This is a genomic window from Acidobacteriota bacterium (genome assembly GCA_012729555.1).
GTDB lineage: Bacteria > Acidobacteriota > UBA6911 > UBA6911 > UBA6911 > UBA6911.
Genome location: JAAYCX010000048.1, coordinates 1 through 48,805, shown reverse-complemented (window position 1 = coordinate 48,805; position 48,805 = coordinate 1). Strand labels below are relative to the sequence as shown.

The 48,805-nt window shown below is 66.2% G+C and carries 42 protein-coding genes and 1 tRNA gene; 23 read left to right on the top strand and 20 right to left on the bottom strand.

The features are described from left to right. Positions 1–461: 461 nt before the first annotated feature. Positions 462–869 (bottom strand): heme-binding protein, encoded by a 408-nt coding sequence (locus tag GXY47_09890; GenBank protein ID NLV31454.1) that lies wholly within the window; start codon positions 867–869, stop codon positions 462–464. Here GXY47_09890 and GXY47_09885 point away from each other — a divergent pair. Beyond that, a complete protein-coding gene (locus GXY47_09885; GenBank protein ID NLV31453.1) occupies positions 860–1,030 on the top strand; it encodes a hypothetical protein in 171 nt (56 codons plus the stop codon). The genes GXY47_09890 and GXY47_09885 overlap by 10 nt on opposite strands. Before the next feature lie 25 nt (positions 1,031–1,055). Here the strand turns inward: GXY47_09885 and GXY47_09880 are convergent, their stop codons facing one another. After that, complete coding sequence (locus GXY47_09880) at positions 1,056–2,129, bottom strand: DUF1786 domain-containing protein (GenBank protein ID NLV31452.1); 1,074 nt, start codon at positions 2,127–2,129, stop codon at positions 1,056–1,058. A 249-nt stretch (positions 2,130–2,378) separates the two neighbouring features. On the opposite strand from GXY47_09880, the gene GXY47_09875 reads away from it, so the two are divergent. From GXY47_09875 to GXY47_09865, 3 genes are all read left to right on the top strand, one after another. Then, on the top strand, positions 2,379–3,080 hold the full coding sequence (locus GXY47_09875) for a hypothetical protein (GenBank protein NLV31451.1): 702 nt from the start codon (positions 2,379–2,381) through the stop codon (positions 3,078–3,080). A gap of 165 nt (positions 3,081–3,245) precedes the next feature. Next, a complete protein-coding gene (locus GXY47_09870; GenBank protein NLV31450.1) occupies positions 3,246–4,400 on the top strand; it encodes an MFS transporter in 1,155 nt (384 codons plus the stop codon). A gap of 81 nt (positions 4,401–4,481) precedes the next feature. Then, positions 4,482–5,519, top strand: a complete 1,038-nt coding sequence (locus GXY47_09865) for an AI-2E family transporter (GenBank protein ID NLV31449.1) — start codon at positions 4,482–4,484, stop codon at positions 5,517–5,519. Positions 5,520–5,529: 10 nt separating this feature from the next. Here the strand turns inward: GXY47_09865 and GXY47_09860 are convergent, their stop codons facing one another. After that, on the bottom strand, positions 5,530–6,360 hold the full coding sequence (locus GXY47_09860; GenBank protein NLV31448.1) for an SDR family oxidoreductase: 831 nt from the start codon (positions 6,358–6,360) through the stop codon (positions 5,530–5,532). Between the two features lie 76 nt (positions 6,361–6,436). Next, positions 6,437–6,513 (bottom strand) — tRNA-Asp (locus GXY47_09855). A 319-nt stretch (positions 6,514–6,832) separates the two neighbouring features. Between GXY47_09855 and GXY47_09850 the strand changes: the two genes are divergently transcribed. The 7 genes from GXY47_09850 to GXY47_09820 all read left to right on the top strand — a co-directional run bounded on the left by GXY47_09850 (position 6,833) and on the right by GXY47_09820 (position 18,323). Then, positions 6,833–8,923, top strand: a complete 2,091-nt coding sequence (locus GXY47_09850) for a PKD domain-containing protein (protein ID NLV31447.1) — start codon at positions 6,833–6,835, stop codon at positions 8,921–8,923. 82 nt (positions 8,924–9,005) lie between these two features. Continuing rightward, positions 9,006–10,937, top strand: coding sequence for a hypothetical protein (locus tag GXY47_09845; GenBank protein NLV31446.1), 1,932 nt, complete (start codon positions 9,006–9,008; stop codon positions 10,935–10,937). 32 nt (positions 10,938–10,969) lie between these two features. Further along, the gene (locus GXY47_09840) at positions 10,970–13,726 is read left to right on the top strand and encodes an insulinase family protein (GenBank protein NLV31445.1); all 2,757 of its coding nucleotides are present in this window, start codon (positions 10,970–10,972) and stop codon (positions 13,724–13,726) included. Then, positions 13,723–15,807, top strand: a complete 2,085-nt coding sequence (locus GXY47_09835; protein ID NLV31444.1) for a PP2C family protein-serine/threonine phosphatase — start codon at positions 13,723–13,725, stop codon at positions 15,805–15,807. The genes GXY47_09840 and GXY47_09835 overlap by 4 nt, the downstream gene beginning before the upstream one ends. Positions 15,808–15,907: 100 nt before the next feature. Then, positions 15,908–16,990, top strand: coding sequence for a bifunctional phosphoglucose/phosphomannose isomerase (locus GXY47_09830; GenBank protein NLV31443.1), 1,083 nt, complete (start codon positions 15,908–15,910; stop codon positions 16,988–16,990). An 8-nt stretch (positions 16,991–16,998) separates the two neighbouring features. Beyond that, the gene (locus GXY47_09825; protein NLV31442.1) at positions 16,999–17,901 is read left to right on the top strand and encodes an energy transducer TonB; all 903 of its coding nucleotides are present in this window, start codon (positions 16,999–17,001) and stop codon (positions 17,899–17,901) included. Beyond that, on the top strand, positions 17,898–18,323 hold the full coding sequence (locus GXY47_09820) for a DNA polymerase III subunit chi (GenBank protein ID NLV31441.1): 426 nt from the start codon (positions 17,898–17,900) through the stop codon (positions 18,321–18,323). The genes GXY47_09825 and GXY47_09820 overlap by 4 nt, the downstream gene beginning before the upstream one ends. Before the next feature lie 5 nt (positions 18,324–18,328). Here GXY47_09820 and GXY47_09815 read toward each other — a convergent pair whose 3' ends face one another. From GXY47_09815 to ccsA, 6 genes are all read right to left on the bottom strand, one after another. After that, positions 18,329–19,315 (bottom strand): hypothetical protein, encoded by a 987-nt coding sequence (locus tag GXY47_09815; protein ID NLV31440.1) that lies wholly within the window; start codon positions 19,313–19,315, stop codon positions 18,329–18,331. Between the two features lie 131 nt (positions 19,316–19,446). Further along, on the bottom strand, positions 19,447–22,662 hold the full coding sequence (carB, locus tag GXY47_09810) for a carbamoyl-phosphate synthase large subunit (GenBank protein NLV31439.1): 3,216 nt from the start codon (positions 22,660–22,662) through the stop codon (positions 19,447–19,449). A 65-nt stretch (positions 22,663–22,727) separates the two neighbouring features. After that, positions 22,728–23,549 (bottom strand): uroporphyrinogen-III synthase, encoded by an 822-nt coding sequence (locus tag GXY47_09805; GenBank protein NLV31438.1) that lies wholly within the window; start codon positions 23,547–23,549, stop codon positions 22,728–22,730. Positions 23,550–23,571: 22 nt separating this feature from the next. Beyond that, the gene (gene hemC, locus GXY47_09800; GenBank protein NLV31437.1) at positions 23,572–24,486 is read right to left on the bottom strand and encodes a hydroxymethylbilane synthase; all 915 of its coding nucleotides are present in this window, start codon (positions 24,484–24,486) and stop codon (positions 23,572–23,574) included. After that, a complete protein-coding gene (locus GXY47_09795; GenBank protein ID NLV31436.1) occupies positions 24,483–25,760 on the bottom strand; it encodes a glutamyl-tRNA reductase in 1,278 nt (425 codons plus the stop codon). Before GXY47_09795 ends, hemC begins: the two co-directional genes overlap by 4 nt. Positions 25,761–25,837: 77 nt before the next feature. Next, positions 25,838–26,638, bottom strand: a complete 801-nt coding sequence (gene ccsA, locus GXY47_09790) for a cytochrome c biogenesis protein CcsA (GenBank protein NLV31435.1) — start codon at positions 26,636–26,638, stop codon at positions 25,838–25,840. A gap of 168 nt (positions 26,639–26,806) precedes the next feature. Here ccsA and GXY47_09785 point away from each other — a divergent pair, with 168 nt between their 5' ends. From GXY47_09785 to GXY47_09760, 6 genes are all read left to right on the top strand, one after another. Further along, positions 26,807–27,502 (top strand): site-2 protease family protein, encoded by a 696-nt coding sequence (locus GXY47_09785; GenBank protein NLV31434.1) that lies wholly within the window; start codon positions 26,807–26,809, stop codon positions 27,500–27,502. 91 nt (positions 27,503–27,593) lie between these two features. Beyond that, the gene (locus GXY47_09780; GenBank protein ID NLV31433.1) at positions 27,594–28,361 is read left to right on the top strand and encodes a segregation/condensation protein A; all 768 of its coding nucleotides are present in this window, start codon (positions 27,594–27,596) and stop codon (positions 28,359–28,361) included. 4 nt (positions 28,362–28,365) lie between these two features. Further along, on the top strand, positions 28,366–28,905 hold the full coding sequence (scpB, locus tag GXY47_09775) for an SMC-Scp complex subunit ScpB (GenBank protein NLV31432.1): 540 nt from the start codon (positions 28,366–28,368) through the stop codon (positions 28,903–28,905). 3 nt (positions 28,906–28,908) lie between these two features. Further along, on the top strand, positions 28,909–29,685 hold the full coding sequence (locus GXY47_09770) for an rRNA pseudouridine synthase (protein NLV31431.1): 777 nt from the start codon (positions 28,909–28,911) through the stop codon (positions 29,683–29,685). Between the two features lie 15 nt (positions 29,686–29,700). Continuing rightward, positions 29,701–30,351: a riboflavin synthase gene (locus GXY47_09765; protein ID NLV31430.1), complete on the top strand. Its 651-nt coding sequence runs from the start codon at positions 29,701–29,703 to the stop codon at positions 30,349–30,351. A gap of 1 nt (position 30,352) precedes the next feature. Next, the gene (locus tag GXY47_09760) at positions 30,353–30,982 is read left to right on the top strand and encodes a hypothetical protein (protein ID NLV31429.1); all 630 of its coding nucleotides are present in this window, start codon (positions 30,353–30,355) and stop codon (positions 30,980–30,982) included. Here GXY47_09760 and GXY47_09755 read toward each other — a convergent pair. Continuing rightward, complete coding sequence (locus tag GXY47_09755) at positions 30,979–31,686, bottom strand: 1-acyl-sn-glycerol-3-phosphate acyltransferase (protein ID NLV31428.1); 708 nt, start codon at positions 31,684–31,686, stop codon at positions 30,979–30,981. The genes GXY47_09760 and GXY47_09755 overlap by 4 nt on opposite strands. Positions 31,687–31,821: 135 nt before the next feature. Here GXY47_09755 and ribB point away from each other — a divergent pair, with 135 nt between their 5' ends. After that, positions 31,822–32,946: a 3,4-dihydroxy-2-butanone-4-phosphate synthase gene (gene ribB / locus GXY47_09750; protein ID NLV31427.1), complete on the top strand. Its 1,125-nt coding sequence runs from the start codon at positions 31,822–31,824 to the stop codon at positions 32,944–32,946. A 12-nt stretch (positions 32,947–32,958) separates the two neighbouring features. On the opposite strand, the gene metG is transcribed toward ribB, so the two are convergent. From metG to GXY47_09735, 3 genes are all read right to left on the bottom strand, one after another. Continuing rightward, complete coding sequence (metG, locus tag GXY47_09745) at positions 32,959–34,647, bottom strand: methionine--tRNA ligase (GenBank protein NLV31426.1); 1,689 nt, start codon at positions 34,645–34,647, stop codon at positions 32,959–32,961. Next, positions 34,644–35,228 carry an NUDIX hydrolase gene (locus GXY47_09740; protein NLV31425.1) on the bottom strand — a complete coding sequence of 195 codons (585 nt, stop codon included), beginning with the start codon at positions 35,226–35,228 and terminating at the stop codon, positions 34,644–34,646. The genes metG and GXY47_09740 overlap by 4 nt, the downstream gene beginning before the upstream one ends. 62 nt (positions 35,229–35,290) lie before the next feature. After that, entirely contained in the window at positions 35,291–36,325 is a 1,035-nt protein-coding gene (locus GXY47_09735) for a VWA domain-containing protein (protein NLV31424.1), read from the bottom strand. A gap of 200 nt (positions 36,326–36,525) precedes the next feature. Between GXY47_09735 and GXY47_09730 the strand changes: the two genes are divergently transcribed. Then, complete coding sequence (locus GXY47_09730; GenBank protein ID NLV31423.1) at positions 36,526–36,777, top strand: hypothetical protein; 252 nt, start codon at positions 36,526–36,528, stop codon at positions 36,775–36,777. A 96-nt stretch (positions 36,778–36,873) separates the two neighbouring features. Continuing rightward, complete coding sequence (gene larE / locus GXY47_09725) at positions 36,874–37,776, top strand: ATP-dependent sacrificial sulfur transferase LarE (GenBank protein NLV31422.1); 903 nt, start codon at positions 36,874–36,876, stop codon at positions 37,774–37,776. Here the strand turns inward: larE and GXY47_09720 are convergent. From GXY47_09720 to rsmA, 5 genes are all read right to left on the bottom strand, one after another. Further along, the gene (locus GXY47_09720; GenBank protein NLV31421.1) at positions 37,737–38,582 is read right to left on the bottom strand and encodes a VWA domain-containing protein; all 846 of its coding nucleotides are present in this window, start codon (positions 38,580–38,582) and stop codon (positions 37,737–37,739) included. The two genes, larE and GXY47_09720, sit on opposite strands and share 40 nt — an antisense overlap. Positions 38,583–38,748: 166 nt before the next feature. After that, entirely contained in the window at positions 38,749–39,666 is a 918-nt protein-coding gene (locus GXY47_09715; GenBank protein NLV31420.1) for a VWA domain-containing protein, read from the bottom strand. Positions 39,667–39,751: 85 nt separating this feature from the next. After that, the gene (locus GXY47_09710; GenBank protein ID NLV31419.1) at positions 39,752–41,989 is read right to left on the bottom strand and encodes a DNA translocase FtsK; all 2,238 of its coding nucleotides are present in this window, start codon (positions 41,987–41,989) and stop codon (positions 39,752–39,754) included. A 17-nt stretch (positions 41,990–42,006) separates the two neighbouring features. Continuing rightward, positions 42,007–43,668 (bottom strand): ribonuclease J, encoded by a 1,662-nt coding sequence (locus tag GXY47_09705; GenBank protein ID NLV31418.1) that lies wholly within the window; start codon positions 43,666–43,668, stop codon positions 42,007–42,009. 47 nt (positions 43,669–43,715) lie between these two features. Beyond that, positions 43,716–44,576, bottom strand: coding sequence for a ribosomal RNA small subunit methyltransferase A (gene rsmA, locus GXY47_09700; GenBank protein NLV31417.1), 861 nt, complete (start codon positions 44,574–44,576; stop codon positions 43,716–43,718). A gap of 62 nt (positions 44,577–44,638) precedes the next feature. Here rsmA and trxA point away from each other — a divergent pair, with 62 nt between their 5' ends. The 3 genes from trxA (at position 44,639) to GXY47_09685 (ending at position 47,281) form a co-directional block, all read left to right on the top strand. Next, complete coding sequence (gene trxA / locus GXY47_09695) at positions 44,639–44,971, top strand: thioredoxin (protein NLV31416.1); 333 nt, start codon at positions 44,639–44,641, stop codon at positions 44,969–44,971. A 132-nt stretch (positions 44,972–45,103) separates the two neighbouring features. Further along, complete coding sequence (locus GXY47_09690) at positions 45,104–46,429, top strand: adenylosuccinate synthase (GenBank protein ID NLV31415.1); 1,326 nt, start codon at positions 45,104–45,106, stop codon at positions 46,427–46,429. A 93-nt stretch (positions 46,430–46,522) separates the two neighbouring features. Next, positions 46,523–47,281, top strand: coding sequence for a hypothetical protein (locus tag GXY47_09685; protein NLV31414.1), 759 nt, complete (start codon positions 46,523–46,525; stop codon positions 47,279–47,281). A gap of 286 nt (positions 47,282–47,567) precedes the next feature. Here GXY47_09685 and GXY47_09680 read toward each other — a convergent pair whose 3' ends face one another. Beyond that, entirely contained in the window at positions 47,568–48,047 is a 480-nt protein-coding gene (locus GXY47_09680; GenBank protein NLV31413.1) for a hypothetical protein, read from the bottom strand. Between the last annotated feature and the right edge of the window lie 758 nt (positions 48,048–48,805).

Genomic DNA, 48,805 nt, shown 5'->3' with positions numbered 1-48,805 from the left:
CTGAAGCTGGGAGCCCTGGTGAAACGTTCATTCCGAAGGCTCGTCATTCATCTGCCCTTGAGTTGCCCCTGGGTGTCTGCCTGGCGATCGATCGCCGCCGCAGTCGGCGCGCAGCTCTGAACGCTTTTCATCCCTCAAACCGGGAAAAGAATACAGGCACGCTGGGAGAGGTGTGCGCATTATCGCCGGGGCGTTAGCCTGAATTTGCTCTTGGGTCCATTCGGGCCCATTTCAATGGTCCTTGGTCACCGTTTTCTCTGAAGTCACCGCCGCAATCTTGTTTCCAAGGAGCCAGAACCGCATTACAATGCCGTTTTCGGTGCACTTCGTGAATGAAGCGGGTTAAGAGGCTGTTGCAACGACAAATGCTTATCCGCAGATTACGCAGATTTTCACAGATCAATCCTATGTAATCTGCGCAATCTGCGGATCCCCAGCAAGCTCATCAACACTTTTTTGTGTTACTTGCCTGCAATTGCAGATCTCCCCGCCTTGGCGACGGCGTGATCGTTTTCGACAGTGCTTCCCGAGACTCCGACGGCGCCGATGACTTCTCCCGCCGCATCCTTGACCGGCACACCGCCGGGGAACGTAATCAATCCGCCGTTCGAGTGCTCGATCTGGTACAGAGATCCGCCCGGCTGCGAAAGCTTGCCGAGTTCGCCGGTATCCATGTCGAAGAAGCGCGCCGTGCGGGCTTTGCGGATGGAGATGTCGATCGAGCGGAGCCAGGCGCCGTCCATGCGTGTAAAGGCCTTCAAATTCCCACCTGCCAGAATCCACGAGAGCAGGTAGTCCGGTTCGATGATGCCCCAGGGAATACCCAGGCGCTTTCGGGCCTCTTCAAGGCGGGTGCGGAGTGGCTTCATGGCGTGACCTTGATGGAGCTGTTTTTGCTGGAACCGGCGTGGTAACCGACGGGCTGATTCTTACCTCCGGCATCTGCCCCTATATGCAACTGAAAGCCAATATGAAGGACGGAACCAAAGAGCTCGCACTTGCTCTTGCGGCGGCCATGAAGGGAAAATGAAACGGCCGCCTTCCTTTCATGCTCACTACAAATAGTGTATGGGAGCCAGTTGTCTGCGCAGCCGCAGCGCCTCCAGCAGCCCAACGGTTCCTGTCATCATGTTGTCGCCCCACGGCGCGCCCCATAGAATCGGCAGGCGGGAAGCGGCCAGCAGCTTGCGCTTGGGCCCGGTTGCCAGAATCGTCTGGACATTGGAAAAGCCGACGGTTTTACGGACCCAGGCGCCATGTCCGCCTTGCGCGACAATGGACGCATGGTCGACGCGGCCATCGGCCAGACCCACGATGAGCTCTTCCAGCCGTTGCAGGGTGAGATCGCGCGTATGGTATTCGACAAAACCCGCCGGCCGCCCGCCGGATACCGCAGCCACGACGGTATGGGAGGTTGCGATATCCAGAACGATGACGGGATCCTTTTCTTTCAGCTGCACATCCTGCAGGCCGCCGATAATAGCGGCGATGCCGCTGTCCATCACAAATATTTCCCGGGCGCCCAAGGGTCCCGCGCTCCGCGCCATGCCGGTCAGGCGGTTGAACGACCGGGGGATCTCATCCTGTCGAAAGAGCATCGGCTGGAAATCAGGGGACGGCGCCAGGAGATTTTCAAATAATGTATGCCGAAAATCGATATGGGACATTCCGTCCGGCGCCATGCCATGATCCTGGGCGCAAAGTACCGCCGCATCAGGATTCCAGGGCAGGCCGAGTCCGGTCAGAATGGTCTTTATGGTCTCCGGCTGAATATCTCCCAGAGTGAAGGATGAATACTTCGGATCGGCAAGATACCCTGCCATGGTTTCTTCCGGCACGATCCGGATGCCCGATGCACGCACCTTTTCAAGATGATGGCTTAACGTAGCGGCGGAGGATTCCGTCATCACCACTTCGTCTGTCTGGGCGCGTTCTTTGATGCAGGAGCTCACCACGCCTCCCATCTCCACTCCCGCAAGGGCAAGCGGCCCCCGGGATTTCCTGATCTGCCGGGCAAGGGTGCGCACAGGCGACGGCGCTACCGCCTTGAAGTGCTCCCCGGTCTCACTGTCGTACCACAACAGATCCATCGTTCCGGCGCCGACATCAACCATCAGATACTTGCTCATAAAAACTCCGGCCGCTTAATCCGCTTCATTCACGAAACGCACTGAAGACAGCATTGTAATGCCGTTCATGCTCCGTAGAAACAGGATTGCGGCGGTGATTTCAGAATAAGCGGTGCCCCAGGGACCATGGAAATGGGTGCCGGTACCAATCCCCGTTACGCCCGGGCTGACGGCGCGGGGGGCGCCGTTGTATAATCCCCGCACGCGGGTCTCCGGGCGAAACCAACAGCGGAAGGGGAGGAGCGGACCATGGCGGATAGGACTCTCGAGGAGCTGGAAAAGGAAAACGGGAAAGAAGGACGGGGGGCGCTGGTGGCGGCCCACGGGCGGGTCTACGACGTCGGGGGGAGCGCCCTCTGGAAGGGGGGGCGGCACATGGGGACGCACCAGGCGGGGGCCGATCTCACGGCGGAGCTCGCCGACGCGCCGCACGGCGAGGAGGTGTTCGAGCGCGTCCGGGAGGCGGGGCGTCTCGTGAAGCAGGGAGAGGGCAATGCGGAGCCGGTGCGCGAGCTGCCTGCATGGGCGGAAAAACTGATCGCCCTTCACTCGCACCCCATCTCGGCCCATTTCCCCCAGGCGTTTTTCGTCTTCGCCCCGGTCTTTCTCGCCCTCTTCTATATCAGCGGGAATCCCGGGTTCGAGCGCACCGCGTTTCACATCCTGTCGGCGGGGTTCCTGATGGCCTTCCCCGGGGCGGTCACGGGCCTCGTCCACTGGTGGTACAAGTACGGCGGAAAATCGCGCCCGGTCTTCAAACTGAAGATCGCGCTGTCGGTCCTGCTCCTGGTACTGGCCGGGGCGGGCGTCCTGCTCCACTTTTCCGCCGGCACCCTCTCCCCGGACGCGCTCCACTGGGGCGTGATCGCGCTGTACGTCCTGCTCCTGCCCGTCATCACCCTGCTCGGGCGCGCCGGGGGCCAGATCGTCTTCGGCGGGAAGGGGCGGTAGAGGCTCCGGCCGGCCCCGCCCGGGGAGGCGGCCGATCTGCTCCTTGAAACCGGCGGCGGCCAGGCGGTACCCTTTCTCTCTTGCGGAGGCGGGAAGGGAATGGACGGGGGGGGCGGTCGGGGGGGCAGGGATGCGGGTCGGACGCCGCTACTCGGCAGGAGTTTCGTGCTCGCCTCGCTCGCCTATTTCTTCGTCTTCATGGCCGGCGCCGTCTTCTACCTCTTTCCGCTCCATCTCGAGCACTTCGGGGCGTCCAAGGCGCGCGTGGGCCTCGTCATGGGGATCCACAGCGTCACCGCCATCATGGTGCGCCCCCTGTTCGGCCGCCTGCTCGACGAAAAGGGGGGGCGGGCGGTGGCGCTCGGGGGGGTGCTGCTGATGATGCTGTCGATCCCAGGCTTCTACCTGATCGGGAGCGCGGGATGGCCGGTGCTCCTGCTGCGCGCGCTGAACGGGATCGGCTGGGGGGTGGCGACCACCGCCATCATGGCCATCAGCTCCGAATGCTCCCCCCCGGAGCGGATGGCGCATTCGCTCGGCATCCTCGGCTCGGCGGGGATCGTGGCGGGGGCGGCCGGGCCGGCCCTGGCGGAGGAACTGGTCCGGCGCTTCGACTTCGACGCCGTCTTCACCGCGAGTTTCCTGATGCTGGCCGCCACGGCGGCGTGCGTGCAGGCGATCCGGGCCGCGCGGCCGGAGAGGGCGCCGGCGGGCGCGGCGACGAGGGCGCAACGGTTCCGGCTGCCGATCGGCCCCTCCCTGGCGGTGCTCCTGGTCATCGCCGCCATGCCGGTGGCCCACGGGGCGGTCCGGGGATCGGTCGTCAACTTCATCGCGCTCTACGCCTCGGGCGAGGGACTGGGCCGGATCGGCCCCTTCTTCATGGCCTTCTCCCTGGCGGCCATCCTCACCCGGGTGGGGATCGGGGATGTTTCGGACCGCTACGGGCGCAAGCGGGTGGTCCTCCCCTCGGCGCTCCTGATCGGCCTCAACATGTTCTGGATCGCCTCGGTCCATTCCTACGGCGCCTTCATCGTCAGCGGCTTCGTCGCCGGCTTCGGGCAGGGGCTGATCTTCCCCGCGCTCAGTACGTACGTGATCGACTTCATGGGGCGGGAGAACAAGGGCTTCGCCCTGGGGCTGTACCTGTCCCTGTTCGACGTCGGGATGGGGCTCGGGTCCCCGCTTTTCGGGTGGGTGTCGGACGTCGCCGGCTACCGGCCGATGTACATGGCCGCGGGGGGGCTGATCCTCCTCCTGACGGTGGTCTTCCACCTGAAAGCGCCGCGGATTCCGGCGCCCGCCCCCGTTTCGGAATAGGAACCGGGATCGATTCGCGCTTGTATTCATCCCCCGGTTGTCCTATCTAAGAGAACAGGGAACGAACGGGGGAGGGATCCCATGCCGGAGGAGCGAAGCAGGGCGGACACGATTTACGGCGGAATCGTTCTGCTGGCCGCCCTGGTGGTCATCATCGCGGGCATGAAGGCCGCGCGCGTGATCGTGGCCCCGGTCATGCTCAGCCTTTTCGCCGCCATCGCGCTCTCGCCCCTGGTGGCCTGGCTGACGCGCCGCCGGGTCCCCCGGGTCCTCGCGGTCCTGGCGGTGCTGGCCGTCATCCTGGTCCTGGGCGTCGTCACGGGGATCGTCGCCGTCGGGGCGTTCGAATCGCTCACCCGGCGGATCCCGTTCTACGCGGAGCGCCTGAGGATGGAGACGGCGGCCCTGATCCACTGGGCGCAGGGGCGGGGGCTCGACATCCCCGAAAGGGGGATCCTCGGCCTGATCGACCCCGGGGCGGCGATCACGGTTGCGGCCAACCTGCTCAGGGAGTTCGGCAACGCCGTGGCCAACGGCTTTCTGATCCTGCTCGTGGCGATGCTGATGCTGATCGAAGGGGCCGAACTCCCGGGGAGGATCCGCAAGGCCTACGCGATGGAGGAGAGCCGTTTCGCCTGGTTCGGGGCGTTCACGGCCAACCTCTACCGCTACCTGGCCATCAAGACCGTCATCAGCCTCGCCACCGGGGTCGCGGCCGGCGCCTGGCTCTGGTTTCTCGGAGTCGATTTCCCCGTCCTGTGGGGGCTGCTGGCCTTTCTGCTCAATTACGCCCCCACCATCGGGTCGATCCTGGCGGGAATCCCCGTCGTGCTGCTGGCCCTGATCCAGCTCGGGTGGGGGAGCGCGCTGCTCGTCGCCCTGGGCTACCTGGCGCTCAACCTCCTGCTGGGCACGATCCTGGAGCCGCGTTTCCTGGGGAGGGAACTCGGCATGCCCACCCTGCTGGTCTTTCTCTCGATGCTCTTCTGGGGGTGGGTGCTGGGCCCCATGGGCATCTTCCTCTCCATCCCGCTGACCATGACCGTCCTCATCGCCCTGAAGAGCCACCCGGACACCGAGCGGATCGCCGTCCTGCTCGGTCCGCGGGATCCGGCCTGACGGCGCCCGGTCAGTCCGCCGCCCCCAGCCCCCAGCCGCCGTCGACGACGATCTCCTGGCCCGTGATGTAATCCGAGGCGGGCGAGGCCAGAAAAAGAGCCAGCCCGTACAGGTCGCGGGGGAATCCCACCCGGTGCATCGGGATCGCCCGGGCGACCGCCGCCTGTTCCTCCGGGTCGTGAGCGTGCCCCCCGCCGATGTTGGTGACGATGTAGCCGGGGGCGATGGCGTTGACGGTGATGCCGTAGGCCGCGAGCTCCAGGGCCGCCGTGCGCATGAACTGCGCCGCCCCCGCCTTGGCCGTCATGTAGGCCGCCCCGATGGCGGGCTCGATGCGGGTGCTCGCGAGCGAGGTGGTGACGACGACGCGCCCCCGCCGGTGCGGCTTCATGTGGCGGGCGGCGGCGCGCACGGTCGCGAAAATGCCGTTGAGGTTGACCTCGATCACCCGGTTCCATCGCTGGTCGGTGTAGTTCTCGAGCGCCCCCCCGGGGAGGCGGGGACGTTCGGACCCGGCCCAGGCGCCGACAAAGCCGGCCCCCGGGTCGATCCCGGCGTTGGCGAAGGCGGCGTCGAGCCGGCCGTAGAGCGCGGCCGCCTCGTCGAAAGCGGCGTCGAGCGCGCCGTGGTCGGTGACGTCCACGAGAGAGCCGCGGACATCGAAGCCCTCCCGGCGCAACCGGCCGGTTTCGGCCTCGAGGCGCACGGGGTCCAGGTCCAGGAGCGTCACGCGCGCGCCGCCGGCGGCCAGGGCCTCGGCATAGCCGAGCCCGATGCCGCTGGCTCCCCCGGTGACGACGGCGCCGCAGCCGCTGACATCGAACAGATCGGAAATTTTCATGCCGGGCCCTCCCGATGACGGGACAAAAAAAAGGGAGGCCCGCGGGCCTCCCTGTCACGTTTTCTGCCCTTGAAAATGGCGGGGCCGACGAGACTCGAACTCGCGACCTCCGGCGTGACAGGCCGGCGTTCTAACCAACTGAACTACGACCCCACCTGATCAAAGGCGCCGAATAATAGCGCACAACCCGGGATCAATGCAAGAGGGTTTGTGGCCCGAAAGCGGGTTTGTTCCGGTGACCGAAGGCGCCTTTTGCGGACCTGTCATTTAAAGCTTTGATAGATAAGTCGTTTGCTGCTATAATGACCCCGAAATTCGCAAAGACAGCATCTTTGATTTCGACGGCTTCAACACCAGACGATCCGCATGTGGTTGCGGCGTTTGACTAGGGTTTGACTATTGAATGGTAACGCACAGTGGAGAGGCTAATATGAATAGTAGGTGCATGCGCGTAGCAGCGGTAAGTATAGTATTGGTTTTATTCACACTTCCCGGATTCGCGCAGGATGGATCGACCAGCAGGCTGAAGGCTGCCAGCCTTGACGGCACCACGGGGCTTTTCAAGACCTGGGACGCCGAAAACCTTCGGCAGGGCGAGGCCAATTTCACCTTCGGCTACGATCAGTTCAACCGCGATCCGGGTGAACTCACGGTCGGCCGGGCGGTGGTTGGGGCGGCTGTGGGGGTTATGGACCGCTTCGAAGTATTCGGGTCCTGGGAAGCCTACAAGCGTGTCGACGCCGACGGCATCCGGGTCAACCGCCCGATCGGATCTTCGTTGTATCCCTCCCAGAATCCGGCTCATCAGGCCTACGCCAGCCAGGTGGCCCCCTTCATCAATTATGATGAGGGGAGGGGGCGCGGAGACGTGCGCCTGGGCTTCCGGCTGGGCCTGATGTCGGAACGGCTGGGGCGCCCCGTCAGCGTCGCCTTTACCGGTTTCGGCACCATCCCGGGGCACCGCGACGGCGAGGGATTGCTGGAGGGCCTGTCCTCGGGCGCCTACCAGGGCGGATTCGCCATGCTGCTCTCGAAGACGGCGTCGGATCTGGTGCGCTTCCATGTCAACGTCGGCACCAACATGTACGGTGACTCCAAGGTGTCCAACGCCGACTACCAGCATGAGTTCCTCTATCGTTTCGGCGCGGAATTCCCCGTAACCCGGCCCTACCGCGTGATCGCGGAACTGGACGGCCGGAACTACTACGGCAAGGAAACGACCCCCGGTTGGAACCCGAACCAGAACCCGGTCGACCTGATCGTCGGGATGCGGTTCTACCCCCGGGACTGGCTGGCGCTGGGCGCCGGCTACCAGGCTTCCATCAACCACGTGACCCGCAACGCGGCCCTGGGAGTCGAGCCCGCGAGCCCGCACGGCTTCGTCGTGCAGGGAGCGGTCGGCCTCCGGCGGAACGATCCTCCCACCGTCGGCTGCGCGGTGGCGAAAAACACCATCCTCCAGGATGAGACCACCACGGTCCGGGTCAACGCCGCCGATCCCGACAACGACAGGTTGACCTATTCGTGGACGGCCACCGGCGGCAAGGTGACCGGAAGCGGCGACACGGCGACGTTCGACGCCACCGGGGTGGCGCCGGGCAAATACACGGTGACGGCCACCGTGCGTGACAAGAAGCACGAGGTCTCCTGCTCGAGCGACATCACCGTGCTGAAGCGCAACGTCGCGCCGAAGGTGACGGTGGAACCCGCTTCGTTCAGCATCCTCCCGGGCGAGAGCGCCAACCTGCGCTGCCTGGCGACGGACGAAAACAACGACGCGCTGACCTACGGCTGGACCGTCAACGGCCAGAAGCTGGCGGCGGAAGGGCCGCAGATCACCTTCGGTTCCGAAGGGAGAAACCCGGGGGCCTACGAGGTCGTCTGCACCGCAAGCGACGGCGAGGCATCCGCTTCGGCCGCTTCCAAGGGCACCATCCGGGAAAAGCCGAATCAACCGCCGGTGATCGAGTGCCAGACCACGACGCTCGATGTGGCTTCCGGCCAGTCGGTGCAGCTTTCGGCCAAGGCTTCCGATCCCGACGGCGACCGCCTGACCTACAACTGGTCCGGGCCCGGGAGCGCCGTCAGCGGGCGTGACAACAACGCCACCTTCAACGCCACGGGCGTCAGGGCGGGGAGCTATATCGTCTCCGTCGGAGTCGACGACGGGCGCGGGGGGAAGGCCTCCTGCAGCATGACGGTCAACGTCTCGGAGCGCATCAGCGTGACCCGGGACAACTGCGGCTTCTTCAGCCCGCGCGGCACCCGCGTGGACAACTGCGCCAAGGCCATCCTCGACGACCTGGCCGTGCGCATGAAGAACGATCCCAAGCTGCGCGCGAACATCATCGGGTACACCGACGGCTCCCGTTATGAAAAGGGGCGGAAGGGGCTCGGAGAGGCGCGCGCCCGCGCGGCGGCCGATTACCTGGGGACGCAGGGGGTCGAAGCCTCCCGCCTGACCCTCACGGACGGCGCGGACAACAACCCGGTGGGCGACAACGACACGGCGGCCGGAAGAAAGCTGAACCGCCGCGTCGAGATCGAACTCTCGGTGCGTTAGTCCAGAGTCCACTGCAAAAGCGGGGGGCGGCCACCGGGCCGTCCCCCGTTTCCTGTCCCAAGCTTCTGTTATACTCCTTTTCATGAGCCGGCAATCTTCCTGGGTTCTCTTCTGCGTCCTTCTCCTGCTGGGCGTGAGCGCGGCGATCGCCGGCGCCAGCCTCCAGTCCGCGCGTTTCGAGCGCATCGGTCCCTTCGGGGGGGATGTGCGCTCCCTCCTGGTGGACCCCTGGGACAGCCGCCTGGCCTACCTGGGCACGAGCACCGGCAGGATATTCAGGTCGTCCGATCACGGCGGCTCCTGGGAGGCGCTTCTCCCCGGAATCGGAAACAGCTCCTTCGTCATCGACACCCTCCTGGCCCATCCGACCGAAAGGGGACGGTTGTACGCGGGCGCCTGGGATCTCCACTCCGAAGGGGGAGGCCTGTTTGAAAGCCGGGACCGGGGCGAGACCTGGAGCGCCGTCCCGCTGCCGCCGGGCGCCGGGGCCGTGAGGGGGATGGACATCTGCCGCACCCGGCCCGACCACATGATCCTGGCCACGCTGGAGGGAGTACTGATCAGCCGGGACGGGGGGGCGGTCTGGAAGAGGGTCGGGGGGGAGCGGCTCCGGAAGGCGGAATCGGTAGCCATCGACCCCCAAGACCCCGAAATCCTCTACGTGGGGACCTGGCGCCTCAGTTACGTCTCCACCGACGGCGGCGCCAGCTGGAAAAGGGTCGAGGCGGGGATGCCGCTCGACTCCGACGTGTTTTCCATCGCCGTCAGCGGGCGGGACCCGGCGGTCGTTTACTCCAGCGCCTGCAGCGGGGTCTACCGCTCCGACAACCGGGCCGGGTCGTGGACGCGGCTGAAGGTCCGCCCCGACCGCTATACGATCAGGGCGCTGGTGATCTACAACGACCCGTCCAACCCGTCGCGCGTCTACACGGGGACCACCGAGGGGCTGTACGTGAGCGAGAACGAGGGGAGCACGTGGCGTCCCCTCACGGACAAGGGGATCACGGTCAACGCCGTTCAGGTCGATCCCGCCCGGCCCGAGAGAATCCTGATCGGAACGGAATACCGGGGTGTGCTTCGAAGCGAGGACGGCGGCGCCAGCTGGAAAGAGTCCAACCGGGGATTCATCCACAAGCAGATCTCCTGGATCCTGCCCGAGCCCGGCGGCGCCGGGCGCTTCGCCATGGGGGTGCATTCGGGACGGGGGGGGTGGTACGGCTTCGAGGAAAACGGAGCGCGCTGGAGCCACTCCCAGATCGAGCCCGGAATGAGGATCCTGTCCTTCATGATCCTGCCGGGAAACAGGGGGAGACTCGTGGGCACCCCCCAGGGGGTCTATCACCAGGCGGCGGGAGCGCGGGGATGGGTCAAGCTCGAGGGCTCCATCGCCAGGCGCACCGTCTACAGCCTGGCGGCCGACCCCTCGAGCCCCGTCGTCTACGCCGGGACCGATCAGGGCATCTACCGCGCGCCCCTGGACACGCTCGCCTTCCGCATGCCTCCCGGCTACCGTTTCAGTCCGAAGGCCTGGAGTCTCGTCGCCCCGGCCGCACAACCGGGATCGGTCTACGCGGGAACCAGCCTGGGGCTGCTCCGCTCCGAGGACCGGGGGACCACCTGGAAGCTGATCTCGGTGCACGGGTTGCCGGAGCGCGTCACGATCGAGACCCTCGCCCTGTCCCCTGACGGCGCCGGGCATATGTTCGCCGGAACCTCGGCGGGCCTTTTCGAATCACGCGACGGCGGGTTTTACTGGAACCGGGCCGACGGCGGCCGGCTGGGCATGAGCATTTCGTCCGTAGCGTTCCTGGACGGCGCCGGGCGGCGCGTCCTGGCCGCGGACAAGACCGCCGGGGGGGTCTGGTATTCGCGGGATTCGGGGGAGAGCTGGGAACGCATATTTTCGCCCGAATTCGAGTCGCCCGTCTATTGCCTGGCGCCCGATCCGCAGCACTCCTCGCGCGTGTACCTGGGAACGCGCTGGGAAGGCGTCTACCGCCTGACGCTCCCCTAGCGCGCCTCATGGCCGTTGGAGGCCGGCCGGTCATGAACAGAATCCGATACGGCGCCGCCATCGCAGCCGCGGGCTTTCTGCTGGTTTCGCTCGGCCTGCCGCAGTCGAGGCGCAGCGGACGGCGTGCGGCGCCGGAGCCGCGCGCCCCGTTTCTGCTCGAGTCCCTTTCGTACGAGGAGGCGGCGCCGGGGGCGCGGGCGGTGTTGAAAAACGGGATGACGGTCCTGGTCCACGAAACCCGCACGGCGCCGCTGGTCGCGGTCCGGGCGTACGTGTCGCGGGTCGGTCCCCTGGCCGCGGACGATACCCTTGCCGAACTGATGGGTGCGCTGGTATGCCGCGGGGGGGAGTCCGGCGGCGCGGGAACCTTCCGGCAGCGCGTCCACGCCCTCGGAGGCGTTTTCTCCCGGAGCACCGATCCGGGGCACAACCTCCTGGAGATCGTGGCCCCGGCCGATCGTTGGCGTCAGGCGCTGGTCCTGCAGGCGGACGCCATGGGGCACCCCTCTTTCGACCCCGAGGTGGTGAGGAGCGAATCCAGCCTTCTGGCCGCGGAGGCGCGGGCGCGGCGGGCGCAGCCGGGGGAGGCGGCGCGCGCGGCCCTTTTTGAGGAAGGGTCGGGCCGGGCGGCGCCGGGGCGCGACGGGGAACCGACGGCCGGGGATCCGGAAGGAATCCGGGCGGCTTTTGCCGCCGCCTACACCCCCGCCGCCATGACCCTGGTGGTCGCGGGGGATGTCCGTTCGAGCGACATCCTCAACGAAATCGTGCGGCTGTACGACATGTCCCCGAAACCCCCGGTCAGGGCGTCCGGTCGTCCCGCACGGCGGCCGGAGGGGTTCCGCTACCGCGCCCTGCGGAGGGAGGGGCCCCAGGCGGGGATCCTGTTCGGTTTCCGGACGGGGGCGGCGGGAGGCGGAGACTCCGCCGCCACGGAGGTTCTCGCGGCTCTGCTGGGGGGAGGCCGCAGTTCGGCGCTCGAGGCGCGGTGGGGGGAACGGGAGGGGCTGCTCCTGGGCGCACGTGCGCTGGTTGCGGACGCGCGGGAAATGCTTCTCCTGGAGGCGGAGACGGACGGGGCGGATATCGATCGAGCCGAACTGGCGGTCATGACCGAAATCGAGCGGATCAAGAGGAGGGAGCCCGAACGGGCGGAGATGGAGCGCGCGATCGGCTGCCTGGAACGCTCCTACTGGCGGGCGCTCGAGACGGTCGGCGGCCGGGCCGCGCTGCTCGCCCGCTGCGAATTTTCCGGGAACTGGAAAAGGATGCAGTCGTATCCGTCCGAATGGCGCCGGGTCGAGGCGCGTGAGGTCCGGCAGGCGGCCGTCCGCTACCTCGGCCTGGACAACGGCGTTCTGGTGGAGTGTCTTCCGGGATCGGCCGGTGCGCGGTCGGTCACGGCGGCCGTGGTGAAGAAGACGCTGGAGGGACTGCTTCCGGCGGCGCTGGAGGAAGCCGAGCGGAAGCGGGAGAAGGAAGTGGTCTATGCCCCGGTCCTCCCGGAGGAGAGGGGGAGGTTCGAGCCGAGCGAAGTGCAGTACCCGCTGCGGACGGCCTCGATCCTGCGCGGCCCGGAACTGTACATCCAGGAGGACCACTCGACCCCCGTCATCGACCTGGGCCTGTTCTACCCGGGGGGGAGACGGGCGGAGACCGCGGAGAACGCCGGGATCACGGCCCTGATGCTGGAAGCGATGATGCCCCCCGCCGCCCTGCGGCAGGTGGAGATCCTGGGGGGAGCGGTCGAGAGCGTGGCCGGCGATGATTTTTTCGGGGTCTTCCTCTCCGTCCCCTCCGCCAATTTCGAGGCCGCCCTGGAGCCGCTTTCCCGGGCGATCCGCGACCCCGAGTTTGTTCCGGAGGCGGTCGCATGGAAAAAACGGGTGCGGTCGGCCGAACTCGCGGGGCGGAAGGACTCCCTGGATGCCGGAATGCGGGGGATGGAGGGCGTTCTCTTCCGCGATTCCGCCTACGCCCTGACCGGAGGGGAGGAGGCCTCGGCCCTGCCCGCCCTGACGGCGGAGGATCTCGAGCTCTGGCACCGGGAAACGATGCGCCGCCGCAAGCCGGTCGTAGCCGCCGTCGGGGACACGACCGGAACCGCCCTGGCCGCCCGCTTCGTGAAGGATTTCAGCGGCTCCCGCATGCTGGGGGAAGAGCGCAAGGGGGAATTCGTCGAGCCCCTGGAAAAGGGGAGCGTCCTCGAAGCGGGCGGGGCCCGGCCCGGGAGGATGCTGATTGTCGGCTACCCGGCGCCTCCCGAGGAGGATGAGGACCTGTACGCCCTGCGCGTGCTCGAGGGATACCTCGGGGGAATGGGGCGGCTGGCGCAGCAGTTGCGCGACCGCCTGGGGGTGGCCTGGCATGCCGATTTCGTCCTCCGGCCGCGCCTGCTGGGGGGGAGTGTGGCCGCCGTCGCCCTGACGGGGGATGAGGGGGGGGAGGGCGCGCTCGAGGCGATGAGGGCGGAACTGGACGCGGTCGGCCGGCGCCCCCCGGCCTCGCACGACTTCCGGGCCGCCCAGGCGGCGGCCGCAGGAATGCACCGGATCCGCCGGCAGGAGCGCCATGCCCGGATTCTCGAAATGGTACGTCACTTCATGGCCGGGAAGGGGTTGGACGAGTACCGGGAGTTTGAACGGAACCTCGGGGGGGTGACCGGGGAGGACTTCACGGCGGCCGCCGCGAGGATCCTCCGCCCGGAAAGGGCGGTCGTGCTCAAGATCGGGGAGAGGGCCGGGGCGGGCGGGGCGGCCGTGCCGGAAACGCGCGGGGAGGAGAGATGAAAGCGGCGCCGGAGTCCCGGGGAAGGGGGGGGAGGGGGGTACTGATCCTCCTGGCCCTGGGCGCCCTGCTGTTCCTGTTCTATTCCCGGGACGCGCACCGAGTCTCCCCCGCCCTGGGCCTGGCGGGCAGCCTCCTGCTGGTCGCGTTCGCCGGGGGGGTCGTGTGGCAGCTGTGGAGGTTTTTGCGGTTCGTGCGCACCCGCCTCCTCTGGAAGATCAGCCGCCGCCTGGTCGTGACCCACATCTTCATAGGCGCGATCCCCGTCCTCATCGTCGTCGGGATCTTCTATTTTTCCGCGATCCTGTTTTATTATCAGCTGAGTTATTTCCTGATTTTCAACCAGATCGGCATCCATTCGGTCCGGGTCCACGCTTTCAACCAGTCGCTGCGCGAGGAGGTCGGGCGGGTCATGGACCGGGGGAGCAACGGTCCCGACCTGGGAGTGCTCGAGGAGACGCTGAAGGAGGACACCAAGTATCTCCTGAGTTCCTATCCGTCGGCCTCCATCACGCTCGGTTTTGCGGACCCGCAATCGGGCCGGACCGTGGTCCTTTCCGACCGGGACTTCTTCAACCCGCGGGCGGAGGAGTACCGGGTCCCCGCCTGGCTCGCCGGCGGTGATTTCAGCGGGCTGGTCGTCGAGGATTCGGCGCGGCAGGGGAGCCGGACCCGGTTGTGTCTGAAAAGCCTGGTATCCAGCGATTTCCAGTCCAGGATACCCTTCAGCCTGGAGGTCACCGTCCCGCTGGACCGGTACCTGCTCGAGAGGCTCAAGGCGGCGCTGGGCCAGGATATGCTGCTGGCCGGGCCCTCCGGCGATTCCGGCATGGACGCGGTGCTCCCCGGGGGCGATTTCCCCGAGCGGCACGTGCTGGAATCCACCTTCGGATCGGAGGCCGGGCTCCCGCCGGCCAGCTGGCTGTGGGAGATCCCCCTCTTCCCGACATCCTGGGAGCGGGGAACCGAGAAGAGCCCCTCCGAGTCCGACGGGATCCGCATCGAGGTGTCGATCCCCAAGCTGATGCACAATCTTTTCCGCTCGGAAAATGTCACCGCGAGAACGATCTACGGGGCCCTGAAGATCATCGTGGCCGTGTTCCTGCTGGCCGAGATCGCCTCGCTCCTGATCGGCGTCCGGCTGACCCGATCGATCACGGGCGCGGTCCACAGCCTGGATCGCGGCACCCAGTTCGTGAAGCGGGGGGATTTCTCCCACCGGATCCAGGTGAAATCCCGGGACCAGCTGGGAGCCCTGGCCTCCTCGTTCAACCAGATGACGGAGTACGTGCAGCAACTGGTCAGGGAAAGGGTGGAGAAGGAGCGGCTCGAGAGGGAAATCGAAATCGCGCGGGAGGTCCAGAGGCGCCTCTTCCCCAATCAGCCCCCGAAGACGCGGCATATGGAGATCACGGGCGTCTGCCTGGCCGCGCGCACCGTGAGCGGGGACTATTTCGATTTCTTCGCCATGGGGGCGAACGAAATCGGGATCGCCCTCGGGGATATCTGCGGCAAGGGCATTTCGGCCGCCCTCCTGATGGCCAACCTGCAGGCGACGCTGCGGGCCAATGCGCTGAACCTGAGGTCCGAGAAAGGCCCCGGCGCCGGGGGGGCGGTGGCCGAGGTCATGGAAAGAACGAACAGCCAGTTTCATGCCTACACCATGGACAACCGGTTCGCGACCGTTTTTTTCGCCGTGTACGACGATGCCGCCGCAACCTTCACCTACTGCAATGCGGGGCATAATCCCGCGTTGTTTTTCAGGGGGGGTGAATTCCGCCGCCTGAGCACGGGGGGGACCGTCGCCGGCATTTTCCGCGATTCGGCCTACGGGCAGGAGACCCTCGATTTGAGGGAGGGGGACCTGATCGTGGCCTATACGGACGGGATCGTGGAGTGCGTCAACGAGTACGGGGAGGAGTTCGGGGAGGAGCGGGTGATCGGGCTGGCCCGGCAGTACGGGGGGGCGGCCGTCTCCGAGCTGAAGGAACGGATCATGGAGGCGGTGGGCGCCTGGAAATTCGCCGAGGAGCAGGAAGACGATATGACCCTGATCATCGCCAGGATGAAGGGGGATGCATGACCGGGAGGGGGAGGTAGCGCTTGACGCCCCTCCGGTCTTCGCCATAAGCTGGGATCTCGAAATTTCCGGCCGTCGCCGCCGTCAAAGAGAGGGGAACCTGATGTCCATTCATGACCGGAGCGAGCCCGGGGCCGACCTCGATCCGCATTCGATGATATCGCTGGTGGAGGCCTTTCCCGATCATGTCGCCGCGGCCGCCGCGGCCGCCGGGCGCCTGTCGCTGCCGGCGGGCCCGCAGCCCGAGGCCGTGGTCGTCAGCGGTCTCGGAGGGTCGGCCATAGCGGGGGACCTGGCGTACTCCATAGCCGGCGCCCGCATGGAGGTCCCGTTTGTCGTCAGCCGGGACTACGTTCTCCCCGCCTTCGTCGGCCCGCGCACCCTCGTCGTGGCCTCGAGCTATTCGGGCGACACCGAGGAGACGCTCGGCGCCTACGCCCAGGCCCGTAGGGCGGGGGCCCGCATCGTGTGCATCAGCTCGGGGGGCGAACTCTCCCGCCGGGCCGAATCGGACGGCGTCGCGAGGCTCCCCCTTCCCGGGGGCTTCCCCCCGCGGGCTGCGCTGGGGCACGCCCTGATGACGCTGCTGGGAGCGCTGGGGGCCCTTCGGGTGATCCCTCCGCCGGACGGGGCCCTGGAGGAGACCCTGGAGGTCCTGGCGGGGCTCCGGGACGAGTGCGGGGCCGGGGCGGCGGCGGGATCGAATCCGGCCAGGGGCCTGGCCCGCTCGCTTGCCGGAAAGATCGTGGCGATCTACGGCTCCAGCGGCGTCATGGGCGCCTGCGCCTATCGGTGGCGGTCGCAGATCGAGGAAAACGCGAAACAGCTGGCGTTTCACCACGTGCTGCCGGAGATGAACCACAACGAGCTCGTGGGCTGGCGTTTCCCCGAAGGGGTGCTCGGGGAGGTCGGAGCGGTCTTCCTGCGGGACCGGGGGGATCACCAGCAGGTGCAGCGGCGGTTCGAATTGACGCGCGGCGTCATCGGCCCCGTGGCGGGCGGCCTCCACGAGGTGTGGAGCCGCGGGGAATCGCTCCTCTGCCGGGTCCTGTCGAGCCTTTACCTGGGGGATTTCGTGAGCCTGTACATGGCGTATCTGAACCGCGTCGATCCCACCCCCGTCAGCGTGATCGACACATTCAAGCGGGCGCTGGGCGAGGACCCGAACTCCCGCGCGGTGGAGTAGCGACGCTCATGAAAAAGATTTCGGAAAAACCGTGGATGACCCTGCTGCTCGCCCTCTTCCTGCCGGGGCTGGCCGCGGCGGCTCCGGCGGCCGCGCCGGCCCGGTCTTTCGCCTATGTCGATGAAAACACCATCATCACGGCCGAGGTGGCGGGAGAGCGCTCCTTTGTGCTGAATTTCATCAACCTGTCGGAATTCGTCCTCGTCATCCAACCGGGCGAGTTCATCTACCGCGGAGGCTCGGGAGCGCATTACATCGGCCAGGTCTACGAATCCGAACAGGAGGACGCGGAGGGGGATGCGGAGCGGTACACGGCGTCTTTTCTCCTGATGGGGCACAGCTATGCGGGGCTGACCGTCATCGGAGCATTCCGCGAACTCGACGCCATAGAGGAGCCGAGCGTGCGCGTCGGTGCCCGGCGGTTCTACCTGGAGCCGCTGGCAAAGGGCGATTTCGAACAACTGGCCCTCCAGATCGGGCAGCTCGATCTCGAGAGCGTCGACCCCGCGGCGATGCTCGAGAAGGCGGGGATCCGCCACATGGGGCACGACGAACGCACCGACGGCACCTCGGCCTGGGACCGCGACTGGGAGGGGCTCCTGACGGAGGACGGGATCAATCCGCCCAAGATCATCGAACGCCCCGAGATCCCCCCCACCGCCGAGGCGCGCAAAACGAAGACCTGGGGGAAGGTAAAACTATCCGGCGTCATCAACAGGAACGGGGGAATCCAGGGTCTCGAGGTGGTGAAGGGCCTGGGCCGGGGCCTGGACGAGCGCGCTTTGGAGGGAGTCCGAAACAGCTGGGTTTTCCTTCCGGCGACCAAAAACGGGGAAGTGGTCGAGACGATGATCGGGATCGAGGTCGAGTTCAGGGAGCCCGAAAAGGAAAGGAGGCCGCAGGCCGAATGAGTTCATGCATTTTCCACGACACGGGGGCCGAACGGCGCGACCCGTGCCTGTTCGGGATCGTCGAAAGCGCCCTGTCCCGGAGGGAGCGGGTGCTGATCTACGCGGACGGGGAGGCCCGGGCAGCCGACATCGACCGCATGCTCTGGGTGCTCAAGCAGGAATCGTTTCTTCCGCACCGGGTGATGCGCGAGGAGGATCGGGATGCCGAAATCCCGGTGGCGATCGTGACGGTGGAGATCAATCCCGCCCAGGCGGGCATCCTGATCGCGGACGGGCACTGCGGCCTGGATTTTGCCGTCCGGTTCCGCGTCATCCACGAGTTCGTGACCCGCACCTCGCCCGGGGTGCACCAGGCCTGCCGGGAGCGCTACCGAGCCTACCGCTCCCGGCAGGTCGCCGTGGAGCATCTCAGGGAGGGCTGAAGCCCTCAGCGGCGGATGCGGAAACGCGTGTTGCGCCTCGCCGGGGACCCGGCGCGGGGCGCGTACCCGAGCCCGATGGAATCCAGGTACCGGGCCGCCCGGCCCGTGAATCCGATCGCCTGGTTTCCGGCCGGCACCTCGATCCGGAACGACTGGCGCCCGCCGCTCCCCCCGTACGCGGGGAACGACCGCCGGTTGGTATGGATGACGATGGAATCGACGTAGTTTCCCATCCTCCCGGAAATCCCCGTGACGTATTCGTCCTCGGCGAGCTCGAGCACGTTCAGGCTCCCGCCGGTCCCGCCGTGCAGCGGGCCCTCGTACAACGAGCCCCCCGGCAGGGTGTAGACGGCCTGGATGGAGTCGACATAGCGCCCCGCCCGGATGCGGATCTGCGAAATACGCGCGTCCAGGGGGATCTGCCGGTCCGCGAACTGCTCCCCCCCCGTTCCCCCGGCCGTCTTGGTAAACCCGGCGGGCACCATCATCTGCGGGACGTAGGTCAGCCCGATGGCATCGAGGTAGTTGCCCGCCCGGCCGGTGAACCCGACGGCCTGGTGGCGCGCTGGAACCTGGATCCGGTAATCCTGCCGTCCGCCCGACCCTCCCAGCAGCTGCGAGGTGCGCTTGCTGGTGTGGATCCGGATGGAATCGATGTACTCGCCGAAGCGTCCGGAGAGGCCCACGAGGGCCTCATCGGAATCGAGGCGCAGCGCGCTCAGGCTCCCGCCGGGGCCGCCGTGGCGCGGCCCGGTCACCACGCGCCCGTCGGGGAGCGCGTACTGCATCTGCACGGCGTCGACGTATCTTCCGCTGTAGACATGCACCTCGAGGACCCGGGCCCCCTGCGGTACATCGATGTCGGAGAACGCGGTGCCTCCGCTGCCGCCGGCCGTCTGCGTCGCGCCCGCGGTCTGGGCGAGGGCCGGGAGGCCCGAGGCCAGCAGCACCGCCGCGAGCACCGTCCCGATCCAACACACTGTTCTATGCATGGTTCCCTCCTGTTTCCCGCCAGAGTGAGAAGCGGACCCGCCGCGGGTCCCCGGGAAAATGATAAGCGATAACGCCTCGGGGATAAATATCAAAAGCCCCTTCCTCCCCTCTCTCCCCAACGCAGGCGGTGTCAGGACCCCGGCTCCCGGCCGATCCCGGCGTGATATTCCTGCAGCGAGAGGACGGCCCCCTCCTTGCGCGCGTAGGCCGCGATGCCGCGGGCGGCGGCCCGGGCCGCGGCCATGGTGGTGACGTAGGGGACCTTGTACCTGATGGCGGTCTTGCGGATGTAGGAATCGTCGTCGCTGCTCCGCTTGCCCACGGGGGTGTTGACCACCAGCTGGACCTCCCCGTTCTTGATGGCGTCGACGATGTTGGGCCGCCCCGACCGCAGCTTGAGGATCCGGTCGCACTCGATCCCGTACCCGGAAAGGAACTGTTGCGTCCCCTCGGTGGCCAGGAGCCGGAACCCCAGGAGGCTGAATTCCCGGGCGACGGCGAGGGCTTCGTTCTTGTCCGGGTCGGAGACGGAGAGGAGGACGGCCCCCTGGCGGGGCAGCAGCTGCTGCGCCGCCTCCTGCGCCTTGTGGAAGGCGAGCTCGAAGGAATCGGCCATCCCGAGCACCTCCCCCGTGGACCGCATCTCCGGGCCCAGGACCGGGTCGACCTCCGGGAACATGTTGAAGGGGAAGACGGCTTCCTTGACGCCGTAGTGGGGAATGTGCCGGCGTTCGAGCCCCAGCTGGCCCATGCTCTTCCCCATCATGATGCGCGTGGCCGCCTGCACCATCTGGATGTTGCACACCTTCGACACGAGCGGCACCGTACGAGAGGCGCGGGGGTTGGCTTCGAGGATATAGACGGTACCGTCGGCGATCGCGTACTGGATGTTGATGAGGCCGAGGACCCCGAGCTCGATGGCGAGACGCCGGGTGTATTCCGCGATCGTCTTCCGGTGATGTTCGGGAATGCTGACCGGGGGGATCACGCAGGCCGAGTCCCCGGAATGGATGCCGGCCAGCTCGATATGCTCCATGATGGCGGGGATGAAGGCGTCGGTGCCGTCGGAGATGGCGTCGGCCTCCACCTCCAGGGCGTTCTCGAGAAACTTGTCGATCAGGATCGGCATGTCGGGCCAGACCTCCACGGCCCTGGAAACGTAGAGGGTGAGGTCCTCCTCGTCGTGGACCACCTCCATCCCGCGTCCGCCCAGGACGTACGAGGGCCGGACCATGAGCGGGTACCCGATCTCCGCGGCGATCGAGAGCGCCTCGGGAAGGTTGCGCGCCATTCCGGAGGCGGGCTGGGGAATCCCCAGTTTCCGCACGATCGTGCGGAACCGGTCGCGGTCCTCGGCCAGGTCGATGGTGTCGGGGGTGGTGCCCAGGATCCTCACCCCCGCCTCCTCGAGCGACCTGCAGATGTTGAGCGGGGTCTGGCCGCCGAACTGGACGATGACGCCCTCCGGCTTTTCCTTGTGGTAGATGCCGAGCACGTCCTCGACCGTGAGGGGCTCGAAATAGAGCTTGTCGGAGGTGTCGTAATCGGTGGAGACCGTTTCGGGGTTGCAGTTGACCATGATGGTCTCGTAGCCCATCTCGCGCAGCGCCAGGGCCGCGTGCACGCAGCAGTAGTCGAACTCGATCCCCTGGCCTATGCGGTTGGGCCCGCCGCCGAGCACCATCACCTTCCTGCGGTCGCTCGTCGGGACGCGGTCGGGCGCGTTGTAGGTGGAATAGTAGTAGGCCGCGCCGTCCACGCCGGAGACGGGGACCGGCTCCCAGGCCTGCGCCAGCCCCAGGGCGAGCCGGCGCTCGCGGATCGACTCTTCCGGGGCGCCCGTGAGGCGCGCCAGGTACCCGTCGGCGAAGCCCTCCCTCTTGGCCTGGAGAAACAATGCATCGGGGAATTCCTTCCCCCTGCAGGCCAGGATCCGCTCCTCCAGCTCCACCAGCTCCTTCATCTGCCCGATGAACCAGGGCTTGATGTGGGTGCGCTCGTGCAGCTGGGCGACCGTGGCCCCCTTGCGCAGCGCCTCGTACATGATGAACTGCCGCTCGCTCGTGGCGTGCCACAGCATCCCCATGAGCTCCTCCAGGGTCTTCTCGTGGAAATCGCGGGCGAAGCCCAGGCCGAGCCTCCCCGTCTCCAGCGATCGGATCGCCTTCTGCAGCGCCTCCTTGTAGTTCTTCCCGATGCTCATCACCTCGCCGACCGCCCGCATCTGCGTGCCCAGACGGTCCTGGGCGCCGCGGAATTTCTCGAACGCCCAGCGGGCGAACTTGACGACCACGTAGTCCCCCCAGGGGGTGTACCTGTCCAGGGTGCCGTCGCGCCAGTAGGGGATCTCGTCGAGCGTCAGCCCCCCGGCGAGCAGCGCCGAGACGTAGGCGATGGGGAAGCCGGTGGCCTTCGAGGCCAGCGCCGAGGAACGGGAGGTGCGCGGGTTGATCTCGATCACGACGACGCGGCCGGTCCGGGGGTCGTGGGCGAACTGCACGTTGGTCCCGCCGATGACGCCGATGGCGTCTACGATGGCGTAGGAGTATTCCTGGAGCCTCCGCTGCAGCTCGGGCGCGATGGTCAGCATGGGGGCGGAGCAGAAGGAATCGCCGGTGTGAACCCCCATGGCGTCGATGTTTTCGATGAAGCAGACGGTGATCTTCTGCCCCTTGCCGTCGCGGACGACCTCGAGTTCCAGCTCCTCCCATCCTTCCACCGACTCCTCGACGAGGACCTGCCCCACCAGGCTGGCCGCCAGCCCCCGGTTCACCACGAGACGGAACTCCTCGAGGTTGTAGACCAGGCCGCCGCCGGTCCCCCCCATGGTATAGGCCGGGCGGATCACGCAGGGGAGGTCGATGCGCTCGAGGATGCGCTCCGCTTCCTCGAGACTGAGGGCGATTTCGCTCCGGGGCATTTCGATGCCCAGCCGCGTCATCGTGCGCTTGAAGGCGTCCCGGTCCTCGCCCCGTTCGATGGCTTCGGCCGGGACCCCGATGATGCGGACGCCGTATTTTTCGAGCACCCCCTCGGCCGCCAGCTGCGAGGAAAGGTTGAGCCCCGTCTGCCCCCCCAGGTTCGGCAGCAGGGCGTCGGGGCGCTCCCGCTCGATGATCCTGGTCAGCGATTTGAGGTTCAGCGGCTCGATGTAGGTCCGGTCGGCCATTCCCGGGTCGGTCATGATCGTGGCCGGGTTGGAGTTGACGAGAACGATTTCGTAGCCCAGCTTGCGCAGCGCTTTGCAGGCCTGTGTCCCGGAATAATCGAATTCGCACGCCTGACCGATGATGATGGGTCCGGATCCGATGATGAGGATTTTGTTGATGTCCTTGCGTTTCGGCATGAAAGCTCCTTGTATGAACGATCCTGGTCGGGCGCGGGCGGCGCCGGTATTGCGTCCTCGGTGTTTCAAGGGGGAGAGGTGGGGGATACGCGGGCGAAGTAGTCCCCGACCGCCTCGATCAGGGACCGCACCGTGCTCTCTCCGGGAATGATGTCCGCGCGTTTCCCGCTCGCTTCCGCCTCTTTTCCCGTTACGGGGCCGATCACGGCGACGCGCGCTTGGCTCAGCAGCTTTCGTCCCTCGTCCTGCCCAAGAATTTCTATCATATTCCGGACGGTGGACGCACTAGTGAAAACGAGCAGGTCGGGCGTTTTTTCGCCCAGCCGGGCGAGAGCGTCCGGCGGGGGCGCCGCGCGCAGGGTGCGGTAGCACGGAACCACGTCGACGCGCGCACCGGCGCGCGTGAGCGCCTCGGGGAGGAAGGCGCGCGCCCGCTCCGCGCGCGGGATCAGGATGCGGCGTCCCCGGAGCCCCCGCTCCCCCCCGGAGCGGCGCGCGAGGGCGTCGAACACCCCCTCGGCCACGAACTCCTCCGGCACCAGGTCGGGGCGGAAGCCGCCGGCGGCGGCTTCCGCGGCGGTCCCGGGCCCGATGGCGCAGACGAGGGGGCGCCGCCCGGCCGGCGGGAGTCCCGAAATCTCCCGGGCCCGGCGGAGGAAGAAGGAGACGCTGTAGGCGCTGGTGAAGACGATCCAGTCGTAATCGGGGAGGGCGCGGATGGCGGCGTCGAGGGGCCCGGGGTCCTCGACCTCGTGCGCTTCGATCGTGGGAAAGGGAAGCACCTCGGCGCCGAGGGCCTCGAACCCCGCTTTCAGCGGCCCGAGGAGCTTGGCGCTGGCGGCGACCAGGAGGGTCCTGCCCCTGAGCGGGTCTCGGGTCACGGTCACGGCGTCCTCTCCCTTCTCGCCCTCACGCACGAAATTCCTCCAGGATCCGCCCGGCACCGCGTTCCAGGATCCGCCCGGCAAGGACCGCGGCCGCATCCGCGGCCGTCCGGGCGTCGGCGGACACCCGCTCGCGCACCACGCTGCGGCCGTCGGGCGAGGCCACCAGGCCCTCGATTTCCAGCCCGCCGGGGACCGGCCGGGCAAAGGCGGCGATCGGCACGTTGCACCCGCCCCCCATCCGCTCGAGGAACTCCCTTTCCGCGGTGACGGCCAGGGCGGTTTCCGGGTGATGGACGGCGGCGGCGAGGCGGGCGACCCGGGTGTCCCCGGCCCGGGTTTCCACGGCCAGCGCTCCCTGGCCGGGCGCGGGCAGCATCCGCCCGAAGTCGAACAGCAGGCTGATCCGGGAGGCGATGCCCAGCCGGCGCAGGCCGGCGGCCGCCAGCATCACGGCGTCGCACGCGCCCGTTGCGATTTTACCGATCCTGGTTTCGATGTTGCCGCGCAGGTCCACGATCTCGAGATCGGGCCGGAGCGCCAGCAGCTGGGCCTGCCGGCGAAAGCTCCCGGTCCCGATGCGGGCCCCCCGCGGCAGATGCTCGAGCTCGAGCGGGCCGCGGGCCACCAGGACGTCGCGGGGGTCTTCCCGCTCGGGAACGGCCGCGATGACGCACCCTTCGGCGATCAGGGTCGGTACGTCCTTCATGCTGTGAACCGCGAGATCGATCTCCCCCCGGATCAGGGCGTACTCGAGTTCCTTGACGAACACCCCGGCGGAGGGGACGGAACGGAGCGAGGTGGTCTTGTCCCGGTCGGCCGGGGTCCCGATGACGTCCACGCGGATTTCGGTTTCGGGGAAGCACCCGAGGATGCGGTCCCTGACCCATTCCGTCTGGGCCAGCGCCAGGCGGCTGCCCCGCGTCCCGATCACGATCATGGTTTTCCCTTTCTCGGCTGCAGCAGCTGCTGCAGCAGTTCGGTCAGAGCGGTTTCGCTGCGCGAGCCGTCTCCGTGGCGCAGCTCCTCGAGCAGCGGATGGGCGATCTTGGCCGCAACCCGCGACATCATCGATTCCAGCTCGCGGAGCTGGCGGGCGTCCAGGGCCCCCCCTTTTTTCAGAAAGCGCTCCAGCTCCGAGCGACAGATGTCCTCGATCCGCCCCTGGACTTCCCGCACCATGGGGACGGTCTTGAGGGAACGGATCTTGCCGGCGAAGGCACGCACCTCCTGGTCCACGATCTTCTCCGCGGCGCCCGCCGCCCGGAGCCGCTCGCCGAGGTTGGCTTCCACGACGCTCGACAGGTCGTCGATGTCGTAGCAGAAGACATTTTCGATCGCGCCTACGCCGGGGTCGACGTTGCGGGGGACCGAGATGTCGATGACAACCATCGGGCCCTGCCTGCGCCGGCGCATCGCTTCCTCGACCATCGGGGGGGGGATGAGGATCTCGGGCGCGCCGGTGGAGGTGATGACGATGTCGGCGCCGGCGAGCATTTCGGTCAGGCGGGAAAAATCGCCGGCGGCGCCGTCAAAACGCTCCGCCAGGGCGCGCGCGGCTTCCGCGCTGCGGTTGACGACCGAGATGCTCCCGACGCCCGATTCGGCCAGGTGGCGCACGGCCGTTTCCCCCATCTTCCCGGCTCCCACCACGAGGACGCGCAGGCCGGAGAGTTCGCCGAAGATCTTCCGGGCCAGTTCGACCGCGGCGCTGCTGGACGAGACCGGGTACTCCCCGATGCTGGTTTCGCTCCGGACCCTTTTCGCGGTCCTGAAGGCCGCCTGCAGGAGGTGGTTGAGCCAGGGGCCCACGGACCGGGCGTCGACAGCGGCCGCGTAGCACGACTTGACCTGGCCCAGGATCTGGGGCTCCCCCAGGATCATGGAATCGAGGGAACTGGCGACCCGGAAAACGTGGCGGACCGCGCTTTCATCCTCGTAGCGGTAGAGAAAGGGGCGCAGCTCGTCCCGCGGGATGCCGCGCGAACCGGACAGCCAGGCCTCGACGGCATCCGGCCCGGAGGGCGCCCCGGCGACATGGGCGATGGCCTCGACGCGGTTGCAGGTGGAGAGGATCATCGCCTCCAGGATTCCGGGGATGCCCGACAACTCCCGCATCCCCTCCGCCAGACGTTCGGGCTCGAAGGCGGCCCTTTGCCTGGTATCCAGCGGCGCCGTTCGATGATTGAGGCCCACGACGACCAGATGGCTCATGCTGGATGGCTCATGGCAGTTTGCACCTGTTGCGGCGGCCGCGGCTCGCGACCCCGGCGGCGGCCGGTCCGGGACGATCACAGAAAGGCATGCAGCCCCCAATTCACGCCGAAAGTGACCAGGATCGACGCGAACCCCAGGATGCTGAGGTAGGCGGCCCTTCTTGCGTGCCACCTGCCCGAAAGACGATAGTGTATCAGAAACAGGTAAATGCACCAGGTGACGAGCGAAGCGGTTTCCTTGGGGTCCCAGTTCCAGAAACGCCCCCAGGCCTGCTCGGCCCAGACGGCGCCCGATATGATTGTCAGGCTCATGGCGGCGAAGCCGATATACAGAAACCGTCCCGACATCTCGTCGCAGGGCTGGAGCGGTGGAAGGCGGAAGTAGAGAAAGCGGAAATGTTTCCCTTTAAGTTCTTTTTCCTGAATAAGATAGAAAACAGCAAAAAGGAGGGTCAGGAAAAACGCCGCGTAGGCCAGAAACGCGGTGCCGGCGTGAAAATAGACCCATCCGCTCCGGAGCACCATCGGGCTGAAATGATTCTCCTGCCAGACCACCTGGGACAGGATGGTCAGGCCGGAAACCAGCGGCAGCGTGAAGGCCCCCAGGGCGTTGATCCGGTAGCGACAGCTTGCCAGCATGAAGATGAGCGAAATGCACCAGGCGAAGAAACAGAGCGATTCCGGCAGGTTCGTGATGGGGAAGTGACGGCGCGTGAAACCGATCCAGAAGAGAAAGAGAGTGTGGCATACGAACGCGACGGCTACCATGGCGAGCGCCAGGCGCATGAAAACAGGCCGCTTCTGGTAGAACCCGAACACCGAGTGGAGCAGGCCTACGAGGTACAGGGTCGCTGCGAGGGTCAGAATCCAGATCATATCCTTTGCCTAAGAAGTTCAAATTCTAGCATTTACGACAACCCAACGGCAAGCCCCACGCGGGTCCCGGCCATGGGAGGAGGGGAGGGAGGTTAAGGTAGGGGCGCCGCGACGCGTATGATATATTGACAGGCTGTTGGGTTTTGGATCCTGGGGGCGGGAGCTGAGGTGAATTTTCTGGCCGATCTGAATGCCGGCGTCATCGCCATACAAATTGCCGTTTTGCTCTTTTCGCTCGGCCTGCACGAAGCCGCGCACGCATGGATGGCCTCGCGCTGGGGGGACGATACCGCCCGCAGCCTGGGACGGGTGACGCTCAACCCCCGGGCCCACGTCGACCCGGTCGGGACGCTGCTCTTTCCGATCCTGATGCTGGCGGCCCATCTCCCCGTCATCGGCTGGGCCCGGCCGGTCCCCTTCGACCCGTCCCGGCTCAGGGACGCGGGACGCGCCCAGCTCTTCATCTCCCTGGCGGGACCGGCTTCGAACCTGGCCGCCGCGGCCGCCGCCTTCGCGCTTCTGGCGGTCCTCAAGCTGGCGATGGCCGGTTCGCGGGGGCCGATCTTCTTTCTGGCCGCCACCATGCGTCTTCCAGGTGAACAGACGATCCTGGCCGCGGTGGTGGGGATCCTGTTCTACCTCGTGGTCATCAACCTGGCGCTGGCGATCTTCAACCTGATCCCCATCCCCCCCCTGGACGGGCACTGGATTCTCTACGCGATCCTGCCGGCCGGGGCGGCCGGGGCGATCAGGCGCTTCGGCTCCTATGGGTTTCTCCTCCTGTATTTGATGATGTTTATGGGCATGTTTCGGTTTATCTTTATTCCCATCGACTGGATGCGACGGCTGCTGCTGACGATATAGGCGGCTGGTCCGATCAGGCGGTCAGCCTGACCAGGCGGTTCTTTTGATTGGGCGGTTTGTCCGCGGCCCGGAGGGGCCGGATCGGGATTTTATGGAAAGCGGTGAAGATCTGAACCTGGATTCCGGGCCCGGGGCCGAAGGGGGCGGCATCACCATCCGCCTGGATGCCTTCGAAGGTCCGCTCGATCTCCTCCTCCACCTCATCAAAAGGGAGGAGATCGACATTTGGAACATCCCGATCGCCCACATCACCGAGCAGTACCTGCAGTACCTGGAGATCATGAAGGAGCTCAACATCAACCTCGCGGGGGAGTGGCTGGTGATGGCGTCGACCCTGATCTTCATCAAATCGCGGATGCTGCTCCCACCCGACCCGGTCCGGGAGAGCGCGGCGGAGGATGCGGACGACCCGAGGACCGAACTGGTCTACCAGCTGCTCGAGCACCAGAAGTTCAAAAACGCCGCCGAGATGCTCTATACGCGGGAGGAGGTGGAGAACGCCGTCTGGAACCGCCCCCCCGACGAGGTGCTCGAGGACGGCGACGACGTCATCGCGGTGACTCTGTTCGACCTGCTGCACGCGTTCCAGGAGGTGGTCCGCCGCTTCGAGTCGCAGCGCGTCCTGGAGGTGGCCCAGGAGGAAGTGACGATCGAGCAGAAGATCGAGGAGATCCGCAGAAGCTTCCTGGTCCACGACACCCTCGCGTTCTCCTCCTTTTTCACCGCGGCGAGCTCCAAGCGCCTCCTCATCGTGACGTTCCTCGCACTGCTCGAACTGGTACGCCTGCGCGAAATCTGGCTGCACCAGCAGAAAGCGTTCGAGGAGATCCAGATCTCCAAATTGAAGGAAAGTGCCTGATCCCATGGAAAGCAACGAAATGCAGGCCGTGATGGAAGCCATCATCTACGTGGCCGAGGAGCCGGTGAAGGCGGAGCAGTTCCGGGAGATTTTCCCGGAAGAGGCCCCGGAGGCGGTAAGGCAGGCGCTGGCGGCCATGGTCGAAAGTTTCAACGCGCGGCCGGGGGGGATGTGCATCCGGGAAGTGGCCGGCGGCTACCGCATGACCACGCGCCCGGAGCATCACGAACAGATCCGCGCCTACCTGAAGACCCGCCCGGGGGCGAAGCTGTCGATGGCGGCCCTGGAGACCCTGGCGGTGATCGCCTACAAGCAGCCGGTCACGCTGGCGGAGATCCTTGCCATCCGGGGGAAGAAATCGACCACCGCCCTCCAGACGCTGCTTGAAAGAAAACTGGTATGCATCCTGGGGAGGAAGGAAGTCGTGGGGCGGCCGATCCTTTATGGAACCTCCAGGGAGTTTCTCATCCATTTCGGTCTCAACAGCCTCGCCGACCTCCCCACCCTCGAGGAGTTTGCCCAGATGGCGGGAGACCAGCTTTAGGCCATGGAACGACTTCAGAAGCTGATCGCCGAGGCCGGGCTGGCATCGCGGCGCCAGGCCGAGGAGTGGATCCTCCAGGGACGGGTGAGCGTCAACGGACGCACCGTCACCGAACTCGGGGAAAAGGCCGACCCGGAGCGCGATCACGTCAAGGTCGACGGCCGCCTGATCCGCCCTCCGGAGCAGAAGGTCTATATCCTGCTGAACAAGCCGAGGCAGGTGGTTTCCACCGCCGACGATCCGGAGGGTCGGGTCAAGGTGACCGACCTGGTGAGGGCCGGGCGCAGGGTTTTTCCGGTCGGGCGCCTCGACTACAACACCGAGGGGCTGATCCTGCTGACCAACGACGGGGAGTTCTCCCGCATCGTCGCCTCCGCCGGGGGTCCGCTCCAGAAGGTCTACCACGCCAAGGTGCGCGGAACGCCCCCGCCCGAGACGATCGCGCGGCTGCGCCGCGGCGTCCGGATCCCGGGCGGGGTCCGGCTGGCCCCGTGCAGGATCGCTTTGCTCAAGGCCGGATCCAACAGCTGGTACGAGGTCACCCTGAACGAAGGGAGGAACCGCCAGGTCCGGGACATGTTCGGGCTCGTGGGCCATCCGGTGCTGAAGCTCCGGAGGGTCCGGATAGGGTTTTTGACCGACCGGGGGCTCGCACCGGGGCAGCACCGGCGGCTGACTCCCGACGAGGTCGAGCGGATCTTTGCGGCCGCCCGCCGCCGGCGGGGGGCCGGGGCGGAGGGCGGGAGTTTGAATCGCGGCGGAGGTTCGGATAACCTGTAGGAAAAGGGAGGGGCGGTGTTCACAGGGATCATTGAAGAGGTGGGCAGCATCCGGGAGCTGAGGATCGGGTCGGAAGGGGCCGAGATGACGGTCGCGTGTCCCCGGCTCGCCCCGGCCGTCCGGATCGGCGATTCGGTCGCGGTCAACGGGGTCTGCCTCACGGCGACCGGGGTCGCGACCGACCGCTTTACGTGCGACATCTCGGCGGAAACGCTCCGGCGCACCGCGCTGGGGAAGGCGCGCGCGGGATCGAGGGTCAATCTCGAGCGGGCGCTCGAGGCCGGGGGGCGGCTGGGCGGACATTTCGTGCAGGGACATGTCGATGACGTCGGCCGGTTCCTGGCCCGTACCCCGTCCGGACAGGGATTCGAAATCTCCTTCGGCTACCCCGGCGATCTCGCCCGCTACCTGGTCTACAAGGGATCGATCGCCGTCGACGGGATCAGCCTGACCCTGTCCGGGCTGCGCCAGGGGGATTTCACGGTTTCGGTCATCCCCCACACCCTCAAGGAAACCACCCTGGCCGCCCTCGGCCCGGGGGATCCGGTCAACCTCGAGGTCGACATCCTGGGGAAATATTTCGAACGCTACTTCCAGCTGGGGCTGTTCGGGAACGCGGGCGGCGCCCGGATCACGGCCGACTATCTCAAGGACCAGGGATTCTGATATGACACTGTCGATCCGCATCTGCATCGCCTGCGCGGCGATTTCGGTCCTGGCCGCGGCGGGGGAGGACGCCCCGCTCAGACTCGGCCGGGATTCCGTGCTGGTCTGGAAGACGCAGTCGCCGCACCAGGAGACGACGTTCGTGGCCCGCATCGCGCGCTTCGGGCCCGACCGGTTCCTGGAGTGGGAGGACGGGAGGTCCCAGGGAACCGTTTTCATACCCGAAAAGGAGGTGCTCGAGGCCAGGGGTTTTGAAACCTCCTCCCTTTTCAAGGCCGGGATGGACAGGAGGGCGCACAACTCGACGACCCTGTGGCTGAGCCGGAAGATTTTCCGGGAGTTGAAGGAGGAGAAGGCGGCGAGGTGCGTTCTCGACGGGGTCTCCACCCGTTTCCGCGTCGCCGGCGAAGCGGAGACGGAGGTGGAAGTGAACGGCGCCCCGGTCCGGATGCGGGTCGTGAAGGTCCTGGACGGACGCGGGGGGGAGCGGTGGTTCCTCGACGACGAGGACAACCCGCTGCTCCTGCGTTATAGCCTGCGCAGCTACGAGCAGCAGCTCACGGGGGTCACGACCGACCGGCAGAACACGCTCCGGTGGATCAAGGGGAAGAAGCTGAGTGAAGGCCCCTAACCGTCCGCCGGGAGCGCCGAGGCGATCGCCCGGCGGGTTTCGGCGATGAGGTCGTCCCGGTCCTCCAGGCCCAGGCGGCCGGTTTCGATCGGGCCGTGGAGGATGACGCGGACCTCGCCCGGGCGCACGGCGTAACGCCCCGGGGGGAGGACGGCCGAACTCCCGAGGATCGTGACGGGGACCACGGGGGCCCCGGCCTTGATCGCCATGAGGAACACCCCCTTCTTGAACGGGCCGAGGCGGCCGTCTCGGCTGCGGGTCCCCTCGGGGAAGGCCACGAAATGCTTGCCGGCGGCCAGGCGCCGCGCCCCTTCGTCGATTCCGGCGTGCGCCTGTTTCGGATTCAGGCGTTCGATGGGGACGAAGCCCGCGCGCTCGAGGACCAGGGAAAGCACGGGCAGGCGCATCATCTCCTTCTTGACGAGGGCCGCCCAGTTGTGCGGCAGGGCGTGGAGCAGCACCGGGCCGTCGATGTTCCCCTGGTGATTGGAGAGAAAGACGCAGGTCCGCCCCGGTGGGATCTTGTCCTTCCCCTCGACCCTGACCCTGATACCGCAGATCCATCCACCGGTGCGGATGCAGGCGCGCGCGAGGGTGTAGAGCAGCGAATCGCGGCGGGCCAGGAGGGTCCAGGCGATGGCCGGAGGCGCGAGAACCAGGATGAAGAGCCCGGTAAAGAGGTAGAGCAGCGTCGCACGAATCATTCGCGATGTCCCGGGAGCTGGCGTTTCCGTTCCAAAAGGGGACTGGAGTGGGCAAAAGCGGGGGAACCCGCACTTTTATATGACTCCGGCCCGGACAACGGATACAATAACATTTTTTCAGCGCAGAGGTGAATTTTGGGATTCAGCAGGGTCGAAGAGGCGATAGAGGAGATCCGGGACGGGCGCATGGTCGTCATCGTCGACGATGAGGACCGCGAGAACGAGGGCGATCTGACGATCGCGGCCGCCAAGGTGACCCCGGAGGCGATCAATTTCATGGCGAAATACGGACGCGGACTGATCTGCCTGGCCATGACGGGGGAGAGGCTGGACCAGCTGCGCATTCCCATGATGGTGGGGGAAAACACCAGCCGCTTCGGGACGGCCTTCACCGTCTCCATCGAAGCCCGGCACGGCGTCACCACCGGGATATCGGCCGCGGACCGCGCCCGGACCATTCTCACGGCCGTCGATCCGGCGAGCGGGCCGGGGGACCTGGCCCGCCCGGGGCACGTCTTCCCGCTCAGGGCGCGGCCGGGGGGGGTGCTGATGCGCGCGGGGCAGACGGAAGCGTCGGTGGACCTGGCCCGCATGGCCGGTCTCTGCCCGGCGGCGGTGATCTGCGAGATCATGAGCGAAGACGGGACCATGGCCCGCGTTCCCGAACTCGGGGAGTTCGTCGAGCGCCACGGCATCCGGATGGTCACCGTCGCCGACATCATCGCCTACCGGCTCAAGACGGAGACCTTCGTGAAGGCCGTCACCGAGGCGGAGTTTCCCACCGAATTCGGGGATTTCAGGATCGTCGTTTTCGAAAACCTGCTGGACGAGGACCACCACGTCGCGCTCATCAAGGGGGAGATCCACCCGGAGACTCCGCTGATGGTGCGCGTGCATTCGCAATCGACCGTGGCCGACGTTTTCGGGTCGCTGCGCAGCGGGGCGCCGGGCGAGCTGCGGGACGCGCTGCGGATCATCAACGAATGCGGCAACGGGATCCTCGTGTACCTCCGCCAGGAGGACAAGGGGGAAACCCTGGTGGAAGAGATCCGGTCCTACGCGCGGGAAAACGGGGCGCCCAAGGCGGCGCCCCTCCCGGCGAAGACGCAGTCCAGCAGCGACCTGCGGATCTACGGAATCGGGGCCCAGATCCTGCGGGAGCTGGGCGCGGGCCGGATACGCCTGCTCACGAACCATCCGAAGAAGATCGTCGGCCTCCATGGATACGGCCTGACCGTGGTGGAGCAGATCCGGCTGTAGGGAGGCGCGGGGTCATTTTCCCAGTTTGGCCATCTGCGCCTCTATGACGGGATCCTCGATCTTGTGGAAGAGGATCTCGCGCGTTCCGAGCGGGTGGCCGTCGGCGAGCCGGAGCCCGGCGACCGCCTCCCAGCGCGCTCCCTCGAGGGTTGCGGGGCGGCCCAGCATGAGCCGGAGTTTTTCGGCGGAATGGGGCATGAAGGGCTCCATGAGAAACGACAGCGCCAGCTGCAGCTGCAGGGTCGTGTTCAATATGGATGCGCAGCGATCCCGGTCCTTCTTGAGCTCGCTCCAGGGCGCCGCGTCGTTGAAGTACTTGTTTCCCAAGCGCGCCAGGTCCATGAGCTCGGTGACGGCGCGCCGGACCTGGAATTCCTCCAGGGAGGCGCCGATCGAAGCGGCGGAGCGCCCGACGGAGTCGAGGAGCGCCCGGTCGGCGGGCTGGAGCGTCCCGGCCGGGGGAACCCGGCCGTCGAAGTGCTTCTCTACGAAGGTCAGGCAGCGGTTGACCAGGTTTCCCAACACGTCGGCCAGGTCGCCGTTGTTGCGAGCCTGGAAATCCTTCCAGGTGAAATCGGCGTCCTTGTTTTCGGGGGCGTTGGCCTCGAAGTAGTAGCGCAGGGGGTCCGGGGGAAAGACCTCCAGGTAATCGTCCACCCAGACGGCCCAATTGCGGCTGGTCGAGATCTTCCGCCCTTCGATGTTCAGAAACTCGTTGGCCGGGATCTGGGCGGGGAGGACGTATTCCCCGTGGGCCATCAGCGCCGCGGGCCAGACGATGGCGTGGAACACGATGTTGTCCTTGCCGATGAAGTGCACCAGGCGCGTCCGGGGGTCGAGCCAGTAATCGCGCCAGCGGTCGGGCCGCCCCTGCTTTTCGGCCCACTCCACCGAGGAAGAGATGTAACCGATGGGGGCGTCGAACCAGACGTACAGCACCTTGCCCTCGGCCCCCGGCAGCGGGACCGGAACCCCCCAGTCGATGTCGCGCGTGATGGGCCGGTCGGTCAGGCCCTCCTTGAACCACCCGGAACAGAACTCCCGCACGTTGCTCTTCCATTCGGGCTTGGACGCCTGCCACCGCTCGAGGCTCTCCTGGAGGCGGGAGAGGGCGAAATACCAGTGCCGGGTGGAGCGCAGCTCCGGGGCCGCGGCGCACACCTTGCACTTCGGGGCGATCAGCTGTTCCGGCTCCAGCCAGCGTCCGCACGCCTCGCACTGGTCCCCGCGGGCCCCGGACGCGTGGCAGTGGGGGCATTCTCCCTCGATGTAACGATCGGGGAGAAAGCGGCGGCAGGGTTCGCAGTAGAACTGCCGCACGGTCTCCTCGCGGATGTACCCCTTGCGGTGCAGGGTCAGGAAGAACTCCTGGGAAATCCTGTGATGCAGGGGGAGCGAGGTCCTGGAGTAGTTGTCGAAGAGGATGCCCATGCGCCGGAAGCTGTCCGCCATGATGGCGTGGTAGCGGTCGACGACCTCCTGCGGGGTCACCTTTTCCCGGTCCGCCCGGATGGTGATGGGAACCCCGTGCTCGTCCGAGCCGCAGATGAACAGCACGTCCATCCCCTTCAGGCGCTGGTAGCGCACGTAGACATCGGCCGGGATGTAGGCGCCGGCGAGATGCCCCAGGTGCAGGGGGCCGTTGGCGTAGGGGAGGGCAGCGGTGACTAGTATCTTTTCTCCGGTAGCGTCCACACTCATTCCTTTCCGACAGAGATTTTCCGGGCGCCCGGCGGGGGCGCCTCGGGGTGCACGTAATCCGCGAGGGCGTCGCGCGTGGAGGGGAAGGCCAGCTCCCCCCAGGGAATGTCGCCCGGGTCGAAGCGGCGGACCTCCCGGCTCTCGGGGGTCGGGGAAGCGGTTCCCCCGACGACGGTGGCCCGGTACACGACCATGACGACATCGGCCCCCGCGTACGAATAGACGCCGAGGAGCGCGTCCAGGCGGATGTCCAGCCGGGTTTCCTCGTAGGCCTCGCGCACCGCCGCCTCGGGGACCGTTTCCCCGAGGTCCACGTACCCGCCGGGAAAGGTCCAGAGCCCGCGGGACGGCTCGATGTCCCGGCGCACAAGCCAGATTCCCGGGCCCTGGCGCGGCACGGCCGCCGCTACCACCTTGGGGTTCAGGTAGAAGACGAAGCCGCACGCGGGGCATACCTTCCTCAGGCGCTGCTCCGCGTGCACGCGACGGCTTTCGAGCCCGCTGCCGCAGCGGGGGCAGTGCCTGACCCATTCCGATCCGTGGGGATGCTGGAGCTGCCGGTGATCCGTCCCGTCCGCCATAGGCTTGGTTCCGAAGCAGTATCATAGCAGCCGGGACCGGCCCGGGCCAGAGGAATGGCCCCCTACATCTCTTTGGCCGTGTATCCCTTGCGCGTGTGGACCTTGAGCTTCACCGGCTTTCCCTTGGCATCCTTCAAATCCGCCTGGACCTCCACCTGGATTTTGCGGAATTTGCCGTCCTTCTTCGTGTTGGAGGACGCGTAGGCGATGCTGTACTGGCTCCGGAGCAGAAGAGATATGTTGTTGAAGATGGCGGGGAGTTCGGTGTTGAAGCGCGGGAAGTAGGACTGCCCCCCCGTCAGGTCCGCGAACGACCTCAGGCGGTTGTCCCCCATGAGGTAATCCAGGTTCGCGGATTGGCTGATCCATCCGCGGGCGTCCGCATAGGCCCGGTACCACTGCCCGAGCCCGATCGCGTAGATGGAGGCGTTGGCCTGCCGGCATTTCTTCAGGGCGTCGTCGTAGGTGTGGCGGCTGAAGGTGTCGAGCCCGGTGCTGACCAGAACGACGGCCACCTTCCCCTCGATCTCCTCCGTGCGGTCCAGGACCTCGATGACGGCATCGGAAAGGTTGCTCTCGTCCCAGGTGGTGTAGTTGAACTGCCGGAGGGCGTCGTGGATCTTCTGCCGGTCCTGGGTGAAATCGCTGACGATGGTCGTATGCATGTCGTATCCCATGACGGCGACCCAGTCCCCGGGTCGCAGGCTGCGGGCGAAATAGTCCATGGCGTCCCAGACCTCGTCGATGAAGTTGTTCACCTTCTTGCTGTATTCCACCAGCAGAACCACCGTGAGGTTGGCGTCCACCGCCGAGAAATGGAGGATCTCCTGCTTGACCTTGTCCTCGTAAATGTTGAAGTTTTCCGGTTTCAGGCCCGTGAGGACGTTCCCCTTGTTGTCGGTCACGAGCACCTGCAGCGTCACCAGGTCCACGGCCACCGATATGGACGTCTTCCCGCGCGGTCTCTCTTCTTCCGCCGCGGCGGGGGCGCCTTCGGCGGGGGCGCCTGCGGCGGGAGCGCCGGGGGAGTGACCCAGAATGTACAGGACCAGGGCCAGAGCCAGGGATCCCTTGATTGCGCCCGTTCGGTATGTCATCGCCCACCCCGCGGATCGGAAAGTTTCGGGAAACATTCTTGACGCTTCACCCGCTGAAATGGTAGCACAATGAGGATTCCGGGCAAGCGCGCCCGAGACAAATTGAATTGACCTTGAAATAGGGCGGTGCTAATAATTCCCGGGGTGACGCCGTCAGGCGTCACCCCGGTCTCCCGGAATGCTTGGACTGGAGGTACACTGTGAGCTACTGTCCGGAATGCGATGCCGTTATCGAAGAGGACATCGAAGAAGTGGGCGAGATCATCACCTGCCCCGAATGCGGGGTGGAGCTCGAGGTGATTTCGCTCGATCCCCTGGAATTCGATCTCGCCCCCGCGGACGACGAGGACGATTTCGATTTTGACGACGACGACGAGGACGACGACTGGGACGACGACGAGGAGTATGACGACGACGACGACGACGACGACGACGACGAGGACGATTTCTAGCCCCGCTCTCTTTCCGCTCGAGCGGAAGCCCCGCCGCCACGCAGGCGCGCCGTGCCTGCACCGGTGCGCGGGGGTTTTTTTTCACCGGCGGGAACCATGACCGATCCAAGGGAAAAGGAAAGGAAGCTCGACGAACTTCTCGCCCGCATCGCGCGCGCCGTGGTGGCCTACAGCGGGGGGGTCGACAGCGCCTATCTCGCCTTCAGGGCGCACCGGGTCCTGGGTGAACGGGCTCTGGCCGTCACGGCCGAGAGCGCCTCCCTTTCCAGCCACCAGCGGGAGCTGGCGGACGGTTTTGCTCGCCGCTACGGGCTCCATCGCCGGATCGTCCATTCGCGGGAAATGACGCTGCCCGAATTCTGCGCCAACAGCTCCAGCCGCTGCTTTCATTGCAAGGACGCACTGTTCGCCCAGCTGGAAGAGGTCGCGCGGGAGTTCGGGGCCGTGGTGCTCGACGGCCAGAACACCGACGACCTTGCCGATTACCGCCCGGGCAGGAGCGCGGCGGAGAAGCACCGGGTGCGCAGCCCGCTCGTGGAAGCGGGGCTCGCCAAGAGCGAGATCCGCGCCCTGTCGCGGCTGCACGGCCTGCCTACGGCCGATGAACCGGCCTCCGCCTGCCTGGCTTCCCGCATCCCCTACGGCGTGCCGATTACGGAGGAGGCCCTCCGGATCGTGGACCGGGGGGAGGAGGCGCTCCGGGGGATGGGTTTCGGGATCTTCCGCGTCCGGCACCACGAACACCTGGTGCGGCTGGAATTCGGGCCGGAGGACCTGGCGAAGGCGCTGGATCCGGCCATGGCTGCGCGGCTCGCCTCGGCTTTCAAGGGCCTCGGCTACAAGTACGTGACGCTGGATCTCGAGGGGTACCGCACCGGGAGCGGCAACGAGGTGCTCGGCGCGGAGGAGAAGGACCGGTTCCGGTCGTATCCGGCCGGGACGGGCACGAAAGAAGGGGCTCAGTCGTCCGCCGCCACGGACGCGCCCGAGGGGGCGTAGTAACCCCTGCGGTGGCGGACGCGCAGGTCGCGGTCCCCGGTTCCGGTCAGCTGGATCCTCACGCGGCGGAAGGAGCCGTCCCGCGCGCTGTTCGAAGAGATGTAGCCGATGCTGTACTGAGTCCTCAATTCCCGGGCTATTTCCGCGACGATGGCGTGGATTTCCGAAATCCGCTGCGGGAAATAGGCCTTTCCGCCGGTTTCCTCCGTGATCCGGGTCATGGCGTCCATGACCCTTTTCGCCCCGATGTTGGACCAGCGGCCGAACAGGCTCCGGGTCGGGACCTCCTCGATGAAGCCCACGCAGAATACCTGGACGTCCGCCTCCTGCACCTTGGCCACGAGCTCCTCGAGCTTGTAATAGCTGTCCTTGTCCTCGCCGTCGGTGATGACGACCACCGCCTTTTTTCCCCGGCTTCCCGACTGCGCCTTCTGCACCCCGAGGTAGATGGCGTCGTACAGGACCGTGCCCCCCGCGACGACGGTGTTTTCGAGCGAATCCCGGACCTCGTCGATGTCGCTGGTGAAATCCTGCAGCAGTTCCACCTCGTCGCTGAACCCGATCACGAACACCTGGTCTTCGGCGTGGCTCGCCTCGATGAAGGCCAGGGCCGCGCCGTTGACCTGTTCTATTTCCTGCCGCATGCTGCCGCTCACATCGAGCAGAATGCCGATGCTGAGGGGAACGTCCTCCTGGGCGAAGGCGGCGATTTCCTGGGCCTTCCCGTCCTCGTGGATCCTGAAGTTGGCCGGCTCGAGCCCGGTGACAAAATGCCCCTCCTTGTCATAGACGGAGGTGTGCATCACGACCAGATCGACGCTGACTCCAAGTTTGAACGGGGACCCGGAAGGCTCCTGCTTGGTGATTTCAGGTGTTACCTGAGCATATATAGTGCAAAAGCAGATAAAAAAAGCACAAAGTATGGCTGCTGCGACCCGGGGCAAAATCAGGAAACGGGTCCGCGGCGACGGTTCAGTTCTTCGGAGCATAATATCCTTCCCTGGCGTGCACGGCCAGTTTCGGGAGGCCCTGGGGGGTGTCGAGCTTGACGGTGATGCGGCGCCATTTCCCGTCGTGGGCCCTGTTGGTGGGGGAATATCCGATCAGGTACTGGTTGCGCAGTTCGGCATGGATGAGGTCGATGTAGTAGTCGAGTTCATTGAAACTGGTGGGGAAAAACGCCCGGCCGCCCGTGAGACTTACGATGTTCCGGATTTCGGAGTAACCGTAGCCCAATTTCCCCTGTTCCCCGATGCCGTAGATCTGCACGTCCGACTCCTTGGCGAATTCGCGTACCTCGCCCGGGGAGTAGCGGCTGCTGTTGTCCTCGCCGTCCGTGATGACGATCAGCGCCTTCTTTTCGTTCCTGCCCCGCCGCACCTGGTCGAGCCCCATATACACGGCGTCGTAAAGCGCGGTGCTCCCCCCCGGCTTCTGCAGCGCCACGATGTTCTGGATCGTGCCGCCGTCCTCGGTGAAAGGCTGGGCCAGGTTGGTCCGGTCGTTGAAGGTGACCAGGAAGCATTCGTCCTCGGGGTTTTCCGACTGCAGGAAGCGGGTGATGGCGCTCTTGGCCTTGCGGATGTTGTTGTTGTCCTTCATGCTGGCGCTGATATCGAAAATGAGGCCCACGCTCACGGGCGCCGGCTCCTGGCTGAAATAGGAGATTTCCTGTTCGATCTTGTCCTCGTAGACGCGGAAATGGTCCATTTCGAGGCCGGTGACGTAGCGGTTCATGGGGTCGGTGACGGCGACCTTGATAAAGACCGTTTCCACCCCTACCTTGAATGTGGGCGGTCGGCTCCTCCGGCGGTCCTGGGTGTCTCCGAGGGCCAGGACCGATGGCAGGAGGAGAACCAGCCCGAGGGACATTGCCTTGAGTGCGTTCATGGCCAGCCTCAATGCGCCGTGCGGCGGGCGCTTCTTGACTCCAGTGTAGCAGAAGGCCGGGTCAAGTCAAGAAGGGGCGGGGGGCCTACGGTTCTTCCAGCCTGTCCAGAAAATCCAGTCCCACAAGGACTTCCCGGGGTTTGGATCCCTCGGCCGGCCCCACCAGACCGTTGTGGAACATCATGTCCACCAGCTTGGCCGCACGGCCGTACCCGATGCTGAGCCTTCGCTGCAGGAGCGAGGTGGAGGCGCGTCCCTCGCTGACGACCACGCGGACGGCGCTGGTGTACAGGGGATCCTGCGTCGATCCGTCGACCGGGTTTCCGGCCTCGTCCAGTTCCTGCTGCCCGTAGGTCAGGATGGAATCGTCGTAGGAGGGGACTCCCTGGCGGCGCAGGTGCTCCACGATGGCCTGCGCCTCCTTCTCGCTGACGTAGGCGCCGTGAATGCGGGTGAGGCGCGAGGTTCCCGGGGGGATGAAGAGCATGTCGCCGTTCCCCAGGAGCTGCTCGGCCCCGTTGCCGTCGATGATGGTGCGGCTGTCGACCTTGGAGGCGACCTTGAAGGCGATGCGGGAGGGGAAGTTGGCCTTGATGATGCCCGTGATGACGTCGACCGAGGGGCGCTGGGTGGCCAGGATGAGGTGAATCCCCACCGCGCGGGCCATGGCGGCCAGCCTGGAGATCGATTCCTCGACCTCCCGGCCGGAGACCATCATCAGGTCGGCCAGCTCGTCGATGACGAGCACGATATAGGAAAGGGGTTTTTCCAGCTCCCCCTCCGGGGGGGCGTCATCCAGCAGGGGCAGCTGGGCTCCGGCGGAGCGGATATAGGTGTTGTACTGGTCGATGTTGCGCACCCCCCGGCGCGCCAGCTTCTTGTAGCGGATTTCCATTTCGTTGGTCGCCCACCGGAGGGCGTTGGCGGCCTCGGCGGGATCGGTCACGATGGGGGTGAGCAGGTGCGGGATGTCGGCGTACAGGCCGAGTTCCAGGCGCTTCGGGTCGATGAAGATGAAGCGCACCTCCTCGGGGGCGGCCTTGTACAGGATGGAGGTGATCATGCAGTTGAGGGCCACGCTCTTTCCCGCCCCCGTGGCCCCGGCGATCAGCAGGTGGGGCATTTTCGCCAGGTCGGCCATGTAGGGGACCCCGTTGATGAGCTTGCCGAGCGCCAGGGTCAGCCTCGAGGGGGATTTGCGGAAGGCGTCGGAGTCGATCAGTTCCCGCAGCACGATGATTTCGCGGTGGACGTTCGGGACCTCGATTCCCACGGTGGCCTTGCCCGGGATACGGTCGATCCGCATCGACTCCGCCTTGATCCCCAGGCAGAGGTCGTCCACCAGGCCGGTGATGCGCGAATACTTGATCCCGGCGTCGGGCTTGAACTCGAACGTCGTCACCACGGGACCGGGGTGGATCTGCGTGATCTGGCCGTTGACGTCGAACTCCGCGCATTTGGCCGCGATCAGCCGGGCGCGTTCCATCAGCTCCGCCTCGTCGACCGGGAAGGGGTTTTCGCCCGCGGCGAGCAGGTCCACGGGAGGGAGGGCGAATTTGCGTGCCCGGGAGCGGTCGGCGTGCGCCGCCGGCGCCTCCTTCGGCTCTTCGCCGGCGGGGGCGGGGCGCGGGGCTACCCGCGGCGGCGCGCTCGCGACGGGCGCCTTTACCGGTTCCGGCCGGGGGGTGAGCGCGGGCGCTTGGGCCGGGGGCTTGATGTTCACCACGGCCCGCACCGGCCGGCGGTTCTCCCGCCACCGCCGCCACCGCCCGACGAGGTCGAGCCGGGGGAGGCGTATTCTCAGCCCGAAACGGGAGAAACTCCCGGCCAGGGTGAGGGGGGTGGCGGCGAGAATGCCGAGAACGAGCGCCCCGGCGAGGACGATGAAGGTGCCGGTCTGGTTCAGGTTCGGCAGCAGCAGGCGGAGGGCCAGCACCCCGAGCAGTCCGCCCGGATGGAAATCGAGGCTCCCTTCGGGGAGGGGAAGAAGCTGGAGCAGCGCGGCGCTGCCGGAGATCAGCAGGAAGAAACCGAGCGCCCTGAGATAGGGCTCCGCGAGCGGCCGGCCGAAAACGAACTTCCAGCTCAGCACCGAGAGCGGGACCAGGAGCAGGAAGGAGGCGAACCCGAAAACCTGGTAGAGGATGTCGCTGACCAGGGCTCCGAGCCGGCCGGCCTTGTTTTCGATGGAGCCATCCGTGGTCAGGGTGTTCAGGCTGGCGTCGCCGGGGTCGTGGGTCAGGAGGCAGAGGAGAAGCAGGACCGCCAGAATCAGCAGCGTCACCCCGATGAATTCGTGTCTTTTCTTGGTTTCACCCGGCATAGGAGGATCCTGGTCGGTTAGACTTCGATAATGACGGGTACGATCATGGGCCGCGTTCCCGTCCGTTTGCGAAAGTATCTTTTCAGCGCGACCCGCACCACCTCGGTGAGGACCCCGGAGTCGCGGCGCTCCTCTTCGCTGCACTCCTCGAGCGCCAGGAAGGCGGCCTGGCGGGCCTCGGCCAGGAAGGCGGCCCCCTCCGCCTCCTGGATGTGGCCCCGGCTGATCAGTTCGGACACCCTCTCGACGGCGCCGGTCCCCTTGTTGACGGCGACGACGGCCAGGACCACCCCCTCCTCCGACAGGTGCTGCCGGTCGCCGATCACGACCTCGTCCAGTTCCGCCACGCCGCCGGAATCGATCAGGCGGCGTCCGACCGGCGCCTTGCCCGCGACGCGGATGCCGGAGGGGGTCAGCTCGATGATGTCGCCCGATTCGGCCAGGAGGATGTTTTCCGCGTCGATCCCGGTTTCACGCGCCAGGAGGGTGTGGGCGAAAAGCTGCCGGTATTCCCCGTGGACGGGGACGAAGAACCTGGGGCGGGCGAGGTTGAGCATGATTTTCAGCTCCTCGGCGCTGGCGTGCCCGGAGACGTGCGTCGTCCAGTGCCCCTCGTCGAAGACGCGCGCTCCCCGGCGGCAGAAATGGTTGACGAGGCGGGAGATCCTTCCCTCGTGCCCGGGGATCACGCGCGCGCTGAGGATGACGGCGTCCCCCGGCGTGACGGAGATATCCTTCTGCTTGTCGAAGGCGAGGCGGGTCAGCGCGGCCAGGGGCTCCCCCTGGCTCCCCGTGCAGAGCACGAGCAGCTCCTCGTCCGGGATCGTCTTCGCCGCGCCCGGTTCCAGCAGGAGGTCCGGGGGGACGGTGAGATAACCCAGCTCCGAGGCGATCCGGATGTTGTCCTTCATGCTGCGGCCGAGCACCGCGACCCGGCGGCCGAAGGCCCGGGCAAGGTCCAGGACGATCTGGATCCGGTGGATGCTCGAAGCGAAGCAGGCGACGACGATCTTGCGCCGGCAGAGGTGGAAGATCCCTTCCAGGCCGCTCCGGACGTTGATTTCCGGGGGGGTGAAACCGCGCCGCTCGCTGTTGGTGCTGTCGCTGAGCAGGGCCAGCACCCCCTCCTCCCCGAGCTGCGCGATGCGGGCGTAGTCGGTGACGGAGCGGTTGAGGGGGGCGGAATCGAGCTTGAAATCGCCCGTGTGGATGACGGTGCCCGCCGGGGTGGTGATCGCCAGCCCGATGCTGTCGGCGAGGCTGTGGGTCATGGCGAGGATTTCGACCCGGATCCGCCCGAAATCCAGGAGGTCGCGCGCCCGGACGGGCCTGAGATCGCTGTGTTCGAGAAGGCCGCTCTCCCTGAGCCGGCCGCGCAGGAGGCCCAGGGTCAGCCGGGTTCCGTACACCGGGATCGAAAAGTCTTCGAGCAGGTAGGGGAGGGCCCCGATGTGGTCCTCGTGACCGTGGGTCAGCACGATCCCGCGCACCCGGTCGCGGTGCTCGAACAGGTAGGCGAAATCGGGGATCACCCGGTCGACGCCCAGCAGGTCTTCACGCGGGAACATGAGGCCGGCGTCCACGACCAGGATATCCTCCCCGTAGCGGACCGCCATCATGTTCATCCCGAATTCCCCCAGGCCGCCCAGGGGAACGAGTTCCATTTTGTCTTCGCTCACGATGTCTTTCCAGGTAAGGGCGCAGTATAGCCCAGACGTGCCTTTTGTTAAACACCCGGATCGGCGGCGTAAGGCACGAAATGATCATGGAACGCCGAGGCCAGCCGCACGTACTCCTCCACCGAAAGGTCTTCGGCCCGGCGCCTGCCGTCGATCCCGGCCGCTTCCAGCAGCGCCGGGGCGATTTTTCCCAGCTCCGGGTGGAGCGAGAGGGAATTGCCGAGGGTCTTGCGGCGATGGGCGAAGGCCCCCTTGCAGAGGAGGTCGAAATGGGCCTCCCAGCCTGGCCCGCGGCGCCCGGCGCGGGGGGTCAGGGCGATCATGGCCGAGGACACCGCGGGGCGCGGGACGAAGCAGGAGGGGGAAACCCGGAAGCCCATGCGCACCTCGGCCTGGTACTGGCAGCGCACGGACAGGTACCCGTAGAGCCTGGAGCCCGGCGGGGCGGCGATCCGCTGGGCCACCTCGAGCTGCAGCATGAAAAACATGTCCGCCGCCTCGAGGCGGGCGTCGAAGAGCCTCCCGATCGTGGCGGTGGCGATATTGTAGGGAAGATTGCCGGCCACCCGCAGTCTCTGTCCGGGACCGGGCGCGGGGAGGAGGCCGAAATCGAACTTCAGGATATCGGCCCCGATCACGGAGGCACCCGGGAAGGGTGCCAGCGCGTCCTCGAGCAGCGGGAGGCAGTCCCGGTCCAGTTCCACGGCCCAGAGTCGCTCCGCGTATCCGGCCAGCAGGCGGGAGAGCGCTCCGGTGCCCGCGCCGATTTCGAGAAACAGGTCCCCGGGGGCGGGTGCGATCCAGCGGACAATGCGGTCCAGAACCCCCGTATCTCGTAGAAAATGCTGGCCAAATCGTTTCTTGGCCTCGGGAGCATTGGGCTTGACAAGGCGTGTGTACGCTTCCATAATGAGCTTCTATTTTAGCGGGGTGGAGCGTCACCTTCAAATTTTGTTAGGAGAATTTCGAGATGAGCGAAAAAGTTGGCGAAGTCGGGGATCAGAATTTTGAATCCGAGGTCCTGAATTCTCCTGTGCCGGTGCTGGTGGATTTCTGGGCGGCCTGGTGCGCCCCCTGCCGGATGCTGGCCCCCGTGGTCGACTCCATCGCCGAAAAATACGAGGGTCGCGCGAAGGTACTGAAGTTGAATGTCGATGAAAACACCCTGACCTCAGGCAAATACAATATCAAGGGGATTCCCACCCTGCTGCTGTTCAAGGACGGCATGGTCAAGGAACAGATCGTGGGGAACACCACCCAGGGCGCCATCTCCAAAATGATCGACAACCATCTCAACGGGTAGGGAGCGCCGCCCTCCCCGTAAGCCAGCCGCCTTCCGCATCCGCGGCGGGGCCGCCTGCGAAGCGGCTGCCCGCACTCACGCGGCGGACCGCGGCCGATCTTTTCCATTCGCGCTAGCCGGGTGTCATTTTTCATGGCCAACATAATCGTCATCGGGGCCCAGTGGGGGGATGAGGGCAAGGGCAAGATCGTGGACCTGTTCACCCCCTTTTTCGACATAGTCGCGCGCTACCAGGGGGGGCACAACGCCGGTCATACGGTCATTGCCGGCGGCAGGAAGTATGTCCTTCACCTGATTCCGTCCGGAATCCTGCACCCCGGAAAGCTGTGTGTCATCGGCAACGGCGTGGTCATCGACCCGGAAGCCCTCAAGCGGGAGATCGGGGAACTGGCGGAGGGGGGGATCAGCTGCCGGGACCGGCTCTTCATCAGCGACCGGGCCCACATCATCCTGGACTACCACCGGCTGGCGGAGCAGGGGGACGAGGAGCGCCGGGGGGCCGAGCGGATCGGAACCACCAACCGGGGGATCGGCCCGGCCTACGAGGACAAGATGGCGCGCCGGGGCCTGCGCGTATGCGACCTGGGGAATCCGCGGACGGTGCGCTCCCGCGTGGAGGAAAGCGCCCGGGTCAAGCACTCGCTCCTCCCGGAAGCGGCCGGCGGGATCCGGGTGGAGGACATCTGCGCCCGCGCCGCGCGGCTGGGACGGGAACTGCAGGAATACTTCTGCGATACCGCCGAAATCCTGAACCGCGCCATCGACGAGGGGAAAAGCGTGCTGTTCGAGGGGGCGCAGGGCACCCTGCTCGACGTGGACCATGGGACCTATCCCTTCGTGACGGCGTCGAGCGCCACCGCGGGGGGTGCTTCGACCGGGACCGGCGTCGGACCCACCCGTATCGACGGCGTGGTCGGGATATCCAAGGCGTATACCACCCGGGTCGGGGAGGGTCCTTTCCCGACCGAACTGCAGGGCGGCATCGGGGAGCATATCCGGGAGCGCGGGCAGGAATTCGGGGCCTCCACCGGAAGGCCGCGCCGGTGCGGGTGGTTCGACGCCGTCGTCGTCCGATACGCGCGGCTGATCAACGGGCTCGGCTCCCTGGTGATCACCAAGATGGACGTTCTCGACGACCTCGACGAAATCAGGATCTGCACCGGGTACCGGTACAAGGGGGAGCGTCTCCGTTCCTTCCCGCCCGAGGTGGCGGTGCTGGAGCGGTGTGAACCGGAATATCTCAGCGTCAAGGGATGGCGCGCGCCGACGGCCGGAATCCGGGATTACGGGGAGCTGCCGCCCCTGGCGCGGGATTACGTCAGGCGGCTGTCGGACCTGGTCGAGACGGAGATCAGCGTGGTCTCGACCGGCCCGGACCGTGCGGAAACGGTTATCGTCTCCCCCGACTCGCGCCTGGAGTCGTGGCTCCCGCTCCACCGCGCCGGCGCCTCCGATTGACGCACTGGACCCCGAAAGCCCCGCCCCCTGCCGGGAATCCTTTGATAAATCGGCCGGGATAGGGTATCTAATTCCATACGGGGGACCTTGACTATGCGGCTCGACATCCTTTTGGCGCTGGCAATGCTCACGGGAGTTTCCCCCGCCCCTTCCCAGCAGGCGGCCCGGGACTACGACAAGAGCCACTCCATCCCCCCGTTCGGTCAGATCTTCATCAGCAACACTTCGGGGACCATCAAGGTCTCGGCCTGCGAGGGGAAGGAGGTCCACGTGGCGGCGACCATCAACGGCCCCGACCGCGAATTCCTCCGGATCCAGGACAACAGCACCCCCGGGCGTGTCGAGATTTTTCCCCGCTACCTCCAGTTCGGGAAGGGGAACGCCAGCGTCGATTTCGATGTCCGCGTCCCGCGCGGGATCGACTATCACCTGAACGTCTGGTCCTTCAGCGGCAGGGTGGAGATGGACGGCGCCAGGGGCCGCATCGTGGCCAGGAGCAACAGCGGCGACGTCTCGATGAAGAAGGTCCGGGGGTTCGCGATGGCCTCGTCGGTGAGCGGGAGCGTGAGCGGGGAACTCGAGCGGACGCGGGAAACCAACAACGTCCTGTATACCTCCATCAGCGGCAACATCGCGGTGGAGGCGCCGGCCGACGTCGACGCGACGATCGACATGTCCAGCCACAGCGGGGGGATCCAGACCGATTTTCCCGTCGAGGTCAAGGACATGCGTTACGGCCCGGGCAAACTGGCGAAACTGAAGCTCGGGTCGGGAAGACAGATCGTCTCCATGCGCTCGACCTACGGCCGTGTCAGCCTGACGCGGCAGAAGCCCGCGCCCGCGCCGAAATAATCAAATCACCCTTTGAATCGGGCGCGGGTGCGTGCTACTCTTCCCCCCGTTGCGGCGACGCCGGCCGCGCCGCACCCGACGCCGCACGCAACCCGACACGGGGGCCGTTAGCTCAGTCGGCAGAGCATCTGCCTTTTAAGCTCCCCGGACGCTATTTCGTAAACCCCTCAAAACACAACGATACCCGCTATCCATGCGGGTTTTCGTGTTTATGGGCCTTCCTTTATTTTAGGCTGCTTTCGGCTATTTTAGGCTACTTCCTAACCCTATTTCACTACGATTTTCACTACAGTTTTCGGCGGGCCTTTTTCTGCTTCGATTTCGCGGCCCGATTCTCCCGGGCCTTTTCGGCGAAGTATTCATTCCCCTTCTCGGACGCCCAAACGGCGAAGCGGCACCGGGGGGTGCAATGGACTTGGTCCGTCCGGCGCTTCAAGTAGACGCCACCGCAGGCGGGGCAGACGCCCACGAACCCTTCGGCGTCCGGGGTGATCGCCAGCAGGTTAAGGTACCCCACGGCGGCCTCGGCCACCCTGCGCGGGAGGGAGGTCTCCGGGTCCAGGTACAAGCGCCCCTTGACATCATGGAGCCCGATCTCCACTGGCGCATTCAACATCTTTTCGATTGCCAGTAGATCCTCCTTCGATGGGGAGCCGGGGCCAAGGGCCGATTGCAGCACGCGGATGACCGGCTGCACGGGATTCCCCGCAAGGGAATTGTCGCCCTTCGCGCCGTAGACCTTCGCCACCTTCGCCATGGGGATCACGCCCTTCCCCTGGAACCATCCCGGGCTTCTCAGGTTCGCCAACTCAATAAACAGCCGTTGTGCGGCCCGCCGGATCTCTGCGCTTGCGTCCCGTTTTCGTCCCATGATCCCACCCCTTTCAATTAAACGTTTTTCCCTTAAAGCCGACCCTTAAAAGTTTCAACGGATAATAAACCAAAAGCGTTTGCATTGTCAAGAAGAAAACCGTATAAACAAGATAGCAACCGAAGGCAACCGGGGCGGCCTGAATGACCCCGAGAAAGGCGGAAGCTATGGGACACAAGGTATTGACGCCGGGGTGGGAGATCGAGCTTGACGCCGAGTGTATGCGCGAACTCCGGGAGGCGCACTTGCTCAACGGCAGCAGGAACAGGATTCTGCCGGGAGTCTATCAGGCCGTCGCCATGGGGCTCTTGAGCGACCGCACTATTCACATGCTCGGCGGGGTAGGAGTGGGGAGCGACCCCCGAGCCCTGACGGGTCCGGAAGTTTGCGTCTGCGGTTGCCGTGAATGTCGGCGGTGAATTGAAGCAGCGGGAGATTGCGGAGGAAACGGGGATTGCTCAGCCCAATGTTGCGCGGATGATGGCGCGGATTATCCGAAAAATCAAGGAAGCTCCGGGTACCACCGTGGGGGAACCTAAAGAACGGCAATAAAACGGGTTGTCCGGCCGGGTGGTACATCGACCGTCCATATACTAGAGAGAACAGGGTTAAAAAAGGGAAAAACCGGAAGGCAACCCAAGGGACGGGAAATT

Coding starts and splice junctions, on each gene's coding strand:
- GXY47_09890 (NLV31454.1), bottom strand. CDS start 869: ATGAAGCCACTCCGCACCCGCCTTGAAGAGGCCCGAAAGCGCCTGGGT.
- GXY47_09880 (NLV31452.1), bottom strand. CDS start 2,129: ATGAGCAAGTATCTGATGGTTGATGTCGGCGCCGGAACGATGGATCTG.
- GXY47_09875 (NLV31451.1), top strand. CDS start 2,379: ATGGCGGATAGGACTCTCGAGGAGCTGGAAAAGGAAAACGGGAAAGAA.
- GXY47_09865 (NLV31449.1), top strand. CDS start 4,482: ATGCCGGAGGAGCGAAGCAGGGCGGACACGATTTACGGCGGAATCGTT.
- GXY47_09860 (NLV31448.1), bottom strand. CDS start 6,360: ATGAAAATTTCCGATCTGTTCGATGTCAGCGGCTGCGGCGCCGTCGTC.
- GXY47_09845 (NLV31446.1), top strand. CDS start 9,006: ATGAGCCGGCAATCTTCCTGGGTTCTCTTCTGCGTCCTTCTCCTGCTG.
- GXY47_09840 (NLV31445.1), top strand. CDS start 10,970: ATGAACAGAATCCGATACGGCGCCGCCATCGCAGCCGCGGGCTTTCTG.
- GXY47_09835 (NLV31444.1), top strand. CDS start 13,723: ATGAAAGCGGCGCCGGAGTCCCGGGGAAGGGGGGGGAGGGGGGTACTG.
- GXY47_09830 (NLV31443.1), top strand. CDS start 15,908: ATGTCCATTCATGACCGGAGCGAGCCCGGGGCCGACCTCGATCCGCAT.
- GXY47_09825 (NLV31442.1), top strand. CDS start 16,999: ATGAAAAAGATTTCGGAAAAACCGTGGATGACCCTGCTGCTCGCCCTC.
- GXY47_09820 (NLV31441.1), top strand. CDS start 17,898: ATGAGTTCATGCATTTTCCACGACACGGGGGCCGAACGGCGCGACCCG.
- GXY47_09815 (NLV31440.1), bottom strand. CDS start 19,315: ATGCATAGAACAGTGTGTTGGATCGGGACGGTGCTCGCGGCGGTGCTG.
- carB (NLV31439.1), bottom strand. CDS start 22,662: ATGCCGAAACGCAAGGACATCAACAAAATCCTCATCATCGGATCCGGA.
- hemC (NLV31437.1), bottom strand. CDS start 24,486: ATGATCGTGATCGGGACGCGGGGCAGCCGCCTGGCGCTGGCCCAGACG.
- GXY47_09795 (NLV31436.1), bottom strand. CDS start 25,760: ATGAGCCATCTGGTCGTCGTGGGCCTCAATCATCGAACGGCGCCGCTG.
- ccsA (NLV31435.1), bottom strand. CDS start 26,638: ATGATCTGGATTCTGACCCTCGCAGCGACCCTGTACCTCGTAGGCCTG.
- GXY47_09780 (NLV31433.1), top strand. CDS start 27,594: ATGGAAAGCGGTGAAGATCTGAACCTGGATTCCGGGCCCGGGGCCGAA.
- scpB (NLV31432.1), top strand. CDS start 28,366: ATGGAAAGCAACGAAATGCAGGCCGTGATGGAAGCCATCATCTACGTG.
- GXY47_09770 (NLV31431.1), top strand. CDS start 28,909: ATGGAACGACTTCAGAAGCTGATCGCCGAGGCCGGGCTGGCATCGCGG.
- GXY47_09760 (NLV31429.1), top strand. CDS start 30,353: ATGACACTGTCGATCCGCATCTGCATCGCCTGCGCGGCGATTTCGGTC.
- GXY47_09755 (NLV31428.1), bottom strand. CDS start 31,686: ATGATTCGTGCGACGCTGCTCTACCTCTTTACCGGGCTCTTCATCCTG.
- metG (NLV31426.1), bottom strand. CDS start 34,647: ATGAGTGTGGACGCTACCGGAGAAAAGATACTAGTCACCGCTGCCCTC.
- GXY47_09740 (NLV31425.1), bottom strand. CDS start 35,228: ATGGCGGACGGGACGGATCACCGGCAGCTCCAGCATCCCCACGGATCG.
- GXY47_09735 (NLV31424.1), bottom strand. CDS start 36,325: ATGACATACCGAACGGGCGCAATCAAGGGATCCCTGGCTCTGGCCCTG.
- larE (NLV31422.1), top strand. CDS start 36,874: ATGACCGATCCAAGGGAAAAGGAAAGGAAGCTCGACGAACTTCTCGCC.
- GXY47_09715 (NLV31420.1), bottom strand. CDS start 39,666: ATGAACGCACTCAAGGCAATGTCCCTCGGGCTGGTTCTCCTCCTGCCA.
- GXY47_09710 (NLV31419.1), bottom strand. CDS start 41,989: ATGCCGGGTGAAACCAAGAAAAGACACGAATTCATCGGGGTGACGCTG.
- rsmA (NLV31417.1), bottom strand. CDS start 44,576: ATGGAAGCGTACACACGCCTTGTCAAGCCCAATGCTCCCGAGGCCAAG.
- trxA (NLV31416.1), top strand. CDS start 44,639: ATGAGCGAAAAAGTTGGCGAAGTCGGGGATCAGAATTTTGAATCCGAG.
- GXY47_09690 (NLV31415.1), top strand. CDS start 45,104: ATGGCCAACATAATCGTCATCGGGGCCCAGTGGGGGGATGAGGGCAAG.
- GXY47_09685 (NLV31414.1), top strand. CDS start 46,523: ATGCGGCTCGACATCCTTTTGGCGCTGGCAATGCTCACGGGAGTTTCC.